Annotated in this window: 44 protein-coding genes; 32 read left to right on the top strand and 12 right to left on the bottom strand. The window is 73.7% G+C overall.

The window, feature by feature from the left end; genetic code table 11:
- Window positions 1-27 precede the first annotated feature (27 nt).
- On the bottom strand, window positions 28-720 hold the full coding sequence (locus J5Y04_RS26710; protein WP_209414946.1) for an ABC transporter ATP-binding protein: 693 nt from the start codon (window positions 718-720) through the stop codon (window positions 28-30).
- Between the two features lie 205 nt (window positions 721-925).
- Here J5Y04_RS26710 and J5Y04_RS26715 point away from each other — a divergent pair, with 205 nt between their 5' ends.
- Both J5Y04_RS26715 and J5Y04_RS26720 read left to right on the top strand, forming a co-directional pair.
- Window positions 926-2,098 carry a histidine kinase gene (locus J5Y04_RS26715; RefSeq protein ID WP_307853306.1) on the top strand — a complete coding sequence of 391 codons (1,173 nt, stop codon included), beginning with the start codon at window positions 926-928 and terminating at the stop codon, window positions 2,096-2,098.
- On the top strand, window positions 2,095-2,775 hold the full coding sequence (locus J5Y04_RS26720; RefSeq protein ID WP_209414948.1) for a response regulator transcription factor: 681 nt from the start codon (window positions 2,095-2,097) through the stop codon (window positions 2,773-2,775). Before J5Y04_RS26715 ends, J5Y04_RS26720 begins: the two co-directional genes overlap by 4 nt.
- A gap of 161 nt (window positions 2,776-2,936) precedes the next feature.
- Here the strand turns inward: J5Y04_RS26720 and J5Y04_RS26725 are convergent, their stop codons facing one another.
- The gene (locus J5Y04_RS26725; RefSeq protein ID WP_209414949.1) at window positions 2,937-3,554 is read right to left on the bottom strand and encodes a hypothetical protein; all 618 of its coding nucleotides are present in this window, start codon (window positions 3,552-3,554) and stop codon (window positions 2,937-2,939) included.
- Window positions 3,555-3,867: 313 nt separating this feature from the next.
- Here J5Y04_RS26725 and J5Y04_RS26730 point away from each other — a divergent pair, with 313 nt between their 5' ends.
- Complete coding sequence (locus J5Y04_RS26730; RefSeq protein WP_209414987.1) at window positions 3,868-4,680, top strand: class I SAM-dependent methyltransferase; 813 nt, start codon at window positions 3,868-3,870, stop codon at window positions 4,678-4,680.
- Between the two features lie 515 nt (window positions 4,681-5,195).
- On the opposite strand, the gene J5Y04_RS26735 is transcribed toward J5Y04_RS26730, so the two are convergent.
- Together J5Y04_RS26735 and J5Y04_RS26740 are read right to left on the bottom strand one after the other, a co-directional pair.
- Window positions 5,196-6,854, bottom strand: coding sequence for a beta-1,3-glucanase family protein (locus J5Y04_RS26735; RefSeq protein WP_307853307.1), 1,659 nt, complete (start codon window positions 6,852-6,854; stop codon window positions 5,196-5,198).
- Window positions 6,855-7,308: 454 nt separating this feature from the next.
- A complete protein-coding gene (locus tag J5Y04_RS26740) occupies window positions 7,309-7,797 on the bottom strand; it encodes an Lrp/AsnC family transcriptional regulator (protein WP_209414950.1) in 489 nt (162 codons plus the stop codon).
- 160 nt (window positions 7,798-7,957) lie between these two features.
- Here J5Y04_RS26740 and J5Y04_RS26745 point away from each other — a divergent pair, with 160 nt between their 5' ends.
- The 6 genes from J5Y04_RS26745 to J5Y04_RS26770 all read left to right on the top strand — a co-directional run bounded on the left by J5Y04_RS26745 (window position 7,958) and on the right by J5Y04_RS26770 (window position 19,770).
- Window positions 7,958-9,631, top strand: a complete 1,674-nt coding sequence (locus J5Y04_RS26745) for a histidine decarboxylase (protein WP_209414951.1) — start codon at window positions 7,958-7,960, stop codon at window positions 9,629-9,631.
- 432 nt (window positions 9,632-10,063) lie between these two features.
- Window positions 10,064-12,082 carry a hypothetical protein gene (locus J5Y04_RS26750; RefSeq protein WP_209414952.1) on the top strand — a complete coding sequence of 673 codons (2,019 nt, stop codon included), beginning with the start codon at window positions 10,064-10,066 and terminating at the stop codon, window positions 12,080-12,082.
- Window positions 12,083-12,361: 279 nt separating this feature from the next.
- Complete coding sequence (locus J5Y04_RS26755) at window positions 12,362-14,419, top strand: phosphocholine-specific phospholipase C (RefSeq protein WP_209414953.1); 2,058 nt, start codon at window positions 12,362-12,364, stop codon at window positions 14,417-14,419.
- A gap of 354 nt (window positions 14,420-14,773) precedes the next feature.
- Window positions 14,774-17,434, top strand: coding sequence for a SpoIIE family protein phosphatase (locus tag J5Y04_RS26760; protein WP_245205469.1), 2,661 nt, complete (start codon window positions 14,774-14,776; stop codon window positions 17,432-17,434).
- 304 nt (window positions 17,435-17,738) lie between these two features.
- Window positions 17,739-18,872, top strand: a complete 1,134-nt coding sequence (aroB, locus tag J5Y04_RS26765; RefSeq protein WP_245205470.1) for a 3-dehydroquinate synthase — start codon at window positions 17,739-17,741, stop codon at window positions 18,870-18,872.
- Entirely contained in the window at window positions 18,865-19,770 is a 906-nt protein-coding gene (locus J5Y04_RS26770) for a carbohydrate kinase family protein (protein WP_209414956.1), read from the top strand. Before aroB ends, J5Y04_RS26770 begins: the two co-directional genes overlap by 8 nt.
- On the opposite strand, the gene J5Y04_RS26775 is transcribed toward J5Y04_RS26770, so the two are convergent.
- From J5Y04_RS26775 to J5Y04_RS26785, 3 genes are read right to left on the bottom strand one after another with little or no spacing between them, the layout of a single operon-like run.
- Window positions 19,727-20,863, bottom strand: a complete 1,137-nt coding sequence (locus J5Y04_RS26775) for a sugar phosphate nucleotidyltransferase (RefSeq protein WP_209414957.1) — start codon at window positions 20,861-20,863, stop codon at window positions 19,727-19,729. The two genes, J5Y04_RS26770 and J5Y04_RS26775, sit on opposite strands and share 44 nt — an antisense overlap.
- On the bottom strand, window positions 20,860-21,822 hold the full coding sequence (locus tag J5Y04_RS26780) for a sugar phosphate isomerase/epimerase (RefSeq protein ID WP_209414958.1): 963 nt from the start codon (window positions 21,820-21,822) through the stop codon (window positions 20,860-20,862). The genes J5Y04_RS26775 and J5Y04_RS26780 overlap by 4 nt, the downstream gene beginning before the upstream one ends.
- Complete coding sequence (locus J5Y04_RS26785) at window positions 21,819-22,796, bottom strand: BadF/BadG/BcrA/BcrD ATPase family protein (protein ID WP_209414959.1); 978 nt, start codon at window positions 22,794-22,796, stop codon at window positions 21,819-21,821. The genes J5Y04_RS26780 and J5Y04_RS26785 overlap by 4 nt, the downstream gene beginning before the upstream one ends.
- A gap of 116 nt (window positions 22,797-22,912) precedes the next feature.
- Between J5Y04_RS26785 and J5Y04_RS26790 the strand changes: the two genes are divergently transcribed.
- From J5Y04_RS26790 to J5Y04_RS26835, 10 genes are all read left to right on the top strand, one after another.
- Window positions 22,913-24,046, top strand: a complete 1,134-nt coding sequence (locus tag J5Y04_RS26790) for a hypothetical protein (RefSeq protein ID WP_209414960.1) — start codon at window positions 22,913-22,915, stop codon at window positions 24,044-24,046.
- Window positions 24,043-24,972: a sugar nucleotide-binding protein gene (locus tag J5Y04_RS26795; RefSeq protein WP_209414961.1), complete on the top strand. Its 930-nt coding sequence runs from the start codon at window positions 24,043-24,045 to the stop codon at window positions 24,970-24,972. Before J5Y04_RS26790 ends, J5Y04_RS26795 begins: the two co-directional genes overlap by 4 nt.
- Window positions 24,969-26,414 carry a trehalose-6-phosphate synthase gene (locus J5Y04_RS26800; RefSeq protein WP_209414962.1) on the top strand — a complete coding sequence of 482 codons (1,446 nt, stop codon included), beginning with the start codon at window positions 24,969-24,971 and terminating at the stop codon, window positions 26,412-26,414. Before J5Y04_RS26795 ends, J5Y04_RS26800 begins: the two co-directional genes overlap by 4 nt.
- Window positions 26,407-27,672, top strand: a complete 1,266-nt coding sequence (locus tag J5Y04_RS26805; protein ID WP_209414963.1) for an aspartate aminotransferase family protein — start codon at window positions 26,407-26,409, stop codon at window positions 27,670-27,672. The genes J5Y04_RS26800 and J5Y04_RS26805 overlap by 8 nt, the downstream gene beginning before the upstream one ends.
- Window positions 27,672-28,673 (top strand): medium chain dehydrogenase/reductase family protein, encoded by a 1,002-nt coding sequence (locus J5Y04_RS26810; protein ID WP_245205471.1) that lies wholly within the window; start codon window positions 27,672-27,674, stop codon window positions 28,671-28,673. Before J5Y04_RS26805 ends, J5Y04_RS26810 begins: the two co-directional genes overlap by 1 nt.
- A gap of 95 nt (window positions 28,674-28,768) precedes the next feature.
- Entirely contained in the window at window positions 28,769-29,473 is a 705-nt protein-coding gene (locus tag J5Y04_RS26815; protein WP_209414964.1) for an HAD family hydrolase, read from the top strand.
- A gap of 51 nt (window positions 29,474-29,524) precedes the next feature.
- Window positions 29,525-30,445: a phosphotransferase gene (locus tag J5Y04_RS26820; RefSeq protein ID WP_209414965.1), complete on the top strand. Its 921-nt coding sequence runs from the start codon at window positions 29,525-29,527 to the stop codon at window positions 30,443-30,445.
- A 199-nt stretch (window positions 30,446-30,644) separates the two neighbouring features.
- On the top strand, window positions 30,645-33,437 hold the full coding sequence (locus J5Y04_RS26825) for an AAA family ATPase (RefSeq protein WP_209414966.1): 2,793 nt from the start codon (window positions 30,645-30,647) through the stop codon (window positions 33,435-33,437).
- A 665-nt stretch (window positions 33,438-34,102) separates the two neighbouring features.
- Window positions 34,103-36,805 carry an SdrD B-like domain-containing protein gene (locus tag J5Y04_RS26830; protein WP_209414967.1) on the top strand — a complete coding sequence of 901 codons (2,703 nt, stop codon included), beginning with the start codon at window positions 34,103-34,105 and terminating at the stop codon, window positions 36,803-36,805.
- A 106-nt stretch (window positions 36,806-36,911) separates the two neighbouring features.
- Window positions 36,912-37,697: a hypothetical protein gene (locus tag J5Y04_RS26835; protein WP_209414968.1), complete on the top strand. Its 786-nt coding sequence runs from the start codon at window positions 36,912-36,914 to the stop codon at window positions 37,695-37,697.
- 33 nt (window positions 37,698-37,730) lie between these two features.
- On the opposite strand, the gene J5Y04_RS26840 is transcribed toward J5Y04_RS26835, so the two are convergent.
- A complete protein-coding gene (locus J5Y04_RS26840) occupies window positions 37,731-39,098 on the bottom strand; it encodes a nitrous oxide reductase family maturation protein NosD (RefSeq protein ID WP_209414969.1) in 1,368 nt (455 codons plus the stop codon).
- Between the two features lie 40 nt (window positions 39,099-39,138).
- On the opposite strand from J5Y04_RS26840, the gene J5Y04_RS26845 reads away from it, so the two are divergent.
- Both J5Y04_RS26845 and J5Y04_RS26850 read left to right on the top strand, forming a co-directional pair.
- Window positions 39,139-40,353 (top strand): Dyp-type peroxidase, encoded by a 1,215-nt coding sequence (locus J5Y04_RS26845; RefSeq protein WP_245205472.1) that lies wholly within the window; start codon window positions 39,139-39,141, stop codon window positions 40,351-40,353.
- 257 nt (window positions 40,354-40,610) lie between these two features.
- Window positions 40,611-41,237, top strand: a complete 627-nt coding sequence (locus tag J5Y04_RS26850) for a class I SAM-dependent methyltransferase (protein WP_209414970.1) — start codon at window positions 40,611-40,613, stop codon at window positions 41,235-41,237.
- Window positions 41,238-41,361: 124 nt separating this feature from the next.
- Here J5Y04_RS26850 and J5Y04_RS26855 read toward each other — a convergent pair whose 3' ends face one another.
- On the bottom strand, window positions 41,362-41,763 hold the full coding sequence (locus tag J5Y04_RS26855; protein WP_209414971.1) for a hypothetical protein: 402 nt from the start codon (window positions 41,761-41,763) through the stop codon (window positions 41,362-41,364).
- 309 nt (window positions 41,764-42,072) lie between these two features.
- Here J5Y04_RS26855 and J5Y04_RS26860 point away from each other — a divergent pair, with 309 nt between their 5' ends.
- Window positions 42,073-42,363, top strand: coding sequence for a hypothetical protein (locus J5Y04_RS26860; RefSeq protein ID WP_209414972.1), 291 nt, complete (start codon window positions 42,073-42,075; stop codon window positions 42,361-42,363).
- A gap of 119 nt (window positions 42,364-42,482) precedes the next feature.
- Here J5Y04_RS26860 and J5Y04_RS26865 read toward each other — a convergent pair whose 3' ends face one another.
- Window positions 42,483-42,650: a hypothetical protein gene (locus tag J5Y04_RS26865; protein WP_209414973.1), complete on the bottom strand. Its 168-nt coding sequence runs from the start codon at window positions 42,648-42,650 to the stop codon at window positions 42,483-42,485.
- A 146-nt stretch (window positions 42,651-42,796) separates the two neighbouring features.
- On the opposite strand from J5Y04_RS26865, the gene J5Y04_RS26870 reads away from it, so the two are divergent.
- The 7 genes from J5Y04_RS26870 (at window position 42,797) to J5Y04_RS26900 (ending at window position 49,697) form a co-directional block, all read left to right on the top strand.
- The gene (locus J5Y04_RS26870) at window positions 42,797-43,357 is read left to right on the top strand and encodes an RNA polymerase sigma factor (protein ID WP_174315578.1); all 561 of its coding nucleotides are present in this window, start codon (window positions 42,797-42,799) and stop codon (window positions 43,355-43,357) included.
- Window positions 43,354-44,199, top strand: a complete 846-nt coding sequence (locus J5Y04_RS26875; protein WP_209414974.1) for a zf-HC2 domain-containing protein — start codon at window positions 43,354-43,356, stop codon at window positions 44,197-44,199. The genes J5Y04_RS26870 and J5Y04_RS26875 overlap by 4 nt, the downstream gene beginning before the upstream one ends.
- Window positions 44,200-44,231: 32 nt before the next feature.
- Complete coding sequence (locus J5Y04_RS26880; protein WP_209414975.1) at window positions 44,232-45,041, top strand: ABC transporter ATP-binding protein; 810 nt, start codon at window positions 44,232-44,234, stop codon at window positions 45,039-45,041.
- On the top strand, window positions 45,038-46,438 hold the full coding sequence (locus J5Y04_RS26885) for a hypothetical protein (RefSeq protein WP_209414976.1): 1,401 nt from the start codon (window positions 45,038-45,040) through the stop codon (window positions 46,436-46,438). The genes J5Y04_RS26880 and J5Y04_RS26885 overlap by 4 nt, the downstream gene beginning before the upstream one ends.
- On the top strand, window positions 46,435-47,001 hold the full coding sequence (locus tag J5Y04_RS26890) for a hypothetical protein (RefSeq protein WP_209414977.1): 567 nt from the start codon (window positions 46,435-46,437) through the stop codon (window positions 46,999-47,001). The genes J5Y04_RS26885 and J5Y04_RS26890 overlap by 4 nt, the downstream gene beginning before the upstream one ends.
- 319 nt (window positions 47,002-47,320) lie before the next feature.
- Window positions 47,321-48,775: a uracil-xanthine permease family protein gene (locus J5Y04_RS26895; RefSeq protein WP_209414978.1), complete on the top strand. Its 1,455-nt coding sequence runs from the start codon at window positions 47,321-47,323 to the stop codon at window positions 48,773-48,775.
- A gap of 190 nt (window positions 48,776-48,965) precedes the next feature.
- Window positions 48,966-49,697, top strand: a complete 732-nt coding sequence (locus J5Y04_RS26900; protein ID WP_245205473.1) for a heparin lyase I family protein — start codon at window positions 48,966-48,968, stop codon at window positions 49,695-49,697.
- Window positions 49,698-49,807: 110 nt separating this feature from the next.
- Here the strand turns inward: J5Y04_RS26900 and J5Y04_RS26905 are convergent, their stop codons facing one another.
- Both J5Y04_RS26905 and J5Y04_RS26910 read right to left on the bottom strand, forming a co-directional pair.
- Window positions 49,808-51,202 carry an MFS transporter gene (locus tag J5Y04_RS26905; protein ID WP_209414979.1) on the bottom strand — a complete coding sequence of 465 codons (1,395 nt, stop codon included), beginning with the start codon at window positions 51,200-51,202 and terminating at the stop codon, window positions 49,808-49,810.
- Entirely contained in the window at window positions 51,199-52,002 is an 804-nt protein-coding gene (locus tag J5Y04_RS26910; RefSeq protein ID WP_209414980.1) for a glycerophosphodiester phosphodiesterase, read from the bottom strand. Before J5Y04_RS26910 ends, J5Y04_RS26905 begins: the two co-directional genes overlap by 4 nt.
- A gap of 562 nt (window positions 52,003-52,564) precedes the next feature.
- Between J5Y04_RS26910 and J5Y04_RS26915 the strand changes: the two genes are divergently transcribed.
- From J5Y04_RS26915 to J5Y04_RS26925, 3 genes are read left to right on the top strand one after another with little or no spacing between them, the layout of a single operon-like run.
- Window positions 52,565-53,899, top strand: a complete 1,335-nt coding sequence (locus J5Y04_RS26915; protein WP_307853308.1) for a discoidin domain-containing protein — start codon at window positions 52,565-52,567, stop codon at window positions 53,897-53,899.
- A 2-nt stretch (window positions 53,900-53,901) separates the two neighbouring features.
- Entirely contained in the window at window positions 53,902-55,161 is a 1,260-nt protein-coding gene (locus J5Y04_RS26920) for an MFS transporter (RefSeq protein WP_209414992.1), read from the top strand.
- On the top strand, window positions 55,128-56,213 hold the full coding sequence (locus J5Y04_RS26925; RefSeq protein WP_245205474.1) for a hypothetical protein: 1,086 nt from the start codon (window positions 55,128-55,130) through the stop codon (window positions 56,211-56,213). The genes J5Y04_RS26920 and J5Y04_RS26925 overlap by 34 nt, the downstream gene beginning before the upstream one ends.
- The last annotated feature ends 240 nt before the right edge of the window (window positions 56,214-56,453 follow it).

The following is a 56,453-nucleotide window of genomic DNA, read 5'->3' on the forward strand; positions in this document are numbered from 1 at the left end:
CCGACCGCACCACCCGTCCGACCCCCTTCACCGGACGGCCTCCGTCCGGGTGTCGGTGGCGATCCGGCCGTCCACGATGCTGATGGTGCGGGTCGCGCAGGCGCGCGCCAGCGCCAGGTCGTGGGTGACGGTGACGATGGTCTGGCCGTCCTCGTTCAGTCGGGTGAGCAGGTGTTCGACGTCCTCGCCGGAGGCGGAGTCCAGCGCACCGGTCGGCTCGTCGGCCAGCAGGAGGGCCGGACGGTTCATCAGGGCGCGGGCCACTGCGACCCGCTGGCGCTCCCCTCCTGACAGCCGGGACGGGTGGGCGCGCGCGTGGCGGGCGATCCCGAGCACGTCGAGCAGCTCCGCCGAGCGGCGGCGCGCCTCGGCACGTTCCACTCCGGCCAGGTCGGCCGGGAGCATCACGTTCTCGGTCACCGTCAGGTCGTCCAGCAGGTTGAAGAACTGGAACACCATGCCGACCTTGGCCCGGCGGTAGCGGGCGGCGCCGGCCTCGCCCAGCCGGTCCACCCGGACGCCGTCCACCGTGACCGTGCCCGCGCAGGGCCGGTCCAGGCCGGCGATCAGATTGAGCAGGGTGGACTTGCCGCTGCCGGAGGGTCCGAGGACCGCCACCGACTCCCCGGCCTCCACGGTCAGCGACACGGCGTCCAGGGCCGGCGGCCCCTCGTCGTACCGGCGGCTCACACCGGTCAACTCGATCACGGGCACGGTCATGGGTCTTCTCCCTCGGTCCGCTGCTGTGTGACGGTGTGAAGCCTGGCGCCGAGGGCCTGCCGGGCACGTCGCTCCGGCGGGGCAATTCGCGTACCTCACCGGGAGCATGCCGCCCGGTGTCATCCTTGCGATGTATCCGAAAGTCGCAGGCGGATGATCACGGGGAAGGATGCGCCGGGACGGCGGGGTCCGCCACAATCGTCCGGTGACGAGGTTCCTCCCACCACGCCCGACCCCACGCGGCGGCCGATGGTCCGACGCGGCGCTGGCAGTGGTCCTGACGCTGGTGGGCGCCCGGTACGTTCTGATCATCGACGGTCCGGTCGGCTGGTTCGGCCGGCCGCTCCTGGCGCTCCTCGCGCCGTTGCCGCTGGTGCTCCGGCGCCGCTTCCCGCTGGCGGTGCTGTGGGCCGTGCTGGTCCTCGCCGTGCCGGTGGGGCGGCTCTCCGGGGACCTCGGGTACTGGGAAGGGGTCGTCTGCCTGGTGGCGATCCACAGCGCCACCGTGCACTGCGTCCAGCGGGCGGCCACCCTGGCGAGTCTGCCGGTGGCGGCGGCCGGGCTGGTGGTGCTGTTCACCGGCGCGAAGCTGCCGGAGTTCCCGAACGGCGTGGTCGCGCTGCTCGTGCTGATCCCGGTGCTCGCGGTGGCGTACGAGATCCGGCAGTGGCGCTGCCGGGTCGACGAGCAGCGGGAACGGCTCCTGGCCCTGGAGCGGGGGCAGGTCGAGGCCCTGAACCGGGCGGTGGAGCACGAACGGGCGCGGATCGCGCGAGAGTTGCACGACGTGGTGACCCACAACGTCGGGGTGATGGTCATTCAGGCGGGCGCCGCCCGCAAGATCATGGACAGCAAGCCCGACCTCGCCCGTGAGGCCCTGCTCGCCGTGGAGAGCGGCGGCCGGGCGGCGATGACCGAACTGCGCCAGGTGATGGGCCTGCTGACGATGGACTCCGACGGTCCCGACGCCGCGGCGGACCTGGTACCCCAGCCCGGCGTGGACCGGCTCGATGCCCTGGTCGACGGCGTCCGGCGGGCCGGACAGCCGGTGGAGCTGACGGTGCTGGGGCCTCCGCGCGCGGTGCCGCCGGGGGTCGAACTGGCCGCCTACCGCGTGGTGCAGGAGGCGCTGACCAACACGATCAAGCATGCTGGCGGCGCGACCGCCGAGGTGAGCGTCGAGTACACCGCCGAGCGGCTTCGGGTGGAGATCACCGACACCGGGGGCCGTCCCGGCGCCGCCGCGGCCACCGGTGGCGGACGCGGGCTGATCGGCCTGCGCGAACGCCTCGCCGTCCACGGCGGCACCCTGGAGACCGGACCGCGTCCGCGCGGTGGCTACCGGGTCCGCGCGCTGATACCCCTGGAGGGCCCGTGACCGAGCCGCTGCGCGTCGTGGTGGCCGATGACCAGGTGCTGGTGCGCACCGGCTTCCGGCTGATCCTGATGTCCGAGGGCATCGAGGTGGTGGCCGAGGCCGCCAACGGTGTCGAGGCCGTCGAAGCCGTCCGCCGCACGAGGCCCGACGTCGTGCTGATGGACATCCGGATGCCGGACATGGACGGCCTGGAGGCCACCCGGCGCATCGTCACGGATGCGACCGACGGCCCCCGGGTGCTCATCCTGACCACCTTCGACCTGGACCACTACGTCTACGCCGCGCTCTCGGCGGGCGCGAGCGGTTTCCTGCTCAAGGACGTCAGCCCGGAGCACCTCACCGCCGCCGTCCACCTGGTGCGCACCGGCGACGCCCTGCTGGCCCCGGCCATCACCCGTCGTCTGGTCGAACGCTTCGCCCGCCGCGACTGCGACACGGCGTCACTGCACCGTTCGCTGGCCGCGCTGACACCCCGGGAGCTGGAGGTCATGGGCCTGCTCGGCCGAGGGCTGAGCAACGCCGAACTGGCGGCCCGGCTCCAGCTCTCGGAGGCGACCGTCAAGACGCACGTCGCCCGTGTCCTGGCCAAGCTCGGCCTCCGGGACCGGGCGCAGGCCGTGGTGGCCGCCTACGAGACCGGACTGATCAGTGTCGGCGGAGGTGTGAGCGCCCCGTAGCCCTGTCCCACGGGCCCACCGAACGGTGCGGTGGTGGCGCTCGGTGCGGTGGTGGTGCTGGTACGGCGGTGGTGCTCGGTGCCGCACGGGCGGGGCTGCGAGTGACGCCGGCCGGTCCGGCCCGGAGGTGGTCCGGAGGTGACGGCTTCCGGGGTGGCGGCTCAGTGGGTGCGGGCCAGGCCCTCGGCGAGGGGGCCGAACAGCAGGCCCCAGTTGTCCGGGACGGTGTCGATCGCGGCGGCGAGGCAGCCGCGGACGACCGTCCACTCGTCGGGGTGGTGGAGCGGGCCGTGGGTGATGACGGTCTCCAGGCAGTCGTCGACGGTGTCGGCGAAGTCGTCGTCGTCCGGCCCGGGGTAGCCCAGGCGCTCGCAGGCCTGCTCGATGTCTGCAGGCAGGCCGGCCTCCTCGTCGAGCTCGGTGACCGCGTCGAGGAGGTAGAGCAGATGGCCGCCCGGCTCCGGGAGTTCGGTGCGCAGGCCGTCGGTGGTGAACGTCCGCTCGGCGTCGTCCTCGACCAGGCCGGAGCCCTCGGCGGCCTCGGCGACCAGCGTGGCCCAGTACGCCGGATCGTGCGGGCCGTCGCTCTGGCGCAGGTGGGCGGCGGCGAACGCGGCCATCGCGTCCGGGTCGTCGATGAGGGGCGAGACGACCAGGTCGTTGCGGTGGTCGAAGCCGAAGAAGTGGCGGCGCCCGTCGAGCGTGAGCGACTCGATGGCGGCGACGTGGCCGACCCGTCCGGGCAACGGCTCGTACCGGCTGGCGGATTCGGTGTTCATGGGGACGACCGTAACGGGGGCCGCCGACAACAGCGGGCGTGGACGGGCGGGTGTGCGGGGCGGCGCAGGGGGTGGCCGCGCTTGCCCCGCACCCACCCGACGGCGGCGTTCACGTGACCGACGCCGCTCTGCCAGTCGGCGTGCGGCAGCAGCCGGTAGTCGACGCTGAGGAGGACTCCGTGAACGGCCAGGGTGGCCGGCGCGGTCGCCGTGGTGGGCGGCGGGACCGTCATCCACTCATCGGGACCCCTTGGAATCGATCATCTAGGCTGGCGCGGTGACTGATCAGCAGGAGCGGGTGCAGCCGTCGGGGGTGTGGGCCACGGCGGTGCGGGTGGCCAGGGTGCGGGCGCTGGAGACCGAGCGGGAGAACGCGTTGTTCCGCGACCCACTGGCACAGGCCTTCGCTACCGCCGGCGGCCTGTTGCCCTCCTCGCCGCCACCCGGTGACGATGCCGCGCGCCGCCGTCGGCTGGGCGCGTCGTTCTCCATCGTCATCAGGACGAAGTTCCTCGACGACCTGTTGCAGCAGGCCTCGGCGTCCGGGGTCCGGCAGGTCGTGCTGCTCGGTGCCGGCATGGACAGCCGGGCCTTCCGGATGGACTGGCCCGAGGGCACCCGGCTGTTCGAGGTCGACACCGCCGCGCCACTGGACTTCAAGGCTTCGGTGCTGCGCCGGGAGCGGGCCGTCGCACGCTGCGAGCGGATCACCGTCGCGGTGGATCTGCGGGAGGATTGGCCGGCCGCGCTGGCCGCCGCAGGGCACGACCCGGCGGTGCCGACCGTGTGGATCGCCGAAGGGCTGCTGATCTATCTGCCCGAGGACGAGGTGGAGCTGCTGCTGGCCCGGATCGGCGCGCAGTCGGCGGCAGGCAGTCGGATGGGGCTGACGTTGGGGCCGCGCGGCGTGATCGAGCGCTTCGGCGTGGATGCCGTGCCGGGGTCGGCGGCGTCCATGTGGGTTTCGGAGACGCCCGACGACCCGGTGGGCTGGCTGGCCGGGCACGGCTGGGAGGCCCGCAGCCGCACCCTGCGCGAGTGCGGTGCCGCCTACGGCCGCCCGGTCAGCACCCCGCCGCAGCGCGAGGAGCAGCCCGGCGGACTGATCTCGGCGGTCCGCTGGTAGAGCGCCTCCCGGTTCCCCGGATGATCGATTCCAGGGAGGCCTGATGAGTGCAGCCAGGTTCATGAAGCGCTGCCCTGTGAAGATCACCGACGGTCGAACCGCCCGCGACGTCCACCCCGAGGCCGTGGGCGACGCCGGCCGGGCATTCAACCAACTGCTGTGACGAGCGACGTCTTTGGTATGCCTGGGATCGCGGCATGATGGCCGCCCACCGGGCGCGACGCGGGCGTCGGGCCGGCCGGAGACGCCGGACGGGTTGGCCGAGTCGAGCACCGGTGCATGTCCGGCGGAACAGGATTCGTGGCTACCCGGGGCTGCGACAGCTGAACATCGCTGCTGTCTGCCGGCGGACCAGTGGCCACCGGCAGACAGCCCTCCTGGCGGCTGCGGTCCCTCTGCGGCGGCTCGGCCTGCCGAGGACGACTTCGTGCGAGAGGACCGCAACGGCCTCCCCGGCCGCGTTCCGCAGCGCGGGCGTCCCTCTCCGGCCCGCCGGATGCTCCGGGCGGGGGTGCCTAGCCGAACGTGAACCAGTTGAGGTTGACGAAGTCGGCGCCCTGCCCGCTGGTGAAGGTGAGGTACACGGTGTGCCTGCCGGTGGTCCGGGTGATGTCGGTGGGCACCGTCCGCCAGCTCTGCCAGCCGCCGGTGTTGGCGACGGCGAAGCTGCCGACCGGTGCGGCGGTCGGGCTGTCCAGCCGGACCTGGACCAGGCCGCTGACCCCGGGGGCGGCGCCGGAGGCGACCCGGGCCTGGAACCGGGTCGCGCCGGAGCTGCCGAAGTCCACGCCGGCGTAGCCGAGCCAGTCGCCGTTCGCGATCCAGCCGATGTCCTGGCCGCCGCCGGTGTCGCCGCAGGTCTCCGGTGCGGTGCCGGACTGCGAGCTGTGGGACTCGGCCTGGATGGTGCCGAACGCGCTCGTCCCGCCGCCGGGCTGCGGCGACGGCCCGGGGTCGGCCGGGCCCTGGGCGCCTCCGACGGTGACGGAGAGCAGGGTCGGGCTCGCCGACTGCACCCTGCCCTCGAAGTCCACGCCGGCCGGGTGGACGTCGTCGTACGGGAACGCGTAGCCGAGGTGGTCGGGGTTGGTCGCGTGCAGGATGCGGGCGTAGTGGTTGGTGCGCGTGGCGGTGTAGAAGGCGGCCGGGTTCTCGCCGTCCGGCTGGTGCGGATTCTCCAGCAGGGTGGTGCGGTTGAGCGCGGCGGCGAGCCGGGCGCTCAGGTTGCCCATCAGGTCGTTGCCGGTGGTGAACGGCGCCGAGCTGCAGTTGAAGACGGCGGCGGTGGAGGGCTTGGCGAAGCCGCCGACTCCGGGGAAGGTGAGCACGCCGTTGCTGACCCGGCCGGTGACGGTGCCCCACCCGGCCTGGGTGTCGATCACCAGGTCGGTGCTCTGGTACTTCTGCCACACGGCGGCGAGGTAACCGTCCAGGTAGCCGTTGAACAGCGACGGATCGGCGCTGATCGCGGTGTTGGGGCTGAGGATGCGCAGGGTCCGGCCGGCGGAGTCGGGGACGATCAGCCGGGCCCAGTCGCCGCCGTCGCCGGCGGCCTGCGTGCGCAGCGCGTTCGCGGCGGACTCCAGGCCGCCGGCGGGCAGGCCGCGGACGCTCTGCCGTCCCCCGGCGGCGGTCAGGTCGAACGCGATCGGGACGGCGGCGAAGTCGACGTAGCTGATGTTGGCGTACAACTGGTCCGGCCCGTAGGTGAATTCGCAGAACCCGTAGGAGGTACCGATGTTGGGGTCGCTCGGGTTGCTCACCGAGGGCAGCGCGATGCCCGGGCCAGGGTTGACCAGGAAGACCAGCTCGCGACCGATGGAGAAGTAGATCCGTCCGCTGAAGAGGTAGGGCAGTTGGATCCGCCTCGGGGTGCCGCCGGGTGCACCCAGCGCGATGGCACAGTCGGCGCCGAGCGGCGCGCCGGGGGCGGCGGGGGAGGACGGGTGGTAGAGCGTGCTGCCGTCGGAGCGCAGGAAGGCCCAGCTGTTGCCCCGGGCCGGGTCGAGGCCGAGGACGTAGGCGTAAACCGGCTGGGACGACACGGTGTTGACCAGATCGACGTCGAGCCGCTGCGGGGTGGTACTGCCGTCAGCGGTCGGGGACAGGGCGAACAGGGCCGGCGCGGTCAGGGCCGCGACGGAGGCGCCGAGCATGGTCCGGCGAGTGATCACGGGGGCTCCGGAGGTGGTGGGGGCGGGCCGGCAGCGCGGACTGCGCCGCCTGGTCGTCACCCTCCCGTCCGGGCCTGGACACGTCAATGCCTGTAACCGTAAGCGGTCCTTAAGGCTGAGTCGGTTGATTTCTTGAAGCATGAGTCCGACTCAGGCGGTGCCGTCGCACAGCGCCGTGGGATGGGATGGCTGGGCGTCCGACTCCTCCGGCGGTCCTCGCCGGTGGATCGGCTGGTGGCCCGCGCGGGCGGTCGAGGACGTTCCATCGTTTCAGGTAGTGGAGGGAAGGGGGCCGTAGCCATCGACGGCCAAGGGGATGCCGGCGGTCCCTCGCGAATCGCCGCGCGAGGGTGCCCGGCGGGGCGGCACCGGCTTCCCGCCGGCGGGAAGCCGTGCGCCCGCCGGCAGGACGACGCGTGCCCGGTGGGAGACGACGCGTGCCCGGCGGGAAGGGTCAGACGTGCCCCAGGTAGCGGCGGCCCGCTATCTGCTCGAAGATCAGGTTGGTGCGGGTCTGGGCCACCGCCGGGTGGGTGGTGAGGTGGTCGACGACGAAGTCGCGCAGGGCCTCGGGACCGGCGACGCCGACGTGCAGGAGGTAGTCGTCGGAGCCGGCCATGTGGAAGACGGCCAGGACGCCGGGCAGGTCGGGGGCGGTGCTGCGGAAGCTCTCGTTCTGCTCGCGGGTGTGGGCGCGCAGCCGGACCGAGATCATCGCCTGGAGCGGCAGGCCGATGGCCGCCGGGTCGACCTCGGCGCGGTAGCCGCGGATGACGTTGCGTTCCTGGAGGGCGCGGACGCGGGCCAGGCAGGTGGAGGGGGCGATGCCCACCGCCTCGGCGAGGGCGTTGTTCGGGATGCGGGCGTTGTCGGCGAGGGCGCGGATGATCGCCCGGTCCGTGTCGTCGATGGGGGTCCGCCGGTGCTGCGGATTGTTCGGCATGCCCGCCAGGATTCCAGCCGAATCCGTCGATGAGCAAACCCATCCGGCCTTCGACCGAATCTTGTTCGGAGGAGCTTCCCAGAATCGCTGGAGAGTTCCATCCTGGGCGCGGGCGGCGAACGCCCCTCGACCTCCCCACCACGCCCGGAGTGCCCCGCCCATGAGCCCGACCGCCACCTTCGCCGCGCCTGCGACCGCGCCCGCGACCACCGCCGCGACCGCCGTCGACCCGGGCCCGGAGCTGGACGGCGGGGACTTCGTGCTCCCCGCAGCCGGACTGGACGACGCCCAGCGGCTGCGCGCGCTGGACACGGTGGACGAGTACCTGACGCGCAAGCGCAAGCACCTGGTCGGCTACCAGGCGACCCAGGACATGCAGGGCACCGCGCTGGACCTGGCCCGGTTCATGCCGAACAACATCAACAACCTCGGGGACCCGTTCCAGAGCGGCGGCTACAAGCCGAACACCAAGGTCGTCGAGCGCGCCGTCCTCGACTACTACGCGGAGCTGTGGCACGCGAAGCGCCCGCACGACCCCGCCGACCCCGAGTCGTACTGGGGCTACATGCTGTCCATGGGCTCGACCGAGGGCAACATGTACGCGCTCTGGAACGCCCGCGACTACCTCAGCGGCAAGGCGCTGATCCACCCGCCGGCCGCCCCCCGCGACGAGGTGCGCTACGTCCAGGCCGCGCCCGACCGGCACAACCCGAATGCCCACCGCCCGGTGGCCTTCTACTCCGAGGACACCCACTACTCCTTCGCCAAGGCCGTCCGCGTGCTGGCCGTCGAGACCTTCCAGGCCGTCGGCCTGGAGCTGTACCCGGACGAGTGCCCGCTGGTCGACCCGGCCACCGGGCGCCGCGAGTGGCCGGCCGAGGTGCCGTCCCGCCCGGGCCTGTCCGGGTACTCGTGGGACGGCCCGGGCGAGATCGACGTCGACGCGCTCGCCGTGCTGGTCGAGTTCTTCGCCGCCAAGGGGCACCCGGTCTTCGTCAACCTCAACCTCGGCAGCACCTTCAAGGGCGCCCACGACGACGTCCGGACGGTCTGCGAGCGCCTGCTGCCGATCTTCGAGCGGCACGGCCTGCTGCGGCGCGAGGTGGTGTACGGGACGGACCCGCACACCGGGCAGCCGCTGGTCGACGTGCGCCGCGGCTTCTGGATCCACGTGGACGGCGCGCTCGGCGCGGGCTACGCGCCGTTCCTGCGGATGGCCTCCCAGGACCCGGCGTACGGCTGGACGCCGGAGGCGGAGCTGCCGGAGTTCGACTTCGGACTGGCCCTGCCCACCACCGGGGCCGGCGAGGTCGACATGGTCTCCTCGATCGCGATGAGCGGCCACAAGTGGGCCGGCGCGCCGTGGCCCTGCGGCATCTACATGACGAAGGTGAAGTACCAGATCTCGCCGCCGTCCCAGCCGGACTACATAGGCGCGCCCGACACCACCTTCGCCGGCTCCCGCAACGGGTTCTCCCCGCTGATCATCTGGGACCACCTGTCCCGCCACTCCTACCAGGACCAGGTCGACCGGATCCGGACCGCGCAGGAGCTCGCCGACTACCTGGAGCGGCGCCTGCTGGCCATGGAGCAGGAGCTCGGCGTCGCCCTCTGGCCGGCCCGCACCCCGGGCGCCGTCACCGTGCGGTTCCGCAAGCCGAGCGCCGAGCTGGTGGCGAAGTGGTCGCTGTCCTCGCAGGACGTGCTGCTCGTCCCGGGCGACGAGTCGACCCGCCGCAGCTACGTGCACGTCTTCGTGATGCCCTCGGTCGACCGCGCGAAGCTGGACGCCCTGCTCGCCGAACTCGCCGAGGACCCCGCCATCCTGGGCTGATCCACCTCTCGGGGCCGCCGATCGGCTGCGCCGTGGAACGCCGAGCCCTCCGTACGGTCCCCGCCTCGACCGGGGCCGCACGGAGGGCTCGTCGTACGACCCTGATGGCCGGGTGACCCTGATCGCCCGGACGACCGTCGGCCGAGGCCGGCTCGCCTCTGGCTGTCGGCATCGCCGGCCGGGACGACGGCGGCTGCGGGCGGCCGGTTGCACGGCGGAACTGACGGGCGATCAGGTGAGCGCCCACCCCGCCCGCCCGCGCCCGCCCCCGCCGGCCTGTGCCGTACCGGTGGATGGTTCGACTTCGAAGCGGACACGGGAAGTTCACGATGCGTCCGGGGAGGCTTTGGTTGGTGCGAGGTCCTGGGTAAGCAGCTCCCGAAAGACTTGGCTGCACAGCATCAGACCTCCGCCGACCCGGAAGGACCTCACGTGGCCAAACGCAAGCTCTTATTCCCTGCCGCCGCGACCAGCGCTCTGCTCGTCTTCTCCGGCTTCACCCTGGACGTCGCCGTGGCGGCACCCGCCCCTGTGGCGGGCGCCACCGCCCCGGCCACGGCCACAGCCACCGCCCCGGCCGATGTTCCCGCCACTGCGGCGACTCTGGCGCCCGCGGCCGACGGCGTGTCAACCGCCACCGTGGCGACCCCGGCCGAGGGGGGCGAGTCCGCCGGGGCCGCCGCGCCCGCCGCGCCCGCCGCCCCCGCCACGCCCACCGGCGCACCCGCGCTGGCGCTGACCTCCTACGACCCGAGGACCGGCGACGCCGTGCTCACCGCGGCCGGGAACGCGACCGGGAATGCGACCGGGAATGCGGCCGGGAACGCCGCCACCCCCGGCACCTCGACGGCCGACGTCCAGCCCGGCCGGCTGATCGACAGTCCGCCCACGCCGGCCGCCCCGCAGGGCGCCCTGGTCGCCGTCACCGGGGTGAAGGAGGCCACCGACGGGACGGTCGCCGTCACCACCCGCCCGGCGACCCTCCCGGAACTGCTCGGTGACGCCAACACCAGCCTCAAGGCTCCGGTCGACCCCGCCTCGATCCGGGTCGCGCCGCAGGTCGAGGGCCTCAAGGCGTCCGTCGACATAGGCCCGACCAGCGGCCGGGGCACCATCACGAGCGGTCTCGGCCTGAGCGCCGACGCCACCGTCCCGCTGCCCAACGGCTCCTCGGTCCGGCTGTCCGGCTCGGTCCGGATCGACCCCGCCGTGAGCTTCTCCTACCAGGGCGGCCTCGGCGTCCTCGCGCCCCAGCAGGCCCGGGTCGGCTTCGACCTCGGCGCCCACGCCGACTGGCACGTCAGCGGCACCAACCTCGCTGCCGGCGCCTCCGTCAAGATCCCGCTCGCCAAGCTCGGCGCCAGCCCGGTGGTGATGGTCGGTCCGCTGCCGGTCGTGATCAACCTGAACCTCACGCTGTCCGCCGCCATCAGTGCGGACGGGACGGTGACGATCGACGCCGAGCAGTCGTACGACGGTCACTGGGGCGTGCACTCCGACTACGCCGGCGGCCAGGGCTGGACCACCACCACCGAGCCCGGCACGTCCACCGTCTCCCCGCTGCGCCTCGCCCTCAGCGGCAACGCCTCCGTGCGGACCGGCCTGCTGGCCGAGGGTTCCATCGCCCTCTACGACGCGGTCGGCGTGAAGGCCTCCATCGAGCCCTATCTGCGGACCGCGGTGAACGGCTCGGTCGTCCTCGGCGGCGCGACGCCCAGCGTCAACGGCACGCTCGACCTCTACGGCGGCCTCGACATCGACGGTGCGCTGATGGCCCGCCTCGCCGTCCTCGGGACTCCGGTCCTGGAGAAGGAGCTGCCGTTCCTCGCCTTCCACCGCGAGTGGCCGATCACCTCGCAGAGCGTCGGCCAGGCCCCGACGGGCTCGCCGGTCTGGGCCCAGCTCGACTCCAGCGCGGGCGACGACAACCGCTCCGCCTACCTGAAGACCCGGCCGGACTGGGACCCGGGAGCCCGCAAGGCCTCGTGCCCGGACGGCAGCCGGCTGATCGGGCTCAGCCACGGCAGCGACCGCGGCCTGTGCACCAACGCCACCAACGCCACCAGCGCCACCACGGCCGACCCGTGGGACGCGGGCCACGCGTCCGCCGTCGTGCACGACGAGACGTACGTGACCACCGACTGGGCGTACGGCTACACCAAGGCGCAGTGCCCCGCCGGCCACGTCGCGACCGGGTACAGCCGCAACGGCCGCTCCATCGGCGTCCTGTGCGCCAAGTCGGCTGCTCCGCTGAGTACTTCGGTCCGCACGGTCTGGTTCGACAAGGGCGACAACCGGCCGGCGGCGGCCGGCGGCGGTGACTTCGCGTACCGCTACTCGAAGGGGCAGTGCGCCGACGGCGAGTTCGTCGCCGGCGTGGCCTACAGCCAGCCCTGGTACGAACTCTGGGCCTCGCGGCCGTACGCGCTGCTCTGCCAGAAGCCCGCCTGACCGGCCTCCGTACCCGTCACGGGAACCCGTCCTGCTCCGGCCTCCGCCCGGAGGCCGGAGCAGGGCGGGGCGGAAACCGGAGCAGGGCGAGCATGCGCGGACCCGGCGCCGGCGAGGGCGGAGCGACGAGGTGATCCGCCACCACATGTCCGTACAACTCGATGCGTTCGCCGGGCGTACAGCGGGCAGTCATGAACGGTCCGCCGGACGGTACCCCGCAGCCGCTGTCCTTGGGGAGGCCGTCCTCCACCCTCATGACATGCAGAGGTCAATCCACCCATGGCAGAGCTGAACCGTCGCCGCTTCCTCCAACTCGCCGGCGCGACCGCCGCGTTCTCGTCGCTGTCGCAGAGCATCGCGCGAGCCGCCTCCATCGCCCCGGCCGGGGGTTCCGGCACCATCCAGGACGTCGAGCACATCGTCGTGCTGATGCAGGAGAACCGTTCGTTCGACCACTACTTCGGAACGATGAAGGGCGTCCGCGGCTTCGGCGATCCCCGCCCGGTGACCCTGCCGAGCGGCAAGTCGGTGTGGCACCAGACGGACGCCGCCAAGAAGGAGGTGCTGCCGTTCCGGCCCCAGGCCAACAACCTGGGGATGCAGTTCATCCAGGACCTGAACCACGACTGGGCCGGTGGTCACAAGGCGTTCAACAACGGCAAGTACGACCAGTGGGTCCCGGCCAAGACGGCCACCACCATGGCGTACCTGACCCGCGACGACATCCCGTTCCACTACGCGCTCGCCGACGCCTTCACCCTCTGCGACGCCTACCACTGCTCGTTCATCGGCTCCACCGACCCCAACCGCTACTACATGTGGACGGGGTACACCGGCAACGACGGCACCGGAGGCGGCCCGGTCCTCGGCAACCAGGAGGCCGGGTACAGCTGGACGACCTACCCCGAGCGGCTGGAGAAGGCCGGGATCTCCTGGAAGATCTACCAGGACGTCGGCGACGGCCTGGACGCGGCCGGCTCGTGGGGCTGGATCGGCGACGCTTACCGCGGCAACTACGGCGACAACTCGCTCCTGTACTTCAACAACTACCGCAACGCCAAGCCCGGCTGCCCGCTGTACGACAAGGCCCGCACCGGCACCAACGCCAAGGCGGGCGACGGCCTGTTCGACCTCCTGCGGCGCGACGTCCAGGTCGGCACGCTGCCGCAGGTCTCCTGGATAGCCGCCCCCGAGGCCTTCACCGAGCACCCCAACTGGCCGGCGAACTACGGTGCCTGGTACATCTCGCAGGTGCTGGACGCGCTGACCTCCAACCCCGACGTGTGGGCCCGCACCGCGCTGTTCATCACCTACGACGAGAACGACGGCTTCTTCGACCACGTGGTGCCGCCGTTCCCGCCCGCCTCCGCCTCCCAGGGCCTGTCGACCGTGGCGACCACCGCCGACCAGTACGCCGGCAGCATCGGCTACTCCGCGGGGCCGTACGGTCTCGGCCAGCGGGTGCCGATGCTCGTCGTCTCCCCGTGGAGCACCGGCGGCTACGCCTGCTCGGAGACCTTCGACCACACCTCGATCATCCGGTTCATGGAGCGCCGCTTCGGCGTGGCGGAGCCCCACATCTCGCCCTGGCGGCGTGCGATCTGCGGCGATCTGACCTCCGCCTTCGACTTCACCGCGTCCAACGCGACGCCGGCGACGCTGCCCTCCACCGCCGCCTACCTCCCGCCGGACCGCGTCCGGCACCCGGACTACGTGCCCACCCCGCCCGCCACCGGCACCATGCCGAAGCAGGAGCCGGGCGCCAGGCCCACCCGCCCGCTGAAGTACGCGCCGTACGTGGACGGCTCGGCCGACACCGCCACCGGCAAGTACCGCCTCACCTTCAGCGCGGGCAGCTCGGCGGGCGCCCAGTTCCTGGTGACCTCGCCCAACCGCACCGACGGACCGTGGACGTACACCGCGGAGGCGGGCAAGACGATCTCGGACGCGTGGAACACCACGTACTCCAAGGGCGTCACCGACCTGACCGTCCACGGACCCAACGGCTTCCTGCGCCGCTTCCGCAACCCCGGCACGACCGCCGGGCCCGAGGTCACCGCCCGCCACAACCCGACCACCGGCAACCTCGATCTGACCTTCACCAACACGGGCGCCGACGCCGTCCTCACGGTGGCCAACGCCTACGGCGGCACGCCGCAGACCGTCACGGTCCGTCGCGGCACCACCCTCGCGTACATCGTCGACCTGAGCGCCTGCCGCCACTGGTACGACGTGACCGTCACCTCCAGCGGCACCGGCGACTTCGTGCGCCGCCTCGCCGGCCACGTCGAGACCGGCGCCCCCGGCCTCTCCGACCCCGGCATCACCACCTACTGACGCCGCCGCCGAGCGGCCGGCCCCCAGGGCGCCGGGCCGCCCCGGACACCCGTGGGTGCCCGGGGCGGCCCGCGCGCGGAGAGTGCGGCGCCGGCGACGTTGCGTTGCCGGTGGTCCGGTCCGTCGCCCGGGCGGTGCACGCGGCACCTGAGGGGCCGCGGCACCTGCAGCGGCTCCCGTGCGAGCTCCGACCCGCGTCGTGTGTCCTCCTCGTGCCCTGCGCGGGACCATGGGCGTATGGCCAAAGACGCGGGCCGCCCTTTCCGGTTGCCCCGGCACCGACCGGGCAGCCGTCGTGGGCGGCGACCTCCACCCCCGGCGCCGCGGGAGCCGTCGCCGCAGAGCCTGCGGTCGATGATGAGCATCCGCAGCGTCGCCGGGCAGATGTTCGTCCTGCAGGTGCTGATCGTGCTGCTGCTGGTGGTGGCGGCCGTCGTCGCGCTGCTGATCCAGTCCCGCAGCGATCGTTACGACGCGGCGCGCGACCGCTCGCTCGCCGCGGCCCAGTCGTTCGCCCACGGCCCGGGTCTGGTGGAGGCGATGCAGGGCCCCGATCCCAGCGCGGTGCTCCAGCCGCTGACCGAATCCGCCCGCATGGCGGCCGGGGTCGACTTCATCGTGGTCACCGACCGGAACGGCATCCGCTACACCCACCCCGATCCCGCGCAGATCGGCAAGCAGTTCGTCGGCACCATCGGGCCGTCGCTGAACGGCGGGGTCACCGTCGAGCAGGTGCACGGCCCGCTCGGCCACGAGTACCAGGTGGTGGTCCCGGTGAAGGACGCCAACGGCGCGGTCGTGGGCATCGTGTCCTCCGGGGTGAAGGTCGCCAACGTGAGCAGTGCGATCAACCGCCAGCTGCCGGTCGTCCTGGGCGCGGGCGCCGTCGCGCTCGGACTGGCCACGGCCGGTACCGCGCTGGTGGGCAGGCGTCTCTTGCGGCAGACCCACGGCCTGGGGCCGGAGGAGATGACCCGCATGTACGAGCACCACGACGCGGTGCTGCACGCGGTGCGCGAGGGCGTGGTCATCGGCAGCGGCGACGGCCGCATCCTGCTCGCCAACGACGAGGCGCGCCTGCTGCTCGACCTGCCCCCCGACGTGGAGGGGCGCGCCGTCAGCGATCTCGGCCTCGCCGCCCGCACGGAGGACCTGCTGCTCTCCGACCGTGAGGTCACCGACGAGGTACTCCCCGTCGGCGACCGGATGCTGGCCGTCAACAACCGCCCGATCGACAGTGCGGGAGGCCCGTCCGGCAGCGTCACCACCCTGCGCGACTCCACCGAGCTGCGCGCCCTCGCCGGGAGGGCCGAGGTCGCCCGCGGCCGGCTCAGGCTGCTGTACGACGCGAGCATGGCGATCGGTACCACCCTGGACGTCCGGCGCACCGCGGAGGAGCTCGCCGACCTGGCCGCCGCGGAGTTCTGCGACTACGCCACCGTCGACCTCGCCGAAGCGGTCCTGCGCGGCGAGGAACCGCAGACCCTGGCGGCCGACGCCCCGGTGGTGTTGCGGAGGGTGGCGCTCAGCGGCGTTCCCGACGACTCGCCGCTGTACCGCCAGGGGACGCTGGTCCGGTGGGCCGGGAGCACCCCGCAGGCGGAGGGCTTCGTCAGCGGGCGGTCCGCGCTGGTCCCCGAGCTGGCGGCCGACGCCGGCTGGCGCAAGCAGGACGCCGAGCGGACGCAGGCGGTGCTGGAGTACGGCCTGGTGTCGCTGATCGCCGTCCCGCTGACGGCGCGGGGTGTGCTGACGGGCGTCGCCTGCTTCTGGCGCGGCCGGGACAGGGGCCCGTTCGAGGAGGACGACCTGTCCCTCGCCGAGGAGCTGGCCGCCCGGGCCGCCGTGTCCGTCGACAACGCCCGCCGCTACACGCGCGAGCACACGATGGCCGTCACCCTGCAGCACAGCCTGCTGCCGCGCGCGGTGCCCGAGCAGAGCGCCGTCGACATCGCCTTCCGCTACCTGCCCGCGCAGGCCGGGGTGGGCGGCGACTGGTTCGACGTGATCCCGCTGCCGGGCGCCCGGGTCGCGCTCGTCGTCGGCGACGTGGTCGGCCACGGCCTGCACGCGGCGGCGACGATGGGCCGCCTGCGCACCGCGGTCCAGAACTTCTCCGCCCTCGACCTGCCGCCGGACGAGCTCCTCGGACACCTGGACGAACTGGTCGCCCACATCGACCAGGAGACGGCCGAGGCCGGGGGCGAGCCCGCGATCACCGGCGCCACCTGCCTCTACGCGATCTACGACCCCAGCACCGCCACCTGTACCCTGGCCCGGGCCGGGCATCCGCCGCCGGTCGTGGTCCACCCGGACGGCACGGTGGAGCTGCTCGACCTCCCCGCCGGTCCGCCGCTCGGTCTGGGCGGGCTGCCCTTCGAGGCCGCGGAGGTGCGGCTGCCACGGGCCAGCAGCCTCGTCCTCTACACCGACGGCCTCGTCGAGGACCGTACCCGCGACATCGGCGTCGGCCTGGACGTCCTGACGTCGGTCCTCGCCCGCCCCGGCCGATCGCCGCAGGAGACCTGCGAGGCCGTGCTCGACGCCCTGCTGCCCGAACGCCAGACCGACGACATCGCCCTGCTCGTCGCCCGCACCCGCGTGCTGGAGCCCGACCGGACCGTCGCGTGGGAGGTGGCCTCGAACCCCGAGGCCGTGGCCCGGGCCCGTGCCGAGGCCACCCGCCGGCTCACGGAGTGGGGCCTCGACGAGGCCGTCTTCGTCACCGAGCTGGTGCTCAGCGAGCTGGTGACCAACGCCATCCGCTATGCGACCGGACCGATCAAGGTGCGGCTCCTGTACGACCGCGCGCTGATCTGCGAGGTCTCGGACACCAGCAGCACCGCCCCGCACCTGCGCTACGCCGTCGCGGAGGACGAGGGCGGCCGCGGCCTGTTCCTCGTCGCCCGCCTCACCGAACGCTGGGGCGTCCGGTACACCTCGGAGGGCAAGATCATCTGGGCCGAGCAGCCGCTCCCGCCGGGCGCCGTGCAGACCGGGCCCGTGGACTGGTAGCGGCCCTCCGTGGGCGGGGCCGCCGCCGGCGCCACCGCCGAAGTGCCGGACGCGCCCGGCGACCGGGTCGGCGACCACCCGTGGCGGGCCGTGCTCGACACCTGCCGCGGGATGGTCATCGGACGATCCGATGAACGGGCCGATCCCCATCCGTGTGACGACTCGTCGGGAACCAGTAAATGTACGAACCGATCGGCCCGCGGCGCGCTATCTTCGGACCGGTTTTCCCGGTCGGCGCGCCATGCGGCAGGTCTGAAGGCGGTGAAGCTTGGCCGAATGCGTCAGGATTTCAGAACGGCTTGCGTTGCCACGGGACTCGGACGGCCCGATCGTCGCCTCGGCGCGTCGGAGCTACGAGTACGCCGTCCACGTGTGCCACGACGAGCAGGGCGCCGTGGACCGGCTGTGCTCGGAGATCGGCGGCCGGCGGGTGGCGTTGATCACCGACGACTCGGTGGCGCTGCTGCACGCCCGGCGGCTCGCCGACCGCCTCACCGACGCGGGGCTGACGGTGGCGATGACCTCCTTCCCCGCCGGGGAGAACAGCAAGAGCCTGGCAACGGCGGCCCGGCTGCTGGACTGGCTGGCGGGCAGTGCGCTGGCCCGCCGGGACGTGGTCCTGGCCGTGGGCGGCGGCGTGGTGATCGACACCGTCGGCTGGGTGGCGAGCGCCTACATGCGGGGCGTGCCCTACATCAACGTGCCCACCACGTTGTTGGCCCACGTCGACGCGGCACTGGGCGGCAAGGTCGCCGTCGACCACGCCTCGGCGAAGAACCTGATCGGTTCGTTCTACCAGCCCTCGGCGGTCGTCTCGAACGTCGGCTACCTGCGCACGCTGGACCGCCGCCACCTGAGGGCGGGGCTCGCCGAGGCGATCAAGAAGGGGGTCATCGCCTCGCCCGAGCTGTTCGAGCTCATCGAGCAGCGGCACGCCGACCTCCTCAGCGCCGACCCGGTGGCAACCGCACGGCTGGTGCACGGCGCGAGCGTGATCAAGTGCCGGCTGATCGCCAAGGACCCGTACGAGGAGGACCTGCGGAGACCGCTGAACTTCGGCCACACCGTCGGCCACGCCGTGGAGACCGTCGCCGGGTACGGGCACGTGCTGCACGGCGAGGCGGTCGCGTACGGAATGGCCTGCGCCTCCCGGATCGCCCGGAGCCGCGGGCTGCTGGCCCCGGCGCTGCTGCGGCGGATCACCGGGCTCCTCCGGGAGGTCGGCCTGCCCGTCGTGATCTCCGACCTCCCGGTCCGGGTCGATCCGGTCGAGACGCTGAACGCCCTGGGCCAGATCCGCAAGATCCGCGACGGGCACATCCGCTTCGTCCTCCCCGTGGAGCTCGGTGAGACGGTGGTCGCCGACGACGTGACCGACGAGGAGATCCACCGGGCGCTGATCGCCGAGGCGGACGCCCCCGGGGGGCCGGATGACTGAGTGGGACGTCGTCGTGGTGGGCGGAGTCGGCGTGGACACCATCGTCCGGGTGCCGCGGCTTCCGTTACCCGAGCGGGAGACGATCAAGGTGCCGCCCATCCGGCGGTACGTCGGGCACACCGGCAACGGCGTGGCGTTGGGCTGCCACTTCCTCGGCCTGCGGACGCACTTCGCGGACGTGATCGGCGACGATCCCGAGGGCCGGCTCGTGCTGGCCCGCTACGCGGAGGCCGGGCTGTCCTTCACCCACCTGATCCACCCCAGCGGTACCCGGCGCAGTGTCAACCTGGTGGACCCGCAGGGCGTGAGGATCTCGCTCTACGACGGCCGTCATCCGCCGGGCATGACGGTGAGCCCGGACCTCTACCGGGAAGCCCTGGGCCGCACCCGGCACGCACACCTCTCACTCGTCGACTGGGCGCGGCACGCGCTGGCGGACGCGGTCGACGCGGGGCTGTCCACCTCCACCGATCTGCACAACTGGGACGGGCGGGACGAGTACCGGGAGGACTTCGCCTACGGTGCCGACCTGGTGTTCCTCTCCGCCGGAGCCATCGGCGACCGGATCGAGGAGGTCTCCGACGCCATCCTGGGCCGGGGCCGGGCCAAGGCCGTGGTCGTCATGGCGGGCGGCCGCGGGAGCTATCTGAAGCTGCCCGGTCAGCCGGTGCGGCACGTGCCACCGGTCGCGGTGCCGGCGGCGGAGGTCGTGGACACCAACGGCGCCGGCGACAGTTACGTGGCCGGGTTCCTCCACGGCTGGCTGTCCGGGCGGGACTGGGAGACGTGCACCAGGGCGGGCTCGCTGGCCGGGGCGCACGCCGTCCGCTCGGCCGGCACGCACACCTCGTTCATCACCTCGGAGGAACTGAACCGTGCCCTGGATCGATCCGGCTGACCGCCAGCCCCTCGCGGTCGGCCGTCAGCTGCTCGTCGGCCAGCACGATGCTGTCCCGTACGGTTACGCCCCGGGCCACCGTCGCGCCGGGAAGCACCACCGAGCGGAGCACGCGCGCCCCCCGTTCGATCCGGCAGCCCGGGTGCAGCACGCTCTGCTCGACCACCGCGTCCCCGGGGGGTTCCGTGCCGAGCAGGCTTCCCGACGCCGGCACGAAGCGCGGTGCGGCCCCGCGCAGGGTGCGGGGAAGCGTCCCGGGCGGGATCGGGTACGGCCGCCGCAGCAGTTTCAGCTGCTCGGCGTGGTAGCGGTCGACGGTGCCGATGTCCGCCCAGTAGCCGGCGACCGGAAACGCCCGGACCGGGCGGCCCTGCGCGATCATGCGGGGCAGCACGTCACGGCTGATGTCGTGCTGCCAGTGGTCGTCACCGCCGGCCGCCAGTTCGTGGAGCACCTCCTGGAGGGCGTCGATGCGGAACAGGCAGAAGGCCGTGAAGACGAGGTCCGAGGTCGGGTCCGACGGCTTCTCGACGAGTGCGCGCACGTGCAGCCCGGCGTCCACCTCGACCATTCCGAACAACTTCACGTACCTGCGCTCGACGCGCTGGACGCCGATGGTGCAGTGCGCCCCCGACGCACGGTGTGCGGCCACCATCGGCCCGTAGTCGAAGACGTAGACGTGGTCGGCGTGCTGGACGAGCAGGTCGCGCGCGCCCGGTGCGAAGAGGTGCTCCGCGTTGGCCAGGAGCGCGTCCGCGGTGCCGCGTTCGGCCGGGCGCTTCGGCAGGGGGCGGCCGGGAGCCGGTCCGCCGCCGCCGCGGACCAGCCGGTCGTGGGGGCCGAAGTGCAGCCTGGTGCCCGGGTGGCCGTCCCAGTGCGCGAGCACATGACGCACCAGGTCGGACTCGCGGTGCAGGGAGAGCAGCACGACCTCGGGCAGCCCGGAGCGGACGGCGTTCGCCAGGCTGAAGTCGACCAGTCGGCAGGACGCCGCGTACGGGACGAGCGGTTTGCACGTCCTCGCGGTCAGCGGTCCCATGCGTTCGCCCACGCCGCCCGCCAGGAGGGCGCCGCGCACTCCGTCCGTGCTCACCACGTCCTCCCCTGGGCGGCGGTCTCCGGCAGCAGGCCCCGCAGCACCGCCAGGGAGTTCGCCACGCCCTGTTCCGTCGGCAGGAGCGCGTCCTCGTGCTCCACGTAGACCACCCCGCGGTAGCCCTCGTCGAGCAGCGCCGCCACCACCGAGTGCCAGGGCAGTTCACCGGAGCCGAGCGCCCGGAAGCGGATCGCGGGCCCCGGACCGTAGCGGGCCCAGCCGGCTCCCTGCGGATTCCTCGGGTCGCGCCACAGTTCGAGGTCCTTGGCGTGCACGGCGGCCACGCGGCCGTCCCAGCCCCGTACGGCGGCCACCGGGTCGTGGCCCACCGCGGCGAGGTTCGCCGGGTCGAGGCAGAGCCGTACCGCGGGGACGGCGGTGAGCAGCGCCCTCGCGCTCGCCGGGTCGTAGACCACCTGCTTCGGGTGCGGCTCCACCAGGACCTGCACACCCAGACGGTCGGCCAGTTCGAGCACCGGCGCCGCCGCCCGCGCCCACGCCTCGATGTTGTCCTGCCAGCTCACCCCGCTGCCCCACCACGACAGCCAGCGGCCGAGGTCCGGCACCCCGAGCATCAGCCTGGCCTGCGGGGCGCCGACTCCGGCCGCCAACCGGACGGTGCCGAGCGCGGCCCGCAGTCCGTACGCCCGCTTGGCCTCGGCCGGGCCCGCCAGCACCGCATCGGTGTGGGGGCCGTGCGGTCCGAGCAGGACCTGAGTGTCACGGCTGTTGCTGACGCAACCCACCTCGATCCCGGCCGTGCCGAGCGCCGACCGCACCGTGCGGTGGTGGCCCGGATCGTCCAGCCGGTCGGCGTCGACCAGCCGGAACGCGCGGTCGGCCGGCAGGTCGACCACGCCGACGCCGCTCCGGGCGGCGACCCGCAGCGCCTCCTCCAGGCCGAGGGGTGCGAGCGCCGCCAGGCACAGCCCCAGGGTGATCGGTCCGTGCGTCATCGCGTCTCTCCTCCGCCCAGCGGTCTCTGCCACACCCAGCGCCCGGCCAGGGACGCGGGCGGGCCGTGCTCGTGCGCGCGCAGGGCCGCGAGCACCGCGCGGACCGGGTCGTCGACGACCACGGGCGGGCGGTCGGCGCCGAGCTCGGTCACGATCCGCCGGCGCAGCGCCTCGGCGAAGGCCGGGCAGCCGTGGAAGACCCCGCCTCCGAGGGCCGCCGACCAGCCGTCCGTCAGCCCCGCCGCGTCGCGGACCGCGCGCACCCCGCGGACGAGTTCCCCGAGCGCGGTGCGCACCACCCGGGCCGCCACGGCGTCGCCGTCCAGCCAGCAGCGGCAGACGACGGCGCAGAGCGCGGCCACCGCGGCCTTGGGAAAGGGCTCGGTGGCGAGCCGGCGGGCCAGCTCGGGTACCGGGGACCCGGTGTGTTCGGCCAGTGCCCGGCCGAGCGCCGTCGGCGTGCCCCGGCCGTCGGCGCCCCGGACGGCCGCGCGCAGGCCGTCCAGGCCGAGGGCGAACGCGCTGCCCTCGTCGCTGCCCAGGTACTCGCAGCCGCCGGCCGAGGCGGGCGGGCGGATTCCGTCGCTCGCGAGGAAGCCCGAACCCGTCCCGCAGACCACGGCCACGCCCCTTCCCCCGAGCGGGGGAGCGAGGAGCAGCGGGACGATGTCCCGCGAGATCACCAGGGTGCCGGTGAGGCCGGACCGTTCCGCCAGACGGGCCAGCCGGTCGAGCTCGCGCTGCGGCTCGTCGGCGTCGACCGCGGCGGTCGCCAGCCAGCCGGTCGACCGCCCGCCGCCCAGACGGCGGGCGATGGCGCGCAGCAGCCCGAGCAGGGCGTGGTCGGCGGCCTGGTCCCCGACCGAAGCGGGGTTCACCGAGCCCTCCCGCCACCGGGTCCCGTCGTCCAGTAGTGCCGTGGTGCAGCTGCCCCCGGCGTCGATCACCCAGTTCCTCACCGTTCGCACCTGCATGGTCGCTCTCCGTCGGTCCTTGGGGCTCACGCTAACCGGATCGGCCCGGCAGGTCCTGTCGACGGTGACGGGACGCCCTCTGAGCGGACGGAACGCCTGTGCGGCGAAGTGGCGGAGTGCTCGGACTGCTGGCGCCGGCCGTCAGCTGGGGTCTGTTCTGGGGTGCCTGGGCCGCGCTGCTCCCCGGGATCAAGGCGGAACTCTCGCTGAGCGACCAGCAGCTCGGCCTGTCCCTGTTCGCGATCCCCGTCGCCGCGGTGCCGGCGATGCTGCTCACCGGGCCGCTGGCCCACCGGCTTGCGCAGTACACCCTGCCCGTGGTCACGGCGCTCTTCGGCGTGAGCGTTCTGCTGGTGGGGCTCGCCGGGTCGCAGGCCGCCTTCGTCGGCGCCCTGCTGCTGCTCGGGGCGTCGAGCGGCGGCGTCGAGGTGGGACTCAACGCGACGCTGGGCGCCCAGGAGGCCAGGGACGGCCGGCGGCTGTTCAACAAGGTGCACGCGGCGACCCCGTTGGCGATGGTGGTCGCCGCGCCCGCCGCCGGCCTGGCGCGCTACCTCGGCGCCTCCCCGGGAGCGGTGCTGACGGCGGTCTCGGTGCTGGTCGGCCTGAGCGCGGTCCTCGCGATCGACCGGCGCGGCTGGGAGGAGCCGCCTCCCGCCGCGGACCGGCGTCGGCAGATGACCGGGCTCCTGCTGGCACTCGGGGCGGTGGGCGCCGTCGCGCTCCTGATGGAGAACAGCGTGGAGCAGTGGGGTGCGATCCACCTGGTGCAGCAGCTCGGCGCGGGCCCGCTGCTCGCGAGCCTCGGACCGGCGGCCTACATGGCCGGACTGTCCGCGGGACGCATGCTCGCCCAGTGGCAGGGGGCGAGGCTGTCGGACGGCACGCTGGTCTGGGTCGGGGGGGCCGTCGGCGGAGCCGGTCTCGCCGTCGGCGCGGCCGCCTGGAACGTGCCGTGGGCCGTGGCGGGCTACGTGGTCGCCGGGTGCGGACTGGCGCCCGTGGTGCCCACACTGCTCTCGGCGGTCGGACGCAGCGTCGAGCCCGGGCGGCGCGCACGGACGATCTCCGCCGTGACGACCGTGTCCTATGCCGGATTCCTGGTCAGTCCGCCGCTGGTCGGCACCCTCGCCGGCGCGGTCGGCCTGTCCGCGGCGCTCGGCACGGTGGCGCTCGGCGGGGTGTTCGTGGCGGCGGGTGGCCGGCTGCTGGGCCGGCTCCCGGCAGGCCCGACTGGAGGAGACGCATGACAGGCAACCGGCTTCCGGCAGGCGACCGGCTTCGCGTCCTGGTCGTCGGCGCGGGCTACCTCGCCGGCCGGGTGGGCGGGCGGCTCGGCGCGCTCGGGCACACCGTCACCCTCAGCTCGCGCCGCCGGCCCGCCACGGCGCAGGCCCGGCGGCTCGGCTGGCATCCCGTCGACGTGGGGGACCGCCGTTCCGTCCACGCGCTCTTCGCCGCGACCGCACCGGACGCCGTCGTCGTCGCCCACGGCCCGTCCGACATCACCTGGTGCGAGGCCAATCCCGGGCAGGCGATGGCGGCCCACCGCGGCGGCGCCCGGTACCTGGCGGAGGCGCTCGGGAGCCGCAGGGCGCTGCTGATCTCCACCGACAACGTCTTCCCCGGGAGCAGGAGCAGCTACGGCGAGTCCGACCGCGCCGAGCCCGCCAACGCCTACGGCCGCGCGAAACTCGCCGCCGAGGACACGCTGCTGGCCACCGGCGACGTCCTCGTCCTGAGGGTGAGCCTCGTCTACGGTTGGGACCGCGACGGTCTGCGGCCGAACTTCTTCACCACCTGTGCACAGCAGCTGAGCAGGAGCCGGCCGGTGGCCGTACCGGACGACCACTGGAACAGCCCGGTGCTGATCGACGACGTCGCCGAGTGGACCACCGCCCTGCTCGGGTCCGCGCACACCGGCGTCGTCCACCTCGGCGGGCCGAGGAGGGTGAGCCGGCTCGCCTGGGCGCGGCACATCGCCGCGTGCTGCGGCCGGGACCCGGCCCTGGTCCGCACCCTGCCGAAGCACAGCACCGTGTACGCGTGCCGTCCGCGCAACGCCTGCCTGCACAGCGAGCGCGCCGCGCACCTGCCCGAACTGGCGGGGCTCGACCCGGTGGACGTGCTCGAAGCCAGCACCAGGCTCATCATCCAGGAAGAGGAGAGCCGATGACGGAGCATCAGATCTATCTGGCCAGCAAGCGGGCCGCGGTGACCTACGCACCCGATCCCGGCACCGGCGAGTTGCGTCCCTGGCTCGCACCGGGCGGCACGGGGAACGTGGTCGCCGAGCAGGCGGGGGTGCTCGACGTGTCCTGGATCGCCAGCGCCGACACGGACGACGACCACCGGGCCGCCGCCGAGAACCCGGACGGCATCGGACTCGGCCTCGGCTCCGGCCGGCGGATCCGCGTCCAGTTGCTGCGCCACGACCGCAGGACCTTCGAGGTGGTGCAGAACCTCTTCACCGCCGAACTGCTCTGGGCGGCCAACAACCACGGCTGGGACTCCTGGACGACGCCCACCTTCGACCGCGGGACGTACCGGGCGATGGAGTGCTTCGACGAGTTCACCCGCGACTTCGCGGACGCGCTGCTGAAGAGCTCGGCCGGTTCGCCGGAGCCGCTGTACCTGGTGCACGACTACCAGCTCGTCGGCGTCCCGCGGAGGCTGCGCGAACAGCGGCCCGACGCACCGATCCTGATGTTCGTCCACATTCCGTGGCCGTCGCCGGACTACTGGCGCGTGCTGCCGAAGCGCCTCCGGGTCGGCCTGCTGGAGGGCATGCTGCCCGCGACCACGATCGGGTTCTTCGCCGACCGGTGGTGCCGCAACTTCCTCGACTGCGTCGCCGACCTGATCCCCGACGCCGAGGTCGACCGGGAGCGCGGCCTCGTCCGCCGCCGGGGCGTCGTCACCCGTGTCCGGACCATGCCGCTCGGCTACAGTCCGCTGACCCTCGCCGGCCGCACCCCCGGGCTTCCGGACGACATCGCCGCATGGGTGGGCGACCGACCGCTGGTCGTGCACAGCGGACGGACCGACCCGATCAAGAACGCCGAGCGCGCCGTGCGGGCGTTCGGGCTGGCGGTGCGCTCCGACCCGAGGCTGCGCGACACCAGGATGCTGGTGCGGATGAACCCGAACCGGCTGTACGTCGGGGCCAACGCCGACTACGTCCGCCGGGTGGAGGCGGCCATCGCGGAGGTCAACGCCGATCTGGGCGCGGACACCGTGCGCCGGCACTGCGACAACCACGTCGAGCACACCCTCGGCAGCTTCCGGCGCGCCGACCTGCTGGTGTTCAACTCCACGGTCGACGGGCAGAACCTGAGCGCCTTCGAGGCGCCGCTGGTCAACGAGCGCGACGCCGACGTGGTGCTGTCCGAGACGTGCGGCGCGGCCGAGGTGCTCGGCGACGTCTGCCGCACCGTCAACCCGTTCGACCTGGTCGAGCAGGCCGAGGCCATCGCCGCCGCCCTGACCGCCCCGGCCGCGCTGCGGGCCGAGGCCGCCGGGCGCCGCCGTGAGGCCGCCGAGCCGTGGACCCTGGAAGCCTGGGTGCGCTCGCAGCTCGACGCCCTGGACGCCGATTCGCGGGGCCGTCATGAGTGAGGTCGCGGCCGACCCCCGGCAGGTGGCGCAGTACCGTCTCGGTGACGCCGTGCTGGTCCGGGGCGAGGGCGTGCGCTGCTGGGACGATGCGGGCCGGGAGTACCTCGACTGCGTCTCGGGCACGTTCAACCTGCTGCTGGGCCACGGCCATCCGGAGGTGGTCGCCGCGATCCGGGCCCAGTCGGAGGAACTGCTGTTCGCGGGCTCCTCGTTCCAGACCGAGGCGACCAACCGGGTGATGCGGGAGCTGGTCAGGATCAGCCCCGCCAATCTGACCCGGGTGAACCTGCGCAGCTCGGGCGGCTCCACGGCGAACGAGGGCGCGGTCAAGATCGCCCAGCACCACACCGGGCGGCGCGACGTGATCGTGCCGTTCCGCGGCCACGTGGGCCAGACGCTCGCCGCGGCGGGCCTCAACGGCACCAGCAGGATGCGGGCGCCCTTCCCGTACCGGTTCCCCGGCGGGGTGCAGGTTCCCGGGCCGTACTGCTTCCGCTGCTTCTACCGGCAGACGCCGGACGTGTGCGGGATGCTGTGCGTGCAGCGGATCGAGGAATTCATCGACTACGCCAGTTCCGGCAGCGTGGCCTGCGTGATCATGGAACCGATCAGCGGAGCGGGTGGCAACGTCGTCCCGCCGCCGGGCTACCTCCGGGAACTGAAGGCGTTCTGCGACGCCCGTGAGATCGTCCTGATCTTCGACGAGATCCAGACCGGGTTCGGCCGCACCGGTGAGATGTTCGCCGCCGACCACTTCGGTGTGCAGCCGCACGTCATGACCCTCGCCAAGGGACTGACCGGCAGCGGCCTTCCGCTCGCCGCGATCCTGACCGAGGAGCGGATGGCCGACTGGGACCGCTCGTTGCACGGCTTCACCTACGGCGGGCACAACCTGTCGGCGGCCGCGGCGGTGAAGACCCTGGAGATCGTGCAGCGGCCCGGCTTCCTGGAGAACGTCCGCGCCAGCGGGGCCGTCCTGCTCGACCGCCTGCGCGGGCTGCAACAGGACCACCCGGTCATCGGCGACGTCCGCGGCCTCGGCCTGATGCTGGGGGTGGAGCTGGTGGAACCCGACGGCGGCAAGGCCGTCGCGCAGGCGCACGCCTACCACCGCGCTCTGGAGGGGCGGGGCGTGCTCACCCGGGTCTCCGAGCACGGCCTCGGCAACGTCATCGAGGTGCGCCCGCCGCTCGTCCTGACGCCCGCCGAGGCCCATCTGGTCGCGGACAGGTTCGGCGAAGCCCTGGAAGCCCTCTGATGCGGGTGGTGCTGGAGCCGGGCGGTCCGAGGTTCGACCCCGGTCTGCCCGAACGCCCGCCGGGCGAACACGCGGTGCGCGTCCGGATCGAACTGGCCGGGGTCTGCAGGTCGGACCTCAAGGAGGTCGCCGGAAGCCGGTACGGCGTGAGCCAGTTCGGGCACGAGCTGGTCGGGGTGGTCGAGGAGTCCACGCTCCCGGGCCTCCCGCCGGGACAGCGGGTCACCCTCGACCCGAACGTCGCGATCGAACGGAGCACGGGCTTCGCCACCACGATGTGGGCGGCCGGCCCGGCCGACCGCCTCGGCGCCGCGCTGCCGGCCGTGCAGCGTCACATCCCGGCGCGCACGCTGGTCTTCACGGAACCGCTGGCATGCGCGCGGCACTGCCTCGCCAGAGCCGCCCGCCACCTGGACCGCGACCTGGCCGGCGTGCGGCTCGGCGTCCTCGGGGCAGGAGCCGCCGGCGTGCTCATCGCCGCCCTGGCCCGGACGATGGGCCTCGACGTCGTCCTCACCAACCGGACCCCGGACCGCCGGGCGTTCCTGCGGGAGCGGGGGATCGTCGACGTCCCGATCGTCCCGACCGCGTCCGTACCGGCCGGTGCACTGGACGTCGCCGTCCTCGCGACCAGCTTCATCCACCCCGACGTCCTCCGTGAGGCGCTGCGGATGACCATGCGGGGCGGCCTGCTCCTGCTCTACGGCGGTACGGCGCCCGGCGACTCGCTTCCGGGCCTGGACTGCGACCTGGACACGGTACGCCGCCGCGAGGGCATCGTCACGACCCGCTGGCAGGGGAGGGAGGTCCGCATCGCGGGCACCTACGGCACCGTGCCCGCGGACTTCGAAGCGGCCCTCGGCGACCTCGCCGGACCGGCCATCGCACCGCACCGCATCGAGCGCATGATCGCCAGGCAGGTCGGCCTCGTCGAGCTGCCCGGCCTCCTTCGGGAACAGACCACCGGCCGCCACCTCGGAAAGACCCTCGTCGTGCCGTGACGCACCCGCACCGCCCGGCCGCACGCGCGGAACGCGCACCGGCCGCACCGGCCGCGGAGAACACCGGCGGACGACCTGAAAGGACGGTGTCGAGCATGGCCAGGATCCGCGCACTGGCGCTGGACTTCGGCGACACCCTGGCGCACCCGGGCCCGCAACCGGACGGGACCACCGTCGCCCGGGTCCTGCACGGCCTCGGCACGACCGTCGTGCCGGACGGCTTCCCCGACGCCTTCGACCTGGTCAGCCGCCGGGCCCGGGAGGAGGACCGGGCACACCTCACCCAGAGCCGGTTCACCGACCTGCTGCGGCGCAGCGCGCACGCGTGCGGGGCCGTGATCCCCGATCCGGGGGCCGCGTACGAGGCCGTGTTCACCGCGGTGCCCGATGCCGAGGTGGACCCGCGGGCCGCGGACGCGCTGCGCCGGCTGCACGGGCGCGGGCTGGTGTGCGTACTGGCCTGTGACACCCGACGCCCCGAGAGCGTGCGCCGCCGCACCCTGGGGGCGGCCGGCATCGCCCACTGCTTCGACGCACTGGTCCTGTCCAGCACCCTCGGGGTCCGCAAGCCGAACCCGCTGTTCTACGACGCGGTGGTGAGCGCGGCGGGCTGTCCGCCCGGGAACGTCCTGTTCGTCGGGGACAACCCGGCCAAGGACGCGATCGGGCCGGTCAGGTCCGGGATGCGTGCCGTCCTGGTCACGTCGTCGCCACGGCCGGACGACCTTCCCGGGGGCACCGGGGTCATCGGGCACTTCGCCGAGCTGCCCGGATACCTGGAGCACGCCGGTGACCTCTGACCGGACGCGCCGGGACGCCACCCGTCCGCCCCACCGGGGAACGGACCGCCGATGACCTGGGACTGGACGGAGCTGCCTGGGGACGTGCGGGTGGCCGTCGAAGCCGCGATCGGCAGGCCGGTGACCGGCACCGAACCGGCCACGGCGGGAACGATCTCCGACTTCGCGGCGACCCTGCGCACCTCGGACGGCGACGTCTTCTGCAAAGCCGTGCGGACGGCGAACCCGCAGGCCTGGAAGCACCGGAAGGAGGCCGAGGTGCATCCCCTCCTCCGGGGAGCCGCCCCCCGGCTGGAGTGGCTGGTCGAGACCGGGGGATGGCTGCTGCTCGGATTCGAGCACCTCCCCGGGCACCACGCCGATCTGCGCCCGGGCTCCCCCGACCTGCCGTCGGTGGCGGCCGCCCTCGTCACCCTCGTCGAACGGCTCACCCCGGCGCCGCCCGTACCGACGCAGCCGTTCGCCGCGCGGCTGGCGCAGCGCCGGCTCTGGCGCCTGATGGCCGAACACGACCGCGACCGGCTGGACGCCTGGGCGACGGCCCGCCTGGAGCAGCTCGTGCGGATCGAGGCGGCGGCGCCCGGCCTGGTCGACGGCGACACGCTGGCCCACACGGACCTGTCCGCCGGCAATCTCCTCGTCCACGACGGGCGGGTCCGGGCCGTCGACTGGGCGTGGCCCGCCCGTGCCGCCTCCTGGACCGACACCGCGTCGCTGGTGCTGCGCCTCATCCACGAAGGACACAGCCCGCGGCAGGCCGAGGAGTGGGCCGGTACGGTCCCCGCCTGGAGCACGGCCGGTCCCGGGGCGATCACCGCCTTCGCCGTCGTCATCGCGGGCGTGCGCGAACACCGGAGGCGTCTCGGCTACGCCCCGCACCTGGACGCCCTGGCCGCCGCGGGCCGACGGTGGGTGGACCACCGGCTGGAACGTGAGGGCCGTCGGCCGCGCACGGCCGGCGCCGCGGGCTGACCGCAGGGCAGCGGTCGAGCAGCTCGACGGCCCGGAAAGGGCCGGCGGAGCCGAGTCCGCCGGCGTTGCGGCGAGGGCGGCGAGTCGCGGCGCCACGGCCGCGGCCGGACGGATTGTCAAGCCGGCACCGGAGCGCCCCGTTCAGCAGTAGCCTCGGGATCGGTAACGAAGGCCGTGGACGAGCGAGTTGGAGGCGGCGGTGGCCGAAGGGGAGCCCGCGGTCCGGGGTGACGGCGGGGCCGGCGGGGAGGGCTGTCCGCTGCACGAGCGCGAGGCCGAGATCCGGTCGGCCGGTCAGGCGGTCGGGGCGCTCACCCGGCCCGCCGGTACCGGGATCGGGGAACTGCTGGTGTACACCGGCGCGGCGGGGCTGGGCAAGACCGCCGTGCTGACCGAGGTGCGACGGGAGGCGAAGCGCGCGGGCTGCACGGTGCTGTCGGCCCGGGGCGGGGAGCGGCAGTGCCACGAGCCGTTCCACGTGGTGCGCCAGCTGGTGCAGCCGGTGCTGGCGGCCCTGTCCGGCGAGGAACGGGCGCAGGTGTTCGGGCCCTGGGAGGACATCGTCGGTCCGGCCGTCGGCCTGATGCCGCCCGGAGGGCAGCTCGACCCGCAGGGAGTGCGCGACGGACTGGACTTCGTGCTCACCCGCCTCGTGCAGCAGCGCTCGCCGGTGGCCGTGATCGTCGACGACCTGCACTGGGCCGATCCCGAGTCGCTCGGCTGGCTGGCGGGCCTCGCGGTGCGCGCACGGGAGCTGCCGGCCCTGCTGGTGTTCGCCTGCCGCGACGAGTTCCCCGACGAGGCCCTGGCGCTGCAGCGCGGCCTGGTCGGCAGAGCCGACCGGCGGCACGAACTGCGGCCGCTCCAGCCGGCCTCGGTCGCGCACCTGGTCCGCGCGGCCCTCGGCGCGCAGGCGGAGGACGTCTTCTGCCGCCACGTCTGGGCGGTCACGGCCGGAAACCCGTACGAGACCACCGCCCTGCTGCGCGAGGTGCTCGACCAGCGGCTCGACCCCGTCGAGGAGAGCACCGGGCAGCTGCGCGAACTCGCCGTCGGCGCCCGGGGAATGACGCTCCGGCACTGGCTGGACAAGATCGGCCCGACCACCGTGCAGTTCGCCTGGGCGGCGTCCATGCTGGGCACCGACATCCGCCCGGACCTCGCCGCCGCCATCTGCGCCCAGGGCCCGGACACCGCCGCCGAGTCCGTCCGGGAGCTGCGCCGGCACGGGGTCCTCACCAGCACGCCGGGAGGCCGGCTGGAGTTCGTCCACCCGCTGATCGCCACCTCGGTCTACCAGTCGATGCCGCCCGCCACCCGCACCGGGATGCACGGGGTGGCCGCCGTCGAGACCGAGAACGCCGGCCTCGGCCTGCTGACGGCGTCCCGGCACCTGCTGGAGACCCTGCCCGAGGGCGACGGCGAGATCGTGGGCAAGCTGCGCCGGGCGGCCCGCGAGCACCTGGCCATCGGCGCGCCCGAGGCGGCCCAGCGCTGCCTGCGCCGCGCCATCAGCGAACCGCCCGCCGACGAGGACCGGGCCGCGGTGCTCTACGAACTCGGCTGCTCGGCACTGCTCACCGACCCGGCGACCACGGTCAACCAGCTGCGCCTGGCACTCGCGGACCCGTACGGGCTGGGCCCCGAGCTCCGGGTGGACGCGATCTTCCGGCTCGCCCAGGCCCTCGCCCACAGCAACCGGCTCGGCGAGGCCGCCGCGGTGTGCGCCGAGGAGGCCGCCCGCACCCTCCCCGGCCCGGGCCGCCTGCGCCTGGAGGTCGCCCACTTCATGTTCGCCGCGTTCCAGTCCGAGGACGAGGACGGTCCGGGCCGCTCCCGGAGGCTCGCGGAGTTCGACCGGATGCTCGAAACGGTCGGACTGGCCTTCAGCGACACCGGGGCCGGCGGCTCGGCCCCCACCGCCACCGGTACCGGCGCGGACGGCGGACCGGCCCCGGACGAGGGCGTCTTCGAACACAACGGCCTGGTCCATGCGGTGGCCGTGCTGCGCTGCTGGGACCTCACGCTGCGCGGGGTGGACCGCGAGGAGGCGATCGCCCTGGCCGAGTCCGCGCTGCCGGACGGCCGCCTGCCCCGCAGTCTCGGCTGGACCAACACCACCTGGGGTTTCGAGCTGCCCGGGATCCTCGGCATCAGCTACCTCTACGCCGACCGGGTCGACCGGGCGGAGGAACTGTTCACCGAGGCGGTCCGTGCGTACGAGGTCGCCGGGTGGAGCGGCGGCCACCTCGGCTTCGCCTACCTGCTCACCGGCATGCTCCGGTTCCGCTGCGGCGCCCTGGCGGACGCGGAGGACTACCTGCGCCGGGCCCTGCGGATCGCCGAACGGATAGGCCCGGGCGTCCCGCTGCACTGGGACGCGGTCGGGGCGCTGGCCGAGACCCTGGCCGCGCGCGGCCGGCTCCCCGAGGCCCTGGAACTGGCGCGCGAGCACGCCTTCGGCCCGCCGTACCCGACGGTGATGGTGCTGCCCGACGCCCCCACGCTGTACGGCCGCCTCCTGCTGGCCCGGGGCGACGCGCCCGGCGCGGCCGCGACGCTGACCGCCGCCGGCGCGGCCCTGGACGCGCGCGGGTGGCGCAACACGGTGTGGGCGCCGTGGCTCGGGCACCTGGCGCGCGCGGTCGCCCCCGACCAGCCGGACCGGGCCCGTGACCTCGCCGAGGAGGCCGTCCGCCGCGCCCGGGAGTCCGGGACGGACTCGGCCGTCGGCAGCGCGCTGCGGCTCTGCGCGGCGGTGCACGACCGGCCGCGCGCGGCCGGGCTGCTCGCGCAGGCCGTCCGGCACCTGGAGCGGTCACCCGCCCGGTACGAGCACGCGATCGCCCTGGTCGACCTGGGTGAGGCGCTGGGCGCCGCCCCGGCCGCCCGCAGCGCCCTGACCCGGGGACTGGAGCTGGCCGTCCGGTGCGGCGCCGACGGCCTGGCCGCCCGCGCTCGCGACCTCCTGCACGCGGGCGCGGTGGGCTGAGGCGGGCTGGGGACGCCGCCGGCGCAGGCGGTGCCGGCACCGTGTCCGACGTGCGGTGAAGTCGGCGCGGGTGGTTCGACCAGGACCGGTCGGGCCCGCTCGAACATTCGACATGCCGTGCTCCCGGAGCGGGGGAGCGTCGAACCGGCGGGCCCTGCGCGCCCGTGGCCTTTCGGCCCGCTTGGCACGGGCATTGCCAAGCCGTGAAAGTCGCTGGCCCGGGGGCGCGCGGGGCAAGGGCCCGCGCCGGGGTTTCGACCCGGGATCCGCCGTCGGGCGGTCGGTACGCGACGGGCCCGGAACGCGTCTGCTCCGGCGGTCTCCGGAGGCGGCGCTGTCGCGCAAGTCGCTTGTGGTGGAGGCGGGTTGGATCACCCTGCGGGGGCGGCCACCGCGGGATGCCTGGCCGGATGTCGACAGATCGCTGATTGAGCATCAACGTTCAAGTTCTGCTGCGAACTTGTGCGTTGCCCCTTTAAGCTCCCGTTAACAATGGCGGCTTTTCGCCACTCGCGGACTCCCTCAAGAGGTCGGGCGACAGGCCCAACTGGACGATGAGAGCAGGGATGACAACGACAACTGGGAAAACAGCCGGTGCCGCGCGCGGTCCGGGCCGGCGCCGAACGGGTGTGCCGGGCAGTCGCACCCTCGGCGGTGCCGTGGCCATGGCCGTCGGGATCGGCGCCTGTTCGCTGGCGGTGGCCCCGTCGGCCTTTCCGCTGTCCGGCGACGGGACGGTGACGGTCCGCGTGGTGCGGGCCGTCGACACGAGCGGGGTGTGGACGCCGGCGCTGGAGCCGGGCATCGCCGGTGTGCAGGTGAAGCTCACCGACGACGCCGGGGCCGGCATCGAGGGCGTCACGGCGGCCGACGGCACGGTGAAGCTGGCGCCGGGCGGATCGAAGCTGTCCGGGGGCAAGTACCGGGTGCAGGTGGTGAATCCGAAACCGGGGGTGCTGTTCCCGGCCTTCGCCTCGCGGCAGGGGCTGGACGGTGCGCCGAACCAGCTGAGCAGCAACGAGGAGTTCGTGGACCTCACCGGCGGGAAGGAGGTGGCGTTCACGACCGGGCTGTGGAGCCCGGGCGACTACTGCCAGAAGAACGCGCCGCTGGTGACGACCTGTCAGCCCACCACCCGCGAGGGCGGGACCCAGCGCACGCTGGTCTCCTTTCCGTACAGCGCGCGCGGTCAGGCCGGTGTGGACGCCAACGTCACGAACATCGCCACCAACGCCGAGACCGGCACGCTCTACGGCATCGCGTGGAACCGGGCCGACCGGAGGGTGTTCTCCTCGGCGGTCGCCAAGCGCAGCACGGACTACGGCCCCGGCGGCGCGGGCGGGATCTACGTGACCGACCTGGAGGCGAAGCGGACCACGCTGTTCGCCACCGTCCCGGACACCGGTCCGACCGCTCACGGCGGCGGCACCGACGACGCGTTCGTCGCGGCGCCGGGCAAGGAGAGCCTCGGCGGCATCAAGGTCACCGACGACGGCAAGGACCTCTTCGTCGTCAACCTCAACGACCGCAAGCTCTACCGCTACGACGCCACCGTGCCCACGGCCGCCGCTCCGAGGGCCTCCTACCCGATTCCGGACCCGGGCTGCCCCGCGGCCGGCGACTGGCGCCCCTTCGGCCTCGGCCTGCAGGACGGCACCGGTTACCTCGGCGGCGTCTGCTCGGGCGAGTCGACCGGCAAGGCCTCGGACCTTCGAGCCGTGGTGCTGCCGTTCGACCTGGCCACCGGTGCCTTCGCGCCGGCGGTCCTGAACCAGCCGCTCGACTACCCGCGCGAGTCGACCGTCGGAGGGGGCGCGTGCGAAGGGCGCGGCTGGTTCCCGTGGACCAGCACGTTCCCGACCTCGCAGAACGGCCAGCCCTGCACGTCCTACATGGCCCAGCCGGAGCCGGAGTTGGGCGAGATCGCCTTCGAGTCCGACGGTTCCATGCTGCTGTCCTTCCGTGACCGCTTCGGCGACCGCGCACCGGCTGGTGCCACCCCGGGCTCCGTCTCCGTCGTCATGTCGGGCGGCGACCTGAACAAGGCCTGCCCGGCGAACGGCACGTACGTGATGGACACCAACAACGGTTGCGGACTGTCCCCCCGGGGCACCCGCTTCTTCGACACCAGCTGGGGCGGTCACCACAACACGGCGTTCGCCGGCATGGCCCTCTCCAAGGTCGAGAACACCATCGCGACCTCCGCCTTCGACCCCGACCACACCGCCTTCGGCTACGGCACGTCGTTCCTCCAGCGGAACGGCACGCAGGACCCGAAGTTCGGCCTGCGGCTCAACCCGGCGGGCGCCCTCGCCCCGTTCGGCAAGGGCGCCTCCATGGGTGACCTGGAGGTGCTCTGCGACCAGGCGCCGCTGCAGATCGGCAACCGGGTCTGGTACGACCCCGAGCGCAAGGGCGTCCAGAGCCCGGGCCAGCAGCCGGTCCCCGGTGCGACCGTCCACCTCTACGACGAGTCGGGGAAGGTGGTCGCCACGACGAAGACGACGAAGCGCGGCGAGTACTACTTCGACGACTCCAACGTGCCCGGCGGCCTGAAGCCGAGGACGAAGTACACCGTCCGGATCGACGAGCCGGCCGACTACGCCAAGGGCGGCCCCCTCTACCAGTGGGTGCCCACCGACCACGACGTCGGCGACAACCACTTCGTCGACTCCAAGGGCGTCGTCCCGTCCGGCGGCAAGTACCCGGAACGGGCCCTGACCACCGGCGGACCGGGCGAGAACGACCACACCTTCGACTTCGGATTCCGCCGGCAGGACGGCGTGTTGCGCCTGGTCAAGCACGACCAGGACGGCAAGCCGCTGGCGGGTGCGACGTTCCGGCTGTGGCAGGAGACGAACGGCACGGACGGGTTGCAGGCCACCGGGGCGAAGCCGGACACGCCCGTCGGCGAGCCCTGCACGACGGGTGCGGACGGCGTCTGCCAGGGCAGCGGCACGCCGGGGACGTACTACTGGCAGGAGGTGAGCCCACCGAAGGGCTACGCCGCGCCGGAGAACCCGGTGGCGGGGCCGCTGGTGCTCACCTCCGACAACCTCGACGCCGGGGTCTCGGTGACGGCCGTCAACCGGCTCATCCCCACCCCGACGCCCACTCCCACCGCGACGACGACGTCCACCCCGACGCCGACGACGCCCCCGACGCCGGTGCCGACGCCGCCGGACACCCCGGGCGGGCCGGACACCCCGGCCGCACCGGTGACACCGCGCCCCGCGCCCGGCTCGCACCTGGCCAGTACCGGTGTGGGGCAGGGGATGTCGATGGCCCTGGCCGGTGCCGTGGTGTTCACCGTCCTCGGCACGGCCTTGCTGGTGACGGCCCGTAGGCGAAGGGCCCGGCACCAGTAGCCGCTCCGGCCCTCCCAGGGGGGCCGGTACATCGGGCGGGTTCCCGGACCACCGGTCCGGGAACCCGCCCGACCGTTGTGACCGACCGAGGAGAGAAGGCAACGGCATGGCCCGGAAGACGAAGACCGACGGCCGTGGGCCGCGTCGGACCCTCTGGCTCAGGACACTGGTCGCGGTGGCGGTGTGCGGCCTCGCGGTGGGCGGACTGGCCGCCTACCGGACCGTCTCCGACGAGACCTCGGAGCGGCCGGTGACCGGCGACGAGGCGTCACGGCTGGCCCTGTCGCGGCTGAACCTGTACCAGGCCGCTCCGGTGGCGGTGGTGCTCACGGCGGCGGAGGGCGGCGGCGTGCAGGTCAGGGTCGAGGGGATCGTGGACCACCGCACCCGCCGGGGTGCGGGCCGCTACCAGGTCACCGGGGCGAACGGCCCGCTCGACCACGGTCTGATCGTCTGGGACGCCGGCGGCCTGGGCCTGGCCCCCGCGCCCGAGGGCGACGCCGGGCCGCCCTGGCAGCAGGCCGAGCGCGTCCCCCGGGCGGGCTGGTCGCCGCGCCAGTACACGGCGGATCCGCTGGACGCCGGGCTCCGGTTGATGGTCCAGCTCGGCGCGGACCGGCCCGACAACCCGCTGCTGCTCGCCCAGTCGGGTGCGCGTTGGCTCGGCCGGGACCGGATCGACGGCCGGGACTACGACCGGTTCGCCGGACCGCGTGCCCAGGGAGCCGCGCCCGACACCGGGCGCTCGCCGCTGACGTACTGGGTCGACGGCGAGGGCACGCTGCGGCGGGTGACGATGCGGATGGCGGACCTGGGCACCCCGACGACCGTGGAGTTCTCCGGGCGCAACGGCGACGCGAAGCTGCCCGAGGCGCCGTGGCTCACGGGGTGACGGCGGAGGTGACCCGAGGCGGTGTCCCGGTGCTCAGCCCACCTTCTGGGGGGCGTCGGCGGGATCGGCGGGGAGCCGGTAGGCGTTCGGGTCGACGGCTCCCGGCAGGTCGGTGGCCGGGCGGCCGGGAGCCGTCGGGTCGGGCAGCGAGGGCTGCGCGGGCGGGGCCTGCACCTGGCTGAAGGGGATGCCGGGTGGCGCCTGGACCGGGGCCGTGCGGCCGGCGGCCAGCGGCCCGCGCCCCTGGACGCCGCACCCGGCCAGCGTCTCCAGGCCGTCGGGGCTCTGGACGGTGGGCCGGTTGTCGGTGAAGCAGTTGCCCGGGTCGGTGGAGGCCAGGACGAGGTCGGCGCCGTTGCCGTCCGTGCGGTTGCCCTCGACGCGGTTGCCGCTCGCCGGGTGACCCGGCGGGTCGGTGACGAGCACCCCGGCGGCGCGGTTGCCCCGGACGAGGTTGCGGAGCACCTGGTTCGCCGTGCCGCCGCCGATCCCGATCCCGATCCCGAAACCCCCGTCCGCCTGTTCCGGGGTGTCGGCGGCGTTGTTGTCGGCCACGACGTTGCCCGCGATCACCGCGCCGTGCTGGGGTGCGAGGGCCTCCAGGTCGTTGGAGTTCACCGTGACGCCGACCCGGTTGCCGACCACGCGGTTGCCCAGCACCAACAGCCCGTCCGAGGCGTTGGTCAGCTCGATGCCGACCGCGTTGCGCTCCACCGTGTTGCCGCGCACCACGGTGTCGCACGGCTTGCACTGGCCGACATAGATGCCGGAGTCGGCCTGCCCGGAGGCGTAGGAGTCCTCGATCACGCCGCCGCGGGCGTCGAAGGCGTAGATGCCGTACAGGCCGTTGTCGTAGGCCGTCACCCGGGTCGCCCGGAAGCCCTGGACGACCGGGAAGCGGGCGGTGTCCAGCGGGTCGTACGCGGAGCCGCCCGCGCCGTGCTGCTGCAGCTTCTCGTCGGTGACCCCGGTGAACAGGACCCCGTTGGCGAGGTATCCGTGGACGGTGAGGTTCTCCACCACCGAGCCCGGGCCGGTGACGGTGACGCCGTTGACGAGCCGCAGCCCGCCGTCGAGGACCACGGAGTTGCGGTCCGTCCCGCGCAGGACGATGCGGGCCTTGGCGACGCGTACGCTCTCGCGGTAGACGCCCGGGCCGACCAGCACCGTCTCGCCCTCGCGGGCGACGTCCACGGCCTTCTGGATGGTGGGGAAGTCCTCCGGCACCCGGAGCACGCTCCCGGCCGGGTGCTCCGCGTCCGCGGAGCCCGAACCGCCGGAGGAGCACCCGGCGGCCGCCAGGGCGACCGACACGACCAGGGCCGGCAGGCGTCGCAGGGCGGCCGCCCGGAACACCGGCGGCCGGACGGCCACCGAGGGAGACGGATCGTCAGAAGGCATGATTTGCATGGCAAGTGTTCTATCGTCTCCAATAGGGCGCATGCCTACCGAACCGGAAAACGCGCAGCCGTCGACCGGGCCCGCCGTGACCGGTGTCGGGCGGCGGAGGGCACTGCTCGCCGCCGGAGGGGTCCTCGCGGCCGGGATCGGCGCGGCGGCCGGCGAACTGGCGGGCGGCGACCGCACGTCCGGCCACCGCGGCGCCACCGGTGGACCGCCCCCGGAGGCCGCGGTCCCCTTCCACGGCGCCCGGCAGGCCGGGGTGACGTCCCCCCAGCCCGCCGCCACACAGCTGATCGCCTTCGACCTCCCGCAGACCTCCGCCGCCGCGGACCGGGAGGCCCTGCGCGCGCTCCTCGACGCACTCACCCGCACCCTGTCGTCCGCGGCGTCCGACGCGCCGGCCGACCCGCGGTTGCAGGGCGGCGGCACGACCCGGCTCACCTCGCTGGTCGGTGTCGGCCCGGCGCTCGCCACCCGGCTGGGGCTCAACGTCCCGGCCCGGCTGGAGGACCTGCCGCCGTTCCCCGGCGACCGGCTCGACCCGGCGCGCGGCGGCGGCGACCTGCTGCTGCAGGTGTGCGCCGCCGACCACTGGACACTGGCCGTCGTCGCCGAGCTCGCCGGGTCGGCGGCCCGGGCCACCGGTGCCGCACCGCGCTGGTCGCAGTCGGGGTTCCTGCCGCCGACGGCCCCGGGCACCACCCCGCGCAACCTCTTCGGCTTCAAGGACGGCACGGCCAACCCGGACGACGCGGCCGCCCGGCAGTGGGTCTGGGGCCCGCCCGGGCCGCACGAGAACGGCACCGTCCTGGTCTACCGGCGCATCCGCATGGACACCGCCGCCTTCGCGGCCCTCCCCGAGGACCGGAAGAACCTGGCGATGGGCCGGCGGATCGGCGACGGCGCCCCGCTCACCGGCACCGCCGAGCACGACGAGCCGGACATCTACACCAAGAACCCGGACGGCTCCTACGTCATCCCCGCCACCGCCCACGTCCGCCTCACCAGCCCCCGCCTCGACGGCGGCGCCCGGATGCTCCGCCGCGGCTACAGCTACGACGACGGACCGGCCGACCGGGGCCTCCTCTTCTGCGCCTTCGTGCGCGACCCCGCCCAGTTCTCCCGCGTTCAGTCCCGCCTCGCTGCCCGCGACGCCCTGAACCCCCACCTCGAACACACCGCCTCGGCCGTCGCGTACGTCCTCCCGGGCGCCCGGGAGGGCGGCACCCTCGGCGAGGTGCTCTGGGCATGACGCCCGTCGGGCTCCGGGCCTGACGTCCGCCGGACGGCACCGCACCCGGCGGGCGCTTCCGGGACCCGCGGTTCGCCGGCCGTGAACGCCGACGCCGACGCCGACGCCGACGGCTTCGGCGGGACGGGCCGTCGCCGGACGGCACCGCGGTTGCGGCCGCCGACCCGCCCGGCCGGGCCCCGCGCCGTGCGGCCCGGCCACGGGGTACCGGGCGGACCGGCCCGGTGCCAGACTGGTCCTGAGGGCTGGAGGCCGCCATGGGGTTCTACGCCGATCAGGTGGTGCCGCGGATCGTCAACGTCGTCTGCGGGACGAAGGAGGCCGCGCACCTCCGGCGGAGGGTCTGCGAGGGGCTTGAGGGCGATGTCCTGGAGATCGGGTTCGGCTCGGGGCTGAACGTCCCGTTCTATCCGGCGGCCGTGACCCGGGTGACCGCGGTGGACCCCTCCGAGGTGGGCTGGAAGCTGGCGGCCGACCGGTTGGCGGCGACGCCCGTCCCGGTCGAGCGCGGCGGCCTGGACGGTCAGGTGCTGCCGTTCCCGGACCACTGCTTCGACGCGGCGCTGTCGACCTGGACGCTGTGCACCGTCCCGGACGTCGAGGCGGCCCTGCACGAGGTGCGGCGCGTGCTCAGGCCCGGTGGGACGCTGCACTTCGTCGAGCACGGTCTGGCCCCGGAGGGGGACGAGGCCGTGCGCCGCTGGCAGCGGCGCCTCGACCCGCTGGAGCAGCGGTTGTTCGCCGGGTGCCACCTGACCCGTCCGGTCGCCGATCTGCTGACCGGCGCGGGCTTCGTCATCACCGATCTCGACGTGTTCTACGAGAAGGGCGCCCCGAAGCCGATGGGGGCCGACTCCCTCGGGGTCGCCGTCTCGCCCGCCTGAACGGCCCCGGCCGGTGTGCCGGAGCGGGCGGGCGGGCGGCCGCCGGAGCAGGCGGTCGGTGGACCGCCTGCCGAACGGATGCCGCCGGGCCGGCCATGGATCCGGCCCGGCGGCGACCCGCCGTCTATGCGGTGGCCTCCCGGTGCGTGCCTGCCGTCAGGGCCCAGATGACGAAGATGTCGATGGCGATCAGGACGATGGCCCAGAAGGGGTAGTAGGGCAGCCACAGGAAGTTGACGATCATGTTCAGCCCTGCGGCGACCACACCGAGGATCCGTGCCCACATCGCGCCGGTGAAGAGCATGAAGCCCGCCACCACGATGAGCAGGCCCAGGATGAGGTGCAGCCAGCCCCAGCCGGTGACGTTGAACTTGTAGACGTAGTTGCCGGTGATGACGTAGCGCTCGTCGTTGACGATGGCGCCGATCCCCTCAAGGACGGCCATCGCCCCGCCGAAGATCATCAGGCAGGCTGCGAAGGTGGTCCAGCCGGTCGCGAACGGCTTCCGGCTGACGTTGCTCGCCATGATTCGGGCTCCTTCGGATAGATCCGTCGCCCGTTTCCGTGCGACCCGGTCGGAGATCTCCTCCACCAAGTTCGCACGACCGCGGTACGGCTGCTACTCCGGCGGGTGCCGCCCGCTGCTCCGCCGGCCACGGCGGCTCCGGCCGGGGTGGGACGGCCGCGCCGTCGCGTCCGCCGGCCGACTGGGTCCAGTGGCCCCGGTGGGCGGGCCGGTCGGCTGTGGCGGCCGGGTGCGTGCAGGTGCAAGGATTGAGGCGACGCGAAGGAGAGGCGCTTTCCCGCTGCACCTCTCCGGAGGACGGTGAGAGCGATGGACGAGATCGGTCGAGCAGGGTGGATGGCCATCGGCGTCGTCGGCATGGCGTTGGCCGGAGCCGCCCATGCCGTGGTCGGGGCGGAACACATCATGAAGGAGCTCGTGCGGTCACCGGGGCAGGCGAGCGGTGATCCGAGGTCGGCCGGCCCGGAGGCCCGCGCGGTCAGCGGGCCGGGTGGCTGGATCCTGCTCGGCTCCCTGCTCCTCGCGGCCGGGGCCGTCGCCCACGTCGTGGGCGCCACCGGGACGATCGTGAAGGAGATCCTGCACGTAACGGCCCGTTGACCGCGCCGGTGCCGCACCGGTGCCGCACCGAGCCCACCCCGTCACGAGCCGAGCCTTCGGTATATCTGACGGGCAGTCAGCATGCGCCCACCGCGGGGTGATCGGAGCGGCTGCGGCGGTCACGGCCCGGGGTCGTCGGTGCGAGGATGCGCCGCCATGGCCTGCTCGTGTGCGGCGCGGACCAGCCCGCAGTGGCCTCCGGGCAGGCGCACCGGTTCGCCGCGCGGGGCCCGGCGGGCGACGCGCCCGGCCGCGGCCGGCGGCGCCGAGTGGTCGTCCTCGCGCACGACCACCACCAGCGGGCGGGTGATGCGCGGCGCGTGCCGTCCCGGCCGGTGGACGCCCGGGTGGGCACCGAGCGGTGGACCGGACGAGTGTGACGCAGGTCACGACGGATGGAGAACCTGCGCGCCGCACCCGGCGTCTGGCTGGTGTGAGATCACGCAGGAGAGCACTGGACGAGCTGGACGAGGAACGCCTCGTCAAGCTGGTGGCCAGGGGCGACCGAGGGGCGTTCGACGAGTTGTACCGGCGCACGTCGCCGTGGCTGGCGGTGCGGTTGCGCCGCCGCTGCGCCGACGAGCAGATCGTCGCCGAGGTCATGCAGGAGACCTATCTGGCGGTGTGGCGCGCGGCCGACGCGTTCGCCGGGAGCGCGGTCGGCGGGACGGCCGTCGGGTGGTTGTGGACGATCGCGGCGCGCCGCCTCGTCGACGCCTTCCGGCGCCGCGCCCACCACGCCGAACCGCCGGTCGCCGCCGCCGAGCGGGCGGTGGTGCCCGCGGCGGAGGAGGAGGCACTCGCCGGGACCGTCGGCGGCGACGTCGGCGACGCCCTGCGGCGACTGGCCCCGGAACTCCGCGAGGTACTGCAGGCCACGGTGCTCGACGGGCTCTCCGTCCGGGAGACCGCCGTCCTGCTCAGACTGCCCGAAGGCACGGTCAAGACCCGCGCCCGCCGGGCCCGGATCGCGATGCGGGAGGCGCTGGCATGAGCGAGCGGATCGTCAGGAGCGGGGAACATCCGTCGAGTCGGCTGATCGACGAGTACGCACGTGGTGACGTGGCGATGGCCGCGGACACGGTGTGGGCCCTGGAGGCCCACCTGGAGACGTGCGCGCCGTGCCGGAGCGACCTGGCGGCCTCCGTGGCCACGGAGGCTCCCGACCTCACCGCGCTCCTCGGCACCGTCCGGGCCGGTCTCGAACCGCAACTGGACGCGGCCGTCAGGGCGCCCTCGCGGCGGTACCGCCCGAGGTGGGTCTCGACCTGGCTGACGCCGGTCATGGCCCCGTGGCTGGCCATGACCGGCATCGTCACCCTGGCGACGCTGCTGCTGGACGCGATCGCGTCGCCGCCGTTCTTCGGCGGCGCGTCCCCCCTGGTGCCGATCGCGCCCGTGCTGCCGCTGTTCGGCGTCGCCGCGTCGTGGTCGCGCGGCCTGGACCCGGCGTACGAACTGACGGCCTCGACCGCCCGCTCCGGCCTGCCCCTGCTCCTCCGGCGCACCACGGCGGTCCTCGCGGTGGTCCTGCCCGGGCTCCTGGTGGGGGGATGGCTGACGGGGACCATGACGGCCGCGCAGTGGCTGCTGCCCTCCCTGGCCTTCACCTCCACCGCCCTGGCGTTGGGCAGCGTGGTCGGTGTGACCCGCGCCGCCACCGGGCTGGCGGTCGCGTGGGGCGTCGTCGTCGTGACACCCGCCTGGGCCACCGGCCACGTCCCCCTCGCCCTGGAGCTCGTCCTGGAGTCCGACCGGCTGCCCCTGTGGGGACTGCTCCTCGCACTCGGCACCGGCGCCGTGATCGCCCGCAGGAACGCGTACTCAACGCTGTGAAACCACCACCGACCCTCGGAAGGGAACACTGCATGCCGCTCAAAACGAGCGTGGCCGACACCGCGCCGAAGACCTACGCCTGGGAGATCCGGGCCGCCGGCCTGAGAGTCCGCGTCGGCCGGAAGAAGATGGCCGTCGACGGGCTCGACCTCTCCCTGGGCATCGGCACCCACGGCCTCCTGGGGCCCAACGGAGCCGGCAAGACCACCCTGATCCGCACCCTGGCCACCGTGCTGCGCCCCACCGAGGGCGAACTGGAGCTGCTCGGCACCGCCGCCGGCGGGCTGGCCGACCACCGGGCCCTGCGTCGCCGGATCGGCTACCTGCCGCAGGACTTCGGCTACTACAAGCGCTTCACGGTGCGTGAGTTCGTCGAGTACATGGCCTGGTTGAAGGAGGTGCCGAAGGCGGAGGTCCCCGCGGCCGTCCAGCGGGCCGTGGAACGGGTGGGTCTGGCGGACCGCGCCGACCACCGGATGAAGACCCTGTCCGGCGGCATGGTGCGGCGGGCCGGCATCGCCCAGGCCATCGTCAACGACCCCGCGCTGCTGCTGCTGGACGAGCCGACGGCCGGCCTGGACCCGGCGCAGCGACTGCGGTTCCGCGAACTGCTGCAGGAACTGGGCCGGGACACCTGCGTGGTCGTCTCCACCCACCTGGTCGAGGACGTCGCGGCCGCCTGCTCCGACGTGGTGCTCTTCGCCGACGGCCGCCTCGTCTTCCAGGGCACGCCCGAGCAGTTGGCCGCGGCGGGCGGGTCCGAGCACCCGGGCGACAGCCCGCTGGAGCGCGGCTACTCGGCGCTGCTCAGCGACTCCGGCCGTCCGGGAGGCAACTGGTGAACGGACGTGTCCTGCGCATCGAACTGAAGCGCTCCGTCGCCCCGTGGGCCGGTGTCGTCGTCCTGGGGGGCAGCCTGGCGGTCTTCTGCCTGATCGACGGGATGTGGTGGAGGGGCACCGCGGGGTGGACGGCCCAGTGGACCACCATGGCCATGTGGACCCGGTACCTGCTGGCCTTCTGGTGGCCGCTGGTGGTGGGCATGGGGGCGGTGTACGGGCTGCGCGAGTCCCGCTCGCGGACGGCCGAGCTGCTGGCGACCACGCCGCTGCCGGCCTGGCGCCGTGCGGCGCTGCCGACCGGTGCGATCGCGCTCGCGCTGGCGTCGGGCTTCGGGCTCCTGATCCTCGTGGGCGGAGTCCAGGTGGCCCTCGGCCGGACCACCTACACGGCGCTCGGCTGGCTGCCGATCTCGCTCGTGGCGGCCCTGGCCCTCGTCGCGGGGGCCGTGTTCGGCATGGGTGTGGCGCGGGCCCTGCCCTCCGTGCTCACCCCGCCGGCCCTCGTGGTGCTGTTCCTCATGATGACGGGCCTCCTCCTGCGGCAGGGCAGTGACGGGGAAGTGCCGGCGGGCATCGCGCCGAACCGGCTCGCCCAGCTGTCCCCGACGGTCGTGGAGCCGCGGGAGATGCTGCTGACCCTGTCCGGCCGCGTGCACCTCGGCCAGACGCTCTGGCTGCTCGGCCTGCTCGCCACCGGCTTCGTCCTGTTCTCGGCCGTGACCCGCCGGGCCCGGCTGCTCGGGGTGGTCCCCGTCCTGGTCGGCGCGGCCCTGGCCCTGCTGGTCCTGCCGGCTGCTGCCCGCGACACCTACGTCGTCGACAAGGCCGCCGCCGCCCTGGTCTGCGACGGGCCGGTGTGCGTGACGCAGGCGAACCGCTCACGCCTGCCCGAGCTCGCGCTGCGCAGCACGGAGGCGCTGCGCGTGCTGCGCGGCGTCCTGGGCGACCAGGCACCGAACACAGTGCGGGAGGACACCAGGCTGCGCGCGCTCGGTGGGGACCGCGAGCTCTCCGGCGACGTGGTGCTGGTCGACTTCGACGAGCGGCTGTTCGCCGAGGCGAAGGGTGAGGCACTGACCCGCGCACTGATCTCCCAGGGGCTGGCACCGAACTGTCATGGCTACAGCGACCGGGAGGGCGGGGGGAGCGACGACGTCGCCCTCCAGAGCATCGCCGTGAGCTGGGCCCTCCACGACTCCCAGCTCCGACCACTGCAGGACAGGGACACCGACGTGTACTCGGAGAAGACCTGGGCGGACGCCGACGCGGCCTGGCAGAAGCTGTCGGCGGTGTCAGCGGCCGAGCAGCGCTCCCGGATCGTTCAGCTGCGGGCCGGCGCCCTCTCCTGTTCGCGGCACGGTCAGTTCCTGCTGCTGGCGGGGGAGGCGGCCCGATGAGGTGGCTGACCCTGTACGCCCGTTCACGGCAGGTGCCCGGCTCGGCCGCCGCGATCGCGCTGGTCTCGCTGGCGCTGTGGGTGCTGCACAGCCCGGGCCCGATGGACCTGGGAACGGCGGTCCTCGTCCTCACCGCGAACGTGGCGGCCGCCTCGGCCGGGCTCGGCGGGTGGGACGTCGCGCTGGAGCGGACGGCGGCGATCCGGTGGATGCCCCGCCGGGCGGCGCACGTGCTGCTGATCGGTGCGGCCGCCGGCCTGGCCCTGCTGACCGTCCAGACGGTGGGCGTGGAGCTCGCCCCCACCGCGGTCGTCGTCCGGGACAGCGCGGGCCTGGTCGGCCTGGCCGCGCTCGGGGCGGCGCTGTTCGGGGCCCAGTTCGCGTGGACCCCGCCGACCGCGTGGCTCGCGGTCACGCTCCTCGTCCCGGTTCCGGACGGCAGGGTGGGAGAGGTGGTCCACTGGATGCTCTTTCCCTCGGGTACGTCGGCGTCCGCCGCGATCGCGTGGGCCCTGTTGGCGACCGGCACGGTGGCGTACGCCGTGGCAGGACCGAGGCGGTAGTCCGCCGCCGCGTCATGGCGTCCGGCGGTACGGGCGGTCCGGCACCGGACCGCCCGTACCGCCGGAGGCCGGTGCCGTACGTCGGACGCCGTGCCGGCCCGCCTGTCGGGCGGGCCTTGAGGCCGGCCCGGTCCGGCCACCGCTGGTGCTCAGGGTGGGCGGCGCTGCGGGATCCGCCGGTCCCTGACGGGGCCTCACTCCGCCCGCGCCGCGTGCGTGCGCAGGCCGGGAGCCGGGGGCGGTGGCGTACGGAGGATCCGGTGGCCCGGAGAATGGTGCGGAAGGTTCCACCCGAAGTACAGAGAAAGCGATCTCCCCCATGGATCTCGGCGTGCGCTGGAAGCTGCACGGTGACGGGCGGACGCCCGCACCGGGAGCGGTCGTCCGCCCCGACGAACGACTCTCCTGGCCCCGAACGGCGGGGCTCGGCGCCCAGCACGTGGTGGCGATGTTCGGCGCGAGCTTCGTGGCGCCCGTGCTGATGGGGCTCGACCCCAACCTGGCGATCATGATGTCCGGCGTCGCGACCGTCATCTTCCTGCTGGCGACCCGCGGTCAGGTGCCCAGCTACCTCGGCTGCTCGCTGTCCTTCGTCGGTGTGGCCGCGGTGATCCGGGCTCAGGGCGGCACCAGTGCGACGGTCACCGGTGCCGTGTTCGTGGTGGGTGTGGCGCTGTTCCTGGTGGGCCTCGCCGTCCAGCGGTTCGGGGCGCGGATCATCCACGCGGCGATGCCGCCGATCGTCACCGGCGCCGTCGTCATGCTGATCGGCTTCAACCTCGCGCCCGTCACCGCCTCGACCTACTGGCCGCAGGACCAGTGGACGGCGCTGCTGGTGATGCTGTTCACCGGGCTGGCGGTGGTGTGCCTGCGCGGCTTCTGGTCGCGCGTGGCGATCTTCCTCGGGCTGCTCTTCGGCTACGGGATCTCGTGGCTGTTCGACCGGGTCTTCGGGAAGATCCACTCGGTGGACGCGAGCGGGCACGCCACCGACCACTGGCGCCTGGACCTGTCGGGCGTCGGCCAGGCGGACTGGCTCGGCCTGCCCGCCTTCCACGGCCCCTCCTTCCAGTGGTCCGCGATCCTGGTGGCCCTGCCCGTGGTGATCGCGCTGGTCGCGGAGAACGCCGGGCACGTCAAGGCCGTGGGGGAGATGACCGGCCGGACCCTGGACGACAAGCTCGGTACCGCGATCTCCGCGGACGGCGTCGGCTCCATGCTCTCGACCGCGCTCGGAGGCCCGCCGAACACCACGTACTCCGAGAACATCGGCGTCATGGCCGCCACCCGCGTGTACTCCACCGCCGCCTACTGGGCCGCGGCCGGCTTCGCGCTGCTGTTCGGCATCTGCCCGAAGTTCGGCGCCGTCGTGGCCGCGATCCCCGGCGGGGTGCTCGGCGGCATCACCGTCATCCTGTACGGCATGATCGGCCTGCTCGGCGCGCAGATCTGGATCAGGTCCGACGTGGACCTGCGCAACCCGCTGAACCTGGTGCCGGCCGCCGCGGGCATCATCATCGGCATCGGCAACGTCACCCTGAAGTTCACCGACACCTTCACTCTCAGCGGCATCGCGCTGGGCACCCTGGTCGTCATCACCGGCTACCACGTGCTGCGGGCGCTGGCCCCCGCGCACCTCAAGACGGAGGAGCCGCTGCTGGACGCGGGCACCTCCTCCTACGACGTGGACGACGCCGACGACGGGGGCGACGTGGACGCCGGGAAGTCCGGGGACTCCGGGGAACCGGGCGGGGCGGAGCGGCGCACCCGCTAGCGGTACGCCCGGGGCGTACCGCACAGCCCCCGCCGCGGTGCCCCCGGCCGGCCGGGGGACGTGCCCGAAAGGGCCGCTGCGGGCCGGCCCGCTTGGCCCGACGGCCCGTCAGGTGGTCGAATCGCTCCGTGCGTCCCGGCCGACCGGCCCGGGCGGCGTCCTTTCCGGCCACTCATCCCCAGGGAGACGCATGTCGTTCCTGTCCCGCTACCGCAAGACCGCCGTCGGCCTCATGGCCCTCACCACGTTCGCGATCTCCTGCGGCTCGGCCACCGCCAGCAGCTCCGCCGCCGCGGCGGGCAAGGTCCTGTGGACCCCGAGCACCAGCAAGGGAGCGTCCTCCTTCGCCGCCGTCCAGTGCGCCGCGGGCGGCTTCGGCGTCGTCAAGGACTCCGTCAAGGGCAGTGTGTGGCGGGCGTTCCAGGCCGCGGGGGAGGAGCGCTGCGAGACGGTCGGCCCCGACCTGAAGGAGGGCGACACCTTCTACCTCGGCTGGTCGTCCAAGGTGGACATCAAGGACTCGAACAGCCGTTACGTCTTCCAGCTCAAGTGCTCGCCGAGCACGGACACGGCGAACCACCCGATCGAGATCGACGCGACGACCGGGCGGATCCGCCTCCAGGAGTGGGACGTCGACCACGTCGCGCACCAGCTGTGGACCGCGCCGACCGCCAACAACCAGTGGCACTCGTACGCGCTGAAGATCCGCCTGGGCCGCACCAACGGCACCATCGACTTCTGGTTCGACGGTGTGAAGCAGACCTTCACCACCGGCTCGGGCACCTTCAAGGGCACCACCTGGGACGGCGACCGCAACTACCTCAAGTGGGGCTCCTACCACCCCTCCTCGGGGGACGCGACGAACACCTTCACCAGCCCGGTCATGGCGACCACCCTGGAGGCGGCCACCGCCGGCTCGTGAGGGCCCGGCGGACCGGCCGGGCCCTGCTGCTCCCCGCCCCCAGGGGCATCGGGACGACCCGACCAGGCCGGCCGGGTTGACCGGTCGGTCGGTCGGGTCCTCCCGGTCCGTCAGAGCCGCTCGGGGACGGGGTTGCCGACGGCCTCGACGGCCCGGCGGATGGGAACCGTCGCCAGCACGGCGAAGCCGATCACGAAGAACACCAGCAGGGAGATGATCGCCGAGCGGTAGCTACCGGTGATCTGGTACGCGAGGCCGAAGACCAGCGGGCCCATCCAGCTGGTGCCGCGGTCGCTGACCTTGTAGACGGCGAAGTACTCGGCCTCCCGGCCGGCCGGGATGAGGTGGGAGAACAGCGAGCGGGAGAGCGCCTGGCTGCCGCCGAGCACCAGGCCGATCATGCAGGCCAGGGCGAAGAACCAGGCCGGCTGGTGGGCCGGCATCAGGTACCCGAGGCCGACGGTGACCACCCAGCCGACCAGGGAGCCGAGGATGGTCCGCTTGGCGCCGTACCGGCGGGCGATCCGGCCGAGGAGCAGCGCGCCGCCGATCGCGACGATCTGGACCAGGAGCACGGCGGCGACCAGCGAGGTCTGGTCCATGCCGAGTTCTTCGCTGCCGTAGAGCGAGGCCTGGGAGACGACGGTCTGGATGCCGTCGTTGTAGCAGAGGAAGGCGCCCAGGTAGAGGAGCGTGAGCGGGTGGTCGCGCATGCTGCGCAGGGTACGGCCGAGTTCGCGCAGGCTTCCGGCGGCGGGCCGGTCCGGCACGGCCGCCGCGCGCGCGGGGGTCGCCCCTGCCCGGGAGGGTAGCCGCAGCATCGGGACGATCGTGAACAGCGCCCACCAGAGGCCGGCCGAGGCCAGGCAGATGCGCACGGCGGTGCTGGAGGACAGGCCGAGCGCGTCATGGCCCTCGAACAGCGCCAGGTTGGCGACCAGCAGCAGGCCGCCGCCCGCGTACCCGTACGCCCAGCCCTTGGAGGAGACCGCGTCGCGTTCGTCGGGGGCGGCCAGGCCGGGGAGGTAGGCGTAGGAGAGCGCGACCGACACCGCGTACGCGATGTTGGCGACCACCAGCAGCGCGCCGCCGAGCAGGTAGCGGTCGCCGTCGAGGAGGAACATCCCCATCGTGGCGATCGCGCCGACGTACGCGAAGCCGCACATCAGCTCCTTGTGCCGTCCTGTGCGGTCCGCGACCGTCCCGGTGAGCAGCATCACCGCGACCGAGATCAGGACGGAGAAGGAGACCGTGTACGGGAAGAACGACCCCGCGCGGACCGAGAGGCCGAGCGGGTGCACGTCGCCGGCCGCGTCGGCGGCGTTCCTGGCCACCGAGGTCAGGTAGGGCCCGAGGAAGACCGTCAGGACCGTGGCCGAGAAGGCGGCGTTGGCCCAGTCGTTGATGTACCAGCCGAACTGCATCCTGCGCAGGGCGCGGCCGTCGGTGGTGGTGGTCGCCGGATGGTCCGGCAGACGGTCCGACAGGTGGGCCGTGGTGTTCATGAGGCTCCCATCTTCGTGCTGGAGCCGGTGCTGCCGTCGGTCCAGCAGCCGCGCTCACCGAGGACGTCGCGCAGGACGTCGATGCGATCGGCCATGATGCCATCCACACCCAGGTCGAGGAGAGCCCTGATCCGGGTGGGATCGTCCACCGTCCAGACGTGGACCTGCAGACCGAGACGGTGGGTGGCACGGACGAAGGCCCGGTCGACGACCCGCACGCCGCGGTGCCGCTCCGGCACCTGCGCGCAGACCCCGGCGAACGGCGCCCCGCGCCCCCGCAGCAGCGGCCCGGCCAGCGAGCGCAGCCGCAGCCGGGCCACCTCGCGCGGGCCGAGCGAGGTGGCGAGCCGGGGGCCGGCGGCGGCGCGGACGGCGGCGAGGCGGCTGTCGGAGAAGCCGCCGACGCAGACGCGGTCCCAGGCGTTGGTCCGGCGGACCGCCTCGACCAGCGGCCCGACGGCCGGCGCGGCCTTCACGTCGACGTTGAAGCGGGCCCCGGGGAACGCGTCGAGCAGGTCCTCCAGCAGCGGCACCGGCTCGGTCCCGCCGATCCGGGCCTGCCTGACGGCGTCCCAGGGCAGTTCGGCCACGGCGCCGGTGCGGTCGGTGACCCGGTCGAGGCGGGAGTCGTGGAAGGCCACGAGCACTCCGTCGCGGGTGGCGTGCACGTCCGTTTCGAGGTAGCGGTACCCGAGGGCGACGGCGGCCTCGAAGGCGGCGAGTGAGTTCTCGGGGTGGCCGAGGTCGCCGCCCCGGTGCGCGAAGGCCAGCGGCCCCGGCTGGTCGAGGAAGGGGTGCATGTCGTGCTCCGAGCTGGGGAGGAGAGGGGATCCGCTGGACCCGCGAGGCCCCGATGGCGCTGCCCGCTCCGACGACGCCCGGGCCGTGCGCGTTACAGTATTACGCACCCTGTCAAGCAGTAACGATCACTGCGGCCGGATCGGCCCCGGGTGGTGGTCGCCGTCCGGCCCCGGGTGGTGGTCGCCGCCTCGTCCGGGCACTGCGGGTGCGGGGAGGCCGCTGGTCGGGGCAGCCGCGGCGGAGCGGCCCGACGCCGCCTCGACCCTCGTGGTGCGCCGGGCCCGGAAACGGGCGAACTCGGTGCCGCCCAACTATTGGTAGGTAACTTTACTTTCTATTACGCTGTCGGCTGGCGGCTTGGCGCGGCGCCCGTGCCGGATGGGGCGTGACGCGCTCAGTGAGAGCTCTGACCCGGCCGCCGCGCAGTTGCGGTCGCCGCTGCCCGGTGAGTTCGTGCGGTGCGGACCGGAGTCCAGCTCTCACCGTTTCTCAAGGTCATGGAGTCCAGGGATGCGTCTGGGTGTCTCGGCAAGGCCTGTTCGTGTCGGAATCTTCGCCGCCGTGCTCGCGTTGCTCGGCGGCCTGTTGCTCGGGTGGTCCGGGCGGGCGGGAGCCGCGGCCGATCCGCTGGTCTCCCAGGGCAAGGCCGCGACGGCCTCGTCCACCGAGGGGTCGTCGTACGCGGCGGGGAAGGCGTTCGACGGGAACGCCTCCACGCGGTGGGCGAGTGAGGAGGGGAAGGACCCGCAGTGGCTGCGGGTCGATCTCGGAGGGAGCGTCAGAATCTCCCGGGTGAAGCTCAGTTGGGAGTCGGCGTACGCGAAGGCGTACCGGGTGGAGGTGTCGGCGGACGGGGTGACCTGGACGACGCTGGCGGAGGAGAAGGCCGGGAACGGCGGGACGGACGACTGGACGGGGCTGGCCGGCCACGGCCGCTACGTCCGGATGTACGGGACGGCGCGCGGGACGTCGTACGGGTACTCGCTGTTCGAGATGCAGGTGTACGGGGTGCCGGACGGCAGCCCCTCACCGACCGGTCCCTCGCCGACCGGACCGTCACCGACCGGTCCCTCGCCGACCGGACCCACGCCGGGCGGGGCGTTCACCGTGGTGGCCGCGGGCGACATCGCCGCGCAGTGCACCGCCTCGGACAGCGGCTGCGCGCACCCGAAGACGGCCGCGCTGGCCCAGCAGATCAACCCGAAGTTCTACCTGACGATGGGTGACAACCAGTACGACGACGCCAGGTTGGCGGACTTCCGCAACTACTACGACAAGACCTGGGGGGCGTTCAAGGCGAAGACCCACCCGGTGCCGGGCAACCACGAGACCTACGACCCGGCCGGGTCGCTCGCCGGGTACAAGGCGTACTTCGGCAGCATCGCCTACCCGCAGGGGAAGAGCTGGTACAGCTTCGACGAGGGCAACTGGCACTTCGTCGCCCTGGATTCCAACGCCTTCGACCAGAGCGCCCAGATCGACTGGCTCAAGGCCGACCTCGCGGCCAACGCGAAGAAGTGCGTCGCCGCCTACTGGCACCACCCGCTGTACTCCTCGGGCGGGCACGGCAACGACCCGGTCTCCCGGCCGGTGTGGAAGATCCTCTACGGCGCCAAGGCCGACCTGGTGCTGAACGGGCACGACCACCACTACGAGCGGTTCGCCCCGCAGGACCCGGACGGGAAGGCCACCGCGGACGGGATCGTCGAGATCGTCGGCGGGATGGGCGGCGCCGAGCCGTACCCGATCGAGCAGGTCCAGCCGAACAGCCAGAAGCGGATCAGCGGCGAGTACGGCGTGCTGAAGCTGGACTTCACCGACTCCGGCTACGGCTGGAGCTACGTCGGAACGGACGGTCAGGTCAAGGACGCCAGTCCGAAGTACAGCTGCCACTGATGATGTACCTGGCCACCACCGGCCGCCGTCCGGACGCGTCGCCCCGCCCCCCAGGGCCGGGGCGACGCGTCCCCGGCACGGTCATCGCGCTCGGCGCGGTCAGCCTGGTCACCGACGTCTCCTCGGAGATGGTCACCGCCGTGCTACCGCTCTACCTGGTGCTGGGACTCGGCCTCTCACCACTGCAATTCGGTTTCCTCGACGGGCTGTTCAACGGCGCCACGGCGGTGGTCCGGCTGCTCGGAGGCAGGCTCGCCGACCGCGGCGGCGGCCGGCACCGGACCGTCGCCGGGGTCGGCTACCTGCTCTCGGCGCTCTCGCGGCTCGGGCTCCTGCTGGCCGGCGGGGCGGCCGGAGGGATCGCCGCCGCGCTGGCCGCCGACCGGCTCGGCAAGGGCGTGCGGACCGCGCCGCGGGACGCGATGATCTCGCTCAGCGCACCGCCGGAGGCGCTCGGCCGGGCGTTCGGCGTGCACCGGGCGATGGACACCACGGGGGCGCTGCTCGGCCCCCTGGTCGCGTTCGTGGTGCTGTGGGCGACGGCCGACGCGTACGACGCGGTCTTCGTGGTCAGTTTCGCCACCGGACTGTTCGGCGTGCTGGTGCTGGTGCTGTTCGTCCCGGCCGGGCCGGGGACGGCGGGGGTGGCGGCGGCGGTGGCGGCCGCCGGGCCGAGGCCGGCCGGTAGGAGGCGGAGCAGGGCCCTCGGAGATCCGGTGTTCCGGCGGATCGTCACGGCCGCCGCACTGCTGGGTGCCGCGACGATCGGCGACTCCTTCCTCTACCTGCTGCTCCAACGCGGCCTGGACCTGCCACCCCTGCTCTTCCCGCTGCTGCCGCTCGGCGCTGCGGCCTGCTACCTGCTGCTGGCGGTACCGGCGGGCCGGATCGCGGACCGGACCGGGCGGCGCACGCCGTTCCTCTGCGGGCACGGGGCGCTGCTCGTGGCCTACCTCACCCTGACCGCTCCGCCGGGATGGCCGGCCGCCGTACTCGTCCTGGTCCTCCTGGGCGTCTTCTACGCCGCCACGGACGGTGTGCTGATGGCGCTCGCCGGGCCGGTGCTGCCGTCCGACGGCCGGGCGGGCGGGCTCGCCGTCCTGCAGACCGGCCAGGCGCTGGCCCGGTTGGTCGGTGCGGCCGGCTTCGGCGCGGCCTGGACGTGGTGGGGGCCGCGCCCGGCCCTGACGGTGGCCGCACTCGCGCTGGCCGCCGCACTCGCCGCCGCATGGCGGATCCTGCCGGAAAGGGAGTCCTCGTGAAGGCGCGTTCGGTGGTGCTGATCGCCGCCGCCCTGGTGCTGCTGGGCGGTTCGCTGGGGTACGTGCTGCACGCCCGGCAGCGCGGCGGCGGCCAGCGGCTCGTGGCCGCGGAGAGCTCGTTCACCCTGGACGAACCCGGGCTGTACTACCGGGACACCGCCACCGGCCGGGTCGCCCGCAGCCCCGGGGCGCCGGACGGCCCGTCCTGCGTCCGCTTCTACGCCGCGGGGGACCGGGCCCTGTGCCTGCGGGCGCTGCCCGGCACCCCGGCCCGCACCCAGGCGGTGGTGTACGACCGGCGGTTCACCGAGCTCCAGACGGTGACCGTCCCCGGCATCCCGAACCGGGCCCGGGTGTCGGCCTCCGGGCACCTGCTCTCCTGGACCACCTTCGCGGTGGGGGACTCCTACGCGGCCGGCACCTTCTCCACCCGGACGTCGATCCTGGACCTGCGCACCGGCTACCTGGTCAAGTCGGTCGAGTCCATCCCGCTGACCGTCGGCGGCACCCGCTACCACGCTGCCGACGTCAACTACTGGGGCGTCAACTTCGCCGACGACGACAACCGCTTCTACGCCACCGTCTCGACCGGCGGCCGGACCCACCTGGTCGAGGGCGACCTCCGGGCGTGGTCGGCCCGCACGCTGCGGGAGAACGTGGAGTGCCCCTCGCTCTCGCCGGACGGTACCCGGATCGCCTTCAAGAAGAAGGTCTCGGCCGACCCGGCGGCGCCCTGGCGGCTCCACGTCCTGGAACTGGCAAGCATGCGCGAGTACCCGCTGGCCGAGTCGCGCAGCGTGGACGACCAGGCGGCCTGGCTCGACGGGGGGACACTCGGCTACGCGCTGCCGGGCCAGGACGGGAAGGGCAGCGACGTCTGGAGCGTGCCGGCGGACGGCAGCGGGGCGCCGCACCTGCTGGTGCCCGGCGGCTCGTCGCCGGTGGCCGTGCGGGCGGCCGTTCCGGAGGCCGGCCCGACGGCTGTCCCGCCGGTTGTCCCGCCGGTTGTCCCGACGGTTGTCCCGACGACTGTCCCGCCGGCGCCGGACTGACCCGGCGGGCGGCGCGGGCGGCCTCCTCGCGCGGCGGGGAGGGGGTGGCAGGGGGTACGCCTGCGCGGTCGGGGCGGGGCAATTTGTTTCGGGCGTGAAACAGGAGTACTGTCGCCCAGTCGCTCGGCAGGGAGCACCGGACACGCATCGGCGCGGACGGTCCCGGAGCGGCCAATCCCTAGAAACACCACTTCCCGGTTCGGGCTGGGTCGTGCTTTGCCTTTTTCGGCGGTGCGGCTC

The sequence above is a fragment of the Kitasatospora sp. RG8 genome (assembly GCF_017813315.1).
Classification (GTDB): Bacteria; Actinomycetota; Actinomycetes; order Streptomycetales; family Streptomycetaceae; genus Kitasatospora.

Excerpts from the sequence above, each read along its gene's own strand:
- J5Y04_RS26845 (WP_245205472.1), top strand. The coding sequence starts at position 39,139 with ATGCCTACCGAACCGGAAAACGCGCAGCCGTCGACCGGGCCCGCCGTG.
- J5Y04_RS26760 (WP_245205469.1), top strand. The coding sequence starts at position 14,774 with ATGATGAGCATCCGCAGCGTCGCCGGGCAGATGTTCGTCCTGCAGGTG.
- J5Y04_RS26860 (WP_209414972.1), top strand. The coding sequence starts at position 42,073 with ATGGACGAGATCGGTCGAGCAGGGTGGATGGCCATCGGCGTCGTCGGC.
- J5Y04_RS26895 (WP_209414978.1), top strand. The coding sequence starts at position 47,321 with ATGGATCTCGGCGTGCGCTGGAAGCTGCACGGTGACGGGCGGACGCCC.
- J5Y04_RS26785 (WP_209414959.1), bottom strand. The coding sequence starts at position 22,796 with ATGCAGGTGCGAACGGTGAGGAACTGGGTGATCGACGCCGGGGGCAGC.
- J5Y04_RS26900 (WP_245205473.1), top strand. The coding sequence starts at position 48,966 with ATGTCGTTCCTGTCCCGCTACCGCAAGACCGCCGTCGGCCTCATGGCC.
- J5Y04_RS26920 (WP_209414992.1), top strand. The coding sequence starts at position 53,902 with ATGTACCTGGCCACCACCGGCCGCCGTCCGGACGCGTCGCCCCGCCCC.
- J5Y04_RS26810 (WP_245205471.1), top strand. The coding sequence starts at position 27,672 with ATGCGGGTGGTGCTGGAGCCGGGCGGTCCGAGGTTCGACCCCGGTCTG.
- J5Y04_RS26875 (WP_209414974.1), top strand. The coding sequence starts at position 43,354 with ATGAGCGAGCGGATCGTCAGGAGCGGGGAACATCCGTCGAGTCGGCTG.
- J5Y04_RS26815 (WP_209414964.1), top strand. The coding sequence starts at position 28,769 with ATGGCCAGGATCCGCGCACTGGCGCTGGACTTCGGCGACACCCTGGCG.
- J5Y04_RS26905 (WP_209414979.1), bottom strand. The coding sequence starts at position 51,202 with ATGAACACCACGGCCCACCTGTCGGACCGTCTGCCGGACCATCCGGCG.
- J5Y04_RS26795 (WP_209414961.1), top strand. The coding sequence starts at position 24,043 with ATGACAGGCAACCGGCTTCCGGCAGGCGACCGGCTTCGCGTCCTGGTC.
- J5Y04_RS26890 (WP_209414977.1), top strand. The coding sequence starts at position 46,435 with ATGAGGTGGCTGACCCTGTACGCCCGTTCACGGCAGGTGCCCGGCTCG.
- J5Y04_RS26835 (WP_209414968.1), top strand. The coding sequence starts at position 36,912 with ATGGCCCGGAAGACGAAGACCGACGGCCGTGGGCCGCGTCGGACCCTC.
- J5Y04_RS26840 (WP_209414969.1), bottom strand. The coding sequence starts at position 39,098 with ATGCCTTCTGACGATCCGTCTCCCTCGGTGGCCGTCCGGCCGCCGGTG.
- J5Y04_RS26820 (WP_209414965.1), top strand. The coding sequence starts at position 29,525 with ATGACCTGGGACTGGACGGAGCTGCCTGGGGACGTGCGGGTGGCCGTC.
- J5Y04_RS26925 (WP_245205474.1), top strand. The coding sequence starts at position 55,128 with ATGGCGGATCCTGCCGGAAAGGGAGTCCTCGTGAAGGCGCGTTCGGTG.
- J5Y04_RS26830 (WP_209414967.1), top strand. The coding sequence starts at position 34,103 with ATGGCCGTCGGGATCGGCGCCTGTTCGCTGGCGGTGGCCCCGTCGGCC.
- J5Y04_RS26740 (WP_209414950.1), bottom strand. The coding sequence starts at position 7,797 with ATGCCGAACAATCCGCAGCACCGGCGGACCCCCATCGACGACACGGAC.
- J5Y04_RS26770 (WP_209414956.1), top strand. The coding sequence starts at position 18,865 with ATGACTGAGTGGGACGTCGTCGTGGTGGGCGGAGTCGGCGTGGACACC.
- J5Y04_RS26850 (WP_209414970.1), top strand. The coding sequence starts at position 40,611 with ATGGGGTTCTACGCCGATCAGGTGGTGCCGCGGATCGTCAACGTCGTC.
- J5Y04_RS26855 (WP_209414971.1), bottom strand. The coding sequence starts at position 41,763 with ATGGCGAGCAACGTCAGCCGGAAGCCGTTCGCGACCGGCTGGACCACC.
- J5Y04_RS26745 (WP_209414951.1), top strand. The coding sequence starts at position 7,958 with ATGAGCCCGACCGCCACCTTCGCCGCGCCTGCGACCGCGCCCGCGACC.
- J5Y04_RS26710 (WP_209414946.1), bottom strand. The coding sequence starts at position 720 with ATGACCGTGCCCGTGATCGAGTTGACCGGTGTGAGCCGCCGGTACGAC.
- J5Y04_RS26805 (WP_209414963.1), top strand. The coding sequence starts at position 26,407 with ATGAGTGAGGTCGCGGCCGACCCCCGGCAGGTGGCGCAGTACCGTCTC.
- J5Y04_RS26725 (WP_209414949.1), bottom strand. The coding sequence starts at position 3,554 with ATGAACACCGAATCCGCCAGCCGGTACGAGCCGTTGCCCGGACGGGTC.
- J5Y04_RS26755 (WP_209414953.1), top strand. The coding sequence starts at position 12,362 with ATGGCAGAGCTGAACCGTCGCCGCTTCCTCCAACTCGCCGGCGCGACC.
- J5Y04_RS26910 (WP_209414980.1), bottom strand. The coding sequence starts at position 52,002 with ATGCACCCCTTCCTCGACCAGCCGGGGCCGCTGGCCTTCGCGCACCGG.
- J5Y04_RS26780 (WP_209414958.1), bottom strand. The coding sequence starts at position 21,822 with ATGACGCACGGACCGATCACCCTGGGGCTGTGCCTGGCGGCGCTCGCA.
- J5Y04_RS26880 (WP_209414975.1), top strand. The coding sequence starts at position 44,232 with ATGCCGCTCAAAACGAGCGTGGCCGACACCGCGCCGAAGACCTACGCC.
- J5Y04_RS26800 (WP_209414962.1), top strand. The coding sequence starts at position 24,969 with ATGACGGAGCATCAGATCTATCTGGCCAGCAAGCGGGCCGCGGTGACC.